Below are 57,457 nucleotides of genomic sequence, written 5' to 3'. Positions count from 1 at the left end.
CTGGTCGCGGCATGACGGCGCGTTCGTCGAACTCGGTCTGCGGGCCATGGTGGTGCGACTGCCGCATCTCCTGGCGCTGACCGCGCGGCTGGCGCACCGGGCCGATGCCCGTGCACTGCGGATGGTGGTCGGCGCGGAGACCGGCCGGGGCGTGATGCAGGCCGTGGCCATGGTGAACATCAACGGTGTGCTGGCGGCGCTGCTCGGTACGGGGGCGACCACCGAGCGGCTGCGCAGCGCCGTACCCGCGCTGCTCACCGTGGGTCTGGTCGCGATCGTCGGCACGGTGTTGAAGTCCGTGTCCACGATGGGGACGGGGCGGCTGGAGCCGAAGGTCGAGCGGGTGGCGACGGAGCTGTATCTGGAGGCCGCGCAGAAGGTGGAGATGGCCGCGGTCGAGGACGCGGAGTTCCACAAACGCCTGGAGAGCGCCCGTTTCGGGGCGTCGGCGGCGCGCCGGATGGTCCAGTACAGCGCCTCGGTGATCACCGCGCTGCTGTCGCTGATCGCCGCACTCGGTGTGCTGACGGCACTGCATCCGGCGCTGCTCCCGCTGATCGTCGTCATGACGCTGCCCAGCGCCTGGGCCGCGCTGTCGGTCGCCCGCCGGCACTACCACTCGCACACCGCCTGGATGCAACACGCCCGCGCCGGGCGGCTGTTGAGCGATCTGCTGACGTCCGCGCAGGCCGCCGCCGAGATCCGGGTGCATGGCATCGGCGGCTTTCTGCTGCGGCACTTCCGGCTGATGGCCGAGGACTCCGAGCTGGAGCAGACCCGGCTGGCGCGGCTCGCCGCCCGTACCGGTCTGATCGCGGCGCTGTGGACCGGGGCCGCGACGCTGGCCACCTTCGGGACGCTGGGGTGGCTGCTGTGGAGCAGCGCCATGGCGCTGTCGGTGGGCGGGACCGCGGTGATCGCCATCCGTACGGGATCCGGCGCGCTGGACAGCCTGGTGCGGCAGATCAACCATCTGCATGAGGAGGCCCTGTTCGTCGGCGATCTCGAACATGTGCAGACCGAGGCGGTGGCGCGGGCGATCCCGGTCGAGGGGCGGGCACTGCCGGAGCGGCTGGACGAGATCCGCTTCGAGAACGTCACCTTCACCTACCCCGGCGCCCACTCCCCCGCGCTGCGCGAGCTTGACCTGGTCGTCCCGGCCGGGAAGATCGTGGCACTGGTGGGCAGCAACGTCTCGGGAAAGACCACGGCGGTCAAGCTGCTGTCCGGGCTCTACCTCCCCGACGAGGGGCGGGTCCTGGTGGGCGGCGTACCCACCGCCGCCGTCGACAGGAATGCGCTGTTCTCCCGTGTCTCCACCGTCGGTCAGGACTACTTCCGCTGGCCGTTCACGGCGCGCGCGAATATCGCCATCGGGCGGACGGACGCGCCGCTGACGGATGCCCGGCTGGACGGTGCGGTGCGCTACGCGGACGCCCAGGGCGTGATCGGTGAGATGCCGCGCGGGCTGGACACGCTGCTCGCCCGTGGCTACAAGGACGGCCACAATCTGTCCGGCGGGCAGTGGCAGAAGCTGGCCATCGCCCGTGCGCGCTATCGGGACGGCGAGATCCTCGTGGTCGACGAGCCCACCGCGGCGCTGGACGCGGAGGCCGAGCAGGAGGTGTTCAGCAAGATCCGTCATCTCGCCGCCGACGGCCAGACGATCGTCCTGATCACCCACCGGCTCCATTCGGTCCGGCACGCCGATCTCATCTGCCTCATGGAGCACGGCCGGATCGTCGAACGCGGCACCTTCCAGGAACTGATGGCGCCGACCGCCCCGGGCGGCTTCCGCGCCATGTACGAACTCCAGCGCAGCCAGTTCCAGCCGGAGCCGGCCCGGCCACCGCTGCCCGCCCAGAACGGCCGCGGGGGGGGCGGGAGTTTGACGACAGGGCCCAGGGCCTGTCCGGAGTTCTGATCACGTGGCAGGGAAAAGGGTGGGGCGGGATGATGCTCGGGCTGTTGGCTTGCGGGCGACCGTGACATCGCCCGAGGAGGTGAGACCCATGAACGCTGTATCCGTATGGGTGCTCCCTCTCTTCGTCACGGTCGGGCGATCGACGTAGGTGTCGCCGGGAGCGTCTCGACAACAAGGCACTCCCGAAAGGCAACCACCTATGCATTCCGTAGATTTCACTGCGGAGTCATCGTCGAACGGTGTCGTCGAACGCGACTTCACGGTGGGCGAGGTCACCGGCGTGCTCTGGTCGCCGGCTCCGGCTCCGATCGCGCGCCCCTGGTGCTGTTGGGGCACGGTGGCGGCACGCACAAGAAGTGGCCGGGAATGGTGGGCCGTGCACACCGCCTCGTGACCGGCTGCGGTTTCCACGTCGCCACCATCGACGCGCCCGGTCACGGCGGCCGGCCGCGGACGGCGCATGACGAGCAAGAGATCGCCGCGCTCTATCAGGCGAGGGCGGCGGGCGAGCCGGAAGGCCCGATCGGTTCGAGGCCGACAGCGCGGTCCGGTTCTTCGCCCGGCACCTCGGCCGAGCGGTCACCTCGCCGGCCTGACGTGAGCGGTATCGGCGTCCGGCTTGCCAGTCGGGCGCCGATACCGCGGCCCCCGGTTGAGGCTGCTTCCGGTCGCGGTTACCCGTCCTGACCGGGGCGGCCTTCCTGGCGCGCCAGGGGGGTGGTGGCCCAGCCGTCTTCCAGCAGGGCGAACAGGTCACGTATGGCCCGGGCCGGGTCGTCGCTTGCGCGGGCGAGGCTGGGGGCCTCCACGGCGAAGCGTGCCAGGCCGGTGATGGCAAGGTCGTCCGGGGCCAGCCCAGTGGCATCGGCGAGAGCGGCGGCCAGTGCCTTCTCGTGGCGCGACCACATGCGCCGGGCGTAATCCCGCAACGCGGGGGTGGATTCGACGAGGACGAAAGTGGGGTCGTCGGTCCGCACGGCGGTACGGGTGTGCACCAGGTGGTCACGCAGGGCGTGCAGGACGGGCTGCCCGGGGGCCCGGTCACGAACGGCGGCGACCAGGGCGCTCTCGACGTCCGCGTCCAGGTCGAAGACGAGGGCTTCCTTGCTGGGGAAGTGCTTGAAGAGCGTGCTCAGCGAGACGTCGGCCGCCTCCGCCACGTCGCGGACGCCGACGTTGCCGAAGCCGCGTTCGGTGAACAGCCGCATTGCGGCATCTGCCAGTGCCTGCCTGGTCTGGGCCTTCTTGCGCTCGCGGCGCCCTGTCGTCGTCTCGGCCATGCCCCCACCCTACCCCACTTGAGAGGATTCGATCGCAAAGGCGATCCGCTAGAAAGTCGAATCAGTTGTACTTTTGGAGCTGCTGTGTTTCTGTGGATGAGCGAGCCCCACCGGGACCTCGCTGCCGAAACCCGGGGCGCGTCCCCGCACCGGAACGACTGATCTGCCATGCCCGAAATCGGCCCGTCGCCAGGAAGGAGCCACGACGCAAACGCCATAGACGGTGGAAGCAACCAGCACCAGCACGCCGTCGGAGACCAGCGACCGGCGGACCGTTGCCCAGAAGCACTCTCTCGATCCGTAGAACGGAGCATGACTCTCATGTCCACCACCCCTCGCATCGCGATCATCGGCGCCGGCCCCGGCGGCCTCGTCTGCGCGCGCGTCCTGCAGAAGCACGGCGTGCCGGTCACGGTCTTCGAGCGTGAGAGCGACCTCAACTCCCGCTCGCAGGGCGGCACCCTCGACATCCACGAAGACACCGGCCAGGTCGCCCTGCGCGCAGCCGGACTATTCGACCGGTTCCACGAGCTGTCCCGGCCCGAAGGCCAGCAGTGGCGCCTGTACGACCGTCACGCGACCCTGATACGTCACGACCAGGCCGACGAGAGCGATCTGAGCAGGCCCGAGATCGACCGCGGCCAGTTGCGCACCCTCCTGCTGGACTCCCTCACCCCCGGCACGGTCCGCTGGGGTCACTGTGCAAGGGCCGTCACCCCGCTGCCCCACGGCGCTGCCCGCCTGCACCACCACGACCGCACCGTCGAGGACTTCGACCTGGTCATCGGCGCCGACGGCGCCTGGTCCCGAGTACGCCCCGCGCTCTCCGACGCCCAACCCTCCTACGCCGGTGTCACGATGGTGGAAGTCCACTTCAACGACGTCGACCACCGTCACCCTGGCATCGCCCGCCTGGTCGGTGGCGGCACCATGTCGGCGAAGGCGGGCCGCCGCAGCCTGGTGTTGCAGCGCAACAGCAACGGACACGTCCGCGGCTACATCATCTTCCGCGGGCCCCAGGACTGGCACGCCGGCCTCGACCTCGACGACACCGCATCCGTACGCGCCCGCCTCCTTGCCCAGTACCAGGGCTGGGACGAGAGTTTGCTGGACATCCTGCGCGACAACGAGGGCGGTTTCATCAACCGCCCCATGTTCGTCCTTCCCGTTCCCCACATGTGGCAGCGCGTCCCCGGCATCACCCTGCTCGGCGACGCCGCCCACCTGATGCCGCCCGTCGGCGTCGGCGCCAACCTCTCCCTGCTCGACGGCGCCGAACTCGCCCGGTCCGTCATCGGCCACCCCACCATCGACCAGGCCCTCGACGCCTACGAAAGCGTCATGCTGCCCCGCGCCCTCGACAACGCGAAGACCGCCCAGGAGATGCTCACCGCCCTCATACCCGACACGGACTCCGACGCCGCCGTCTTCCCCCACACCGTCTGGTCGGCCAGTACCCGCCCCGACTCGGGCCCCGCTCACACCAGTTGAGCCCGGCCCACAGCGCATCTGCAGGTTCTCCAACCGCCCCCCGCTCCCGCCGACCGGACGGTCCACCGAGCGCGACACAAAGCCGGGACAGTGGGCGGCGGTCTCCCCGGCCGCCCACCGATCGCGCGCGGCCCGTCGTGCGCCGACCGGTCGATGCCGCCGCGCACCAGGTATGCCGAGCAGGCGTCAACACGCCCGATTTCGGCGACGTGCCGTCGCGGCTGTTGCCGGAACCGCGGCCCGCGGGATCGTGCTTCTCGTAGCCGGGGTGCTCGCTCATCTCCGCGTCCAGGGCCCGTTCCGACATGCTCCGGACCAGATTGATCACGACTCCAAACAGGTCCTAGTGCGCGTCGCGTTCGGCCGCCGCGGCGGCCGCGATGTTGCGGGCCATTCCGCCGAACACCGCGGCGTGGAAGGGCGAGACGCACCACCAGTACGCGTGGCCGGTCAGGCCGTGCGGATGGAACAGGGCCCGCTGGCGGTAGCGCGTACGGCCGAGGGCGTCGCGGCCGACGGTCATCTCCAGCCAGGCCAGGCCGGGGAGCCGCATTTCGGCGCGCAGTCGCAGCAGGCGGCCCGGTTCGACCTCCTCGACGCGCCAGAAGTCGAGCGAGTCGCCGACCCGCAGCCGGCCGGCGTCCCGTCGGCCGCGGCGCAGCCCCACGCCGCCGACCAGCCGGTCCAGCCAGCCGCGCACCGCCCACAGGAGCGGGAAGGAGTACCAGCCGTTGTCCCCGCCGATGCCTTCCACCACCCGCCACAGCGCCTCGGGCGAAGCGTCCACGGTCTGTTCGCGCCGGTCGGTGTAGAGGCTGCCGCCGGCCCAGTCGGGGTCGGTGGGCAGCGGATCGCTGGGCGCGCCGGGCACCGCGGCGTTGGACCAGCGGGTGCTGACCTCGGCGTCCCGTACGCGGCGCAGCGCCAGTTCCAGCGCGTCGTCGAAGGCGAGGGGGTGGCCGGGCGGGTCCGGGTCGGGGACGTAGCGGGCGATGTCGTGCTCGTGGCAGACGACTTCGTAGCGCAGTGATGCGGCGAGCGGCCGCGCGATGCCCGGTGGCACGGGTGTGACCAGGCCGATCCAGAGGCTGGACAGGCGTGGGGTGAGCATCGGCACGGGGAGGATCAGGCGTTCGGGCAGCGCGGCGACCCGTGCGTAGCGCTGCATCATGTCGCGGTAGCTGAGGATGTCGGGTCCGCCGAGGTCGAAGGCCCGGCTGACGTCGTCGGGCAGCTCGGCGCAGCCCACGAGGGTGCGCAGCACATCGCGGACGGCGACCGGCTGGATGCGGGTACGGACCCAGCCGGGGGTGACCATGACCGGCAGCCGTTCGGTGAGATAGCGCAGCATCTCGAACGAGGCCGAGCCGGAGCCGATGATGACGGCGGCGCGCAGTACGGCGGTGGGGACGCCGGACGCCAGCAGGATCCGCCCGACCTCGGTGCGGGAGCGGAGGTGGGGTGACAGGTCCGCTTCGGGGACGCCTTCCGGGGTGAGTCCGCCGAGGTAGACGATTCGGCGCACATCGGCCGCGCGGGCCTCGCGGGCGAAGATCTGGGCGGCCCTGCGGTCGGTCTCCTCGAACCGCCGGCCGCTGCCGAGCGCGTGCACGAGGTAGTACGCGACGTCGACGCCGGCCATCGCGGTTCGGACCGCGTCGGGGTCGGTGACATCGCCGCGCAGCACCTCGGTCCGTCCGGCCCAGGGGTGGTCGCGGAGTTTCTCCGGCGTCCTGGCGAGCGCGCGTACGGCGTATCCGGCCGCGAGCAGCTCGGGGACCAGGCGGCCGCCGATGTAGCCGGTGGCGCCGGTGACCAGGGCGAGCGGGCGGGACCTCGGCGGGGGCGGTGAGATGGCTTCGCCGTTGTCGGCCATGAACGCGGCCTCCTCCGGCTCGCGGCAGCACGGGATGAGCCTGCCCGCCCAGTGTGTCACCGGCTCCCCCACCGGGCATCACGGCGCGGCGCCGGTGCACGTCCCGCGCATATCCGGCGTCGCCGCAGGTCAGCGCGGAGGGCGCGCTCCGGTGCTCTCCCGTGCCTCCAGATGCGGCAGTTCGCCCTGCACGGTGCGCAGCGGTCCGCCGTCGAGGACGGCGAGGAGTTCCTGGGCGGCGAGCCTGCCGAAGCCGGGGGTGTCGCGGACGAGCGCGGTCAGCCGGGGGTGGGTGACCCGGCACAGCGCCGAGTCGTCCCAGGCCACGATCGACAGCGCGCCCGGTACGGGGATTCCGCGCTCGGCGGCCACCGAGGCGCCGGCCACGGCCATCACATCGTTGTCGTAGATGATCGCCGTGGGCGGCGGTGCGGCGTCCAGGATGCGGCGGGTGGCTTCGGCTCCCTCGGCGTCGGAGTAGTCGGTGGTCACGGAGTGGACGTGCCGTTCGTCGAGACCCCGCAGATCCGCTTCGGTGCGCAGCGAGCGGATCCGGCGTTCGGTGTGGGCGAGGCCGGGCATCCCCGCGACGTGCACGATGCGGCGGTGTCCGAGGCCGTAGAGGTGGTCGAGGACGCGGGCCATGGCCTTGGCGTCGTCGGCCCAGACGGTGGAGAGCAGCGGGGGCGGGTGGGCGGCGGCCGGGGCGGGGGTCGCCGACACCGCCGGCCCGGGGGTCGCCGGCTCGGTGGTCGCCGGTCCGCCGACGACGACGGCGGGCAGGCCGAGGGAGGCGAGCAGCTCCGGCCGCGGATCCTCGGTACGCGGGTCGACCACCAGGACTCCGTCCACCCGCCGTTCGGCCCACCAGCGGCGGTAGAGCGCGCATTCGGTGTCGAGGTCCTCGACGACCTGGAAGAGCAGCGCGATCTTCCGTGCGGAGAGCACCTCCTGGATGCCGGAGACGAGCTGGAGGAAGAAGGACTCCACGCCGAGGGTCTGCGCGGGGCGGGCGAGCACCAGCCCCATGGCGCCGGCGCGTTCGCCGGACAGCGCCCGGGCGGCGCTGTTGGCCTGCCAGCCGAGCTCCTCGGCGACGCGTCGTACCCGGGCGCGGGTGTCCTGGGAGACGCCCGGCCGGTCGTTGAGCGCGAACGAGACGGCGCTCTCCGACACGCCGGCCCGGCGGGCGATGTCCTTGATCGTCGGCCGGCGCGCCGGCTTACGGCGGGCGGCCTCACCGGGCGCTGTCATGGCGGGCTCTCCTCGACCTAAACCGCATTAGTGCGCTCCAGTGTGATCAGCGCCGGGTGGCATGTCAAACCCTGTGCGGGCTCCCGGAAGCAGGCCCACCTACCAGCGGTGATCAGGGGAGTTCACCACCGGGCCCGCCAGGGTATTGACACCTACTAAAACGCATTAGTACCGTCTGCCGCATCGTCGCTGGAGGACTCACGGAATACCCGACAGTCGAGGCACATGTACGCCGCTTTGCGACTGCCGAAAATCATCCGCGCACCTTCTCTATTTCTCCGCGCGACAATTCATTTGTGTCTGGTCCGAGCAAAGGAGCCCGCCAGTCATGCATATATCCCGCCGAGCAGCCGCCACCACCGCGGCCCTGGTCACCTCGGCGCTTGCCCTGACCGCATGCGGGTCCTCGGGGGGATCCGGCGGATCGGACAGCGCTTCGGGGAAGGTCGAGGGGCAGGTCACCTTCCAGACCTGGAACCTCAAGGCCAATTTCAAGGATTACTTCGAGGGGGTCATCGCGGCCTTCGAGAAGAAATATCCGGACGCCAAGGTCAAGTGGGTGGACCAGCCCGCAGAGGGGTATCCGGAAAAGCTGAGCGCGGACGCCGCCGGAGGCACGCTGCCCGATGTCGTCAATGTGTCGCCGGATCTCACCTATCCGCTGGCCAAGGCCGGGCTCGCGCTCGATCTGGAAAAGGCAGCCGGGAAATACCGCGGCGAGTATCTCGACGGGGCGTGGCAGAGCCAGCAGATGCCGGGCATGAAGGGCGTCTATGCCTTTCCCTGGTATCTGAACACCGGGCCGATGTTCTACAACAAGGAGCTCTTCAAGAGGGCCGGGCTCGATCCGGAGCGGCCGCCGACGACCTACGGCCAGCTCTTCAAGGACGCCGTGTCGATGGCGAAGAAGAGCGGGCGGAAGATCGCGATGCTCGCCGGCACCCCGTCGATCGAGGACTTCGGGCGCTATGGCGTGCGGCTGATGAACGCGCAGGGCACGGAGTTCACCTTCAACGAGCCCAAGGGCGTCGAGCTGCTGGAGCACTACAAGGAGCTGTATGCGGCCGGGGCGCTGGACTCGCAGGCGCTGACCGCGCAGGCCGAGTCGTCCGGGCGCAAGTTCCAGCAGCAGTCCGTCGCCATGAATCCGGGCAGCGCACTCGATCTGGAGAACTTCAAGAAGGAGGCGCCGAGCCTCTATCGGCATATCGGCATCACGGACGCGGTCAACAACACCGGCAAGGCCAATATGTATGTCCAGGGCCTGATGGTGAACGCACAGAGCAAGGTGAAGCCGGCGGCGGTGGCGTTCGCGCACTTCGTCACCGACAAGAAGAATCAGATGGCCTTCGCCAAGGAAGTCACGATCTTCCCGAGCACCAAGGGTTCGCTGGACGACCCGTACTTCACCAAGGAGGACGGCACCGATGCGACCCGGGTGCGGGTGGCCTCGGCCAAGTCGCTGAAGACCGCGGTGAATTACACCCCGGTGCTGCTCAGCGACCAGATGAAGACCTTGCTGCGCAATGCGGTGGCCAAGGCAGTACAGGGCAAGGAGTCCCCCAAGGCGGCGCTGGACGGTGCGGTCGCCGAGTGCAATCGCCTGCTCAAGACGGGCTGAGGCCGAGACTCGCCATGAAGACCGAAACGACGCCGCGGAGCCGGGGCACGACGGCCCTTTCGCGATCCGCCGCTCCCCCGCGCGCCGCGGCGCAGCGGCGGGCCCGTGGAATCCGTACGCATCTGCCGTCCAGCCCCTGGCTGTTTCTCGCTCCCGGTCTGCTGATCGTCGCCGCCTTCAGCCTCTATCCGTTCCTGAGCACGGTGACGCATTCCTTCACCGACGCACGCACCCTCACCGAGGGGCAGTTCGTCGGCGGCGCCAATTACCGGGAGCTGATCCATGACGCGATGTTCTGGACGGGGCTGCGCAACAGCCTGCTTTACGTCCTGGGCGTCGTGCCACTGCTGGTGCTGCTGCCTCTGCTGCTGGCCATGCTGGTGCAGCGGCACATCCCCGGGATCACCTTCTTCCGGGCCGCGTTCTACACGCCGGTGGTCGCCTCCGTCGTGGTGGTCGGTCTGATCTGGGTGTGGCTGCTGGACGACCGGGGGCTGATCAACGCACTGCTGGAGAGCCTGGGATTCGGCAAGGTCGGCTTTCTCGGCGATCCCTGGCTGTTGCTGCTCAGTGCGATGGCGGTCACGGTCTGGAAGGGCCTCGGCTACTACATGATCATTTATCTGGCGGCGCTGGCCAACGTCCCCAGGGAGCTGCACGAGGCGTGCGCGGTCGACGGTGCGGGGGCGGTGCGCCGCTTTCTGACCGTCACGGTGCCAGCGGTGCGCTCCACGATGGTGCTGGTGGCCGCGCTCTCCTCGGTGAACGCCTTCAAGGTGTTCTCCGAGGTCTATCTGATGGCCGGTCCGACCGGCGGCCCCGGCGGCGAGGACACCACGTTGGTGATGCTCGTCCAGCAGGTCGGTACCGGCCTCAGCGGCCGGGTCGGCTATGCCTCAGCGCTGTCCGTCGTGGTCTTCGCCATCACGCTCGGGCTGATGCTGCTGGTGCTGCGCGCCAACCGTAAGGAGGACGCATGAGTACCCTCGCCCGGCGCGAGCCCGTCCGGCGGGCGAAGGGGGAGCGTGCCGAGCGGCGGCGGATGCCGTGGTGGCAGCTGCTGCTCCGATATCTGCTGCTGCTCGCCGTGCTAGCACTGACCGTCGGGCCGTTCCTGTGGCAGCTGTCCACGTCCCTCAAGGGCGCCGGCGAGGACATCTACCGCTATCCGCCGAGCCTGATTCCGCACGAGCCCACAGGGGCCAACTACGCGGGCGTGGCAAGGATCATCCCGGTCTGGGACTTCGCGCTGAACTCCCTCAAGGTGGCCGCCACCAATGTGCTCACCAACTGCGCGGGCGCGGCGCTCGCGGGCTACGCACTGGCCCGGATGCGCTTCAAGGGCCGTAGGACCGCACTGGTCGCCTTCATCATGGCGATGCTGGTGCCGGTCGAGAGCATCATGATCGCCCAGTTTGTGACGATGCGGGAACTGCAGCTCAACAACACCCTGCTCGGCGTGGTGCTGCCCGGCTGCATCGGCGCGATGAATGTGCTGCTGATGCGTAACGCCTTCGCGGGCCTGCCGTACGAGGTCGAGGAGGCCGCGTACGTCGACGGCGCCAACGCCTGGCAGCGGTTCGTACGGATCGCGCTGCCGTCGGTCAAGGGCACCCTCGCGGTCGTGGCGATCTTCGCCTTCATGGGGGCCTGGGACGACTTCCTGTGGCCGCTGATCGTGCTGAGCGACCAGTCGAAGTTCACCCTGACCATCGGCCTGAACTTTCTGCACGGCACCTTCGCGGACAATCAGCGGCTGGTCGCGGCCGGCACCGTCATCGCCGTCCTGCCGCTGATCGTGCTCTTCGCCTGTCTGCAGCGCTACTTCTTCCGCGGCGTCGGCGAGGGCGCCGTCAAGGGCTGACCCCACCGCACCCGCGCTCCCCCGCTCCCTCACTCACAGGAAGCCCGATGCCCGTGCAGGACACCGCCGCCGCCCCGCTCCGTTTCGGCGCCAACTACACGCCCACCCAAGGCTGGTTCCACCACTGGCTGGACTTCGATCTCGACGCGGTACGCGCCGACCTCGACTCCATCGCCGCCCTCGGCCTGGACCACATCCGGGTCTTCCCGCTCTGGCCGCTCTTCCAGCCCAACCGCACCCTCATCCGGCCGCGCGCCGTGGAACAGCTGGTGCAGCTGGCGGACGCCGCGGCCGAACGCGGTCTGGACGTCAATGTCGACGGGCTGCAGGGCCATCTGTCGAGCTTCGACTTCCTGCCCGCCTGGACGCAGACCTGGCACCGCCGCAATCTCTTCACCGACCCCGAGGTGCTGGCCGGCCAGGAGGAGTATCTGCGGACGCTGGCGGCCGCGCTCGCCGACCGGCCCAACTTCCTCGGGATGACGCTCGGCAACGAGATCAACCAGTTCTCGGACGGCCCGCACCCGGACCCGGACCGCATCACCGACGAGCAGGCCACGGCCTGGCTGGAGCGGATGCTGGCGGCGTGCGAGCGGGGCGCGCCGGGACGGATGCATCTGCATGCCGAGTACGACGCCGCCTGGTACCGCGACGGCCATCCGTTCACCCCCGCCCAGGCGGCCCGGCTGGGCGCCGTCACGGCCGTGCACTCCTGGGTGTTCAACGGCACCGCGCAGCGGCACGGCCCGACGGGCACCGCGACCGAGCAGCACGCCGCGTATCTCATCGAGCTGTCCAAGGCCTGGGCCGAGGATCCGCACCGCCCGGTGTGGCTCCAGGAGGTCGGCGCCCCCGCGCCGCACATCCCCGAGGAGCAGGCGGCGCACTTCACCGAGGCCACCGTCGCGGGCGCCCTGGACTGCCCGGACCTCTGGGGCATCACCTGGTGGTGTTCGCACGATGTGTCACGGTCGCTCGCGGACTTCCCCGAGCTGGAGTACGGGCTCGGGCTGCTCGCCAACGACCGTACGGTCAAGCCGGCGGGGAAGGCGATCGCGGCACTGACCGAGCGGTGGCGTGGCCGCGCTCACCGTCCGCCGGTGCGCAGCACCGCGCTGGTCGTCGACGCCGGCGGGGCCGGGCCCGCGCCGCACCGCTCGGTGTGCGCGCCCGGCGGCCCGGTCTTCGACGCCTGGGCCGAACTCACCGCCCAGGGTGCCCGGCCGACTCTCGTACTGGCCGAACTCGCCGCCGACGGCGCACATTTGACGTCCCGTGGCATCACCGAGGTCTGCACACCCGACGAGGTCGGCCGCACCGTGCGCCGGCCCTCGCGATCCGTTCCCCACCGGAGGAGCACCTCATGAACCGGCAACCCAGGCCCGTCCCCCGTCGTCGTGTGCTGCTGGCCGGGGCGGGCGCCGCGGCCGCCCTGTTCGGGCCGCCCCTGGCAGGCGGCCCGGCGGTGGCCGCGGGCCGTCGCCGTGCCCGCGCCGCCGGCTCCCTGCAGCCGTACGCCTCGTACTGGTTCCCCGACTCGCTGCCGTCGGGCACGCCCGGGGACGGCATCACCTGGCGGAGCCTGAAGGCCTGGTCGCCCGGGAGCGACCGGGACCTGGCGTTCAACACGGCGACCGTGCCGCTCGCCGAGCGGTTCACCCCGGTCCCGGCGAACACCACGGCCCGCGCCGGCCAGGCCCGGATCAGCGCGCTCGCGGCCTTCGACCACACCGCGGGCAACCCGTCGCAGGGCTCGGCCACCGCGGACTACTACGCGCCGACCCACTGGGCGTACCTCGACGAGCTGGTCTTCTGGGGCGGCTCCTCGGGCGAGGGTCTGATCCTGGCGCCGAACGCCCCGGTCGTCGATGCCGCGCACCGCAACGGCGTCCCCGTACTGGGCACCGTCTTCCTCCCGCCGGTCGCCTACGGCGGGCAGTTGCGCTGGACCCGCGACCTGGTGCAGAAGGACGCGGCGGGGCGCTTCCCGCTCGCCGCGAAGCTGGTGCAGGTCGCCACGGCGTACGGCTTCGACGGCTGGTTCATCAACGCGGAGACCGATGGCGGTGACGCCGCGCTCGCCGCCGACATGCAGGCGTTCCTGCGGGCGCTGCGCACCGCAGGCGCCGGGCGCGGGCTGCGGATCACCTGGTACGACGCGATGAACCGGACCGGCCGGGTCGGCTGGCAGGGCGCGCTCAACGAGCTCAATCAGCCGTTCTTCCAGGACACGGCCGGACCGGTGGCCGACTCGCTGTTCGTGGACTTCCGCTGGAGCGCCCGGCGGCTGGCGGACTCGGGCCGGCTGGCCGGCCAACTGGGCCGCAGCCGGTACGAGTTGTGGGCCGGTGTCGATGTCGAATCGGCGGGCTGGGACTCCGACACCGACTGGGACGCGATCATCCCCGGCGAGGGCGACCATATCGTCTCGTACGGCTTCTACCGGCCCGAGTGGACCCTCAACCACCTTCCCGCGGGGCGTACCCCGGACCAGTTCCATGCCGCGGACGACCGGTTCTGGTCCGGCGAGAGCCTCGATCCGACCAGAACCGGCGGCACGGACGGCGGCTGGCGGGCGCCGGCCACCGCGGTCGCCGACCGCTCCACGCTCACCGCGCTGCCCTTCGCCACCACCTTCAACACCGGTCATGGCCTGCGCTGGTACGAGGACGGCTCGGCCACCTCCGACGCCCCCTGGAACCATCTGGGGCTACAGGACCGGTTGCCGCCGCGGCGCTGGGCGGTGCGGACCACGGGCCGGCGCCCGGACGTCGCACTGGACTTCGCCGATGCCTGGCGCGGCGGCAGCAGTCTGCTGGTGCGCGGCGCGCTCGACGCGCCCGCCACGCTGGACCTGTTCCCCGCCCGGCTGCCCGCCGGCGCCACCACGGTCCTCGATCTCACCCATCGCGCCGACCCGTCGTCGGGGCCGGTGACCGTCGAGGTGGCGGTCGCACGGCAGGATGCGCCGGCGCCCGGCGAGCCCGCCCCGTACACCTATCTGCCGGCCGGGACCGTCGAGCCGGGCGACGGCTGGCGCACCGTCTCCCTGCGGCTCGGTGCGTCCAGCGCCGACCCCCTCCGTGCGCTGGGTGTGCGGCTGACCGGCCACGACGGCGCCGCGGTGGCCTGGCGGCTGGGGGCGCTCTCGGTCCACGACACCACCGGGTCCCCCGCCGCACCCAAGGGGCTGAAGGTCCTGGACACCGCCACCGCGGACGGGGCGGTATCGCTGCGGCTCAGCTGGCAGCGCGCCGCCGGCCAGGTGCGCCACTACGAGCTGCACCGCCGGCTTCCGGACGGCAAACGGCAGTTCCTCGGCGGGACCTGCGGCACGGCCTTCTACGTGCCGGGCCTGCGGCGCGTACAGAACGAGCCGGCCGCCCGGCTCGAAGTACGTGCCGTGCACGAACTGTTCACCGTCTCGGATCCGGCGAAGACCCAACTCCCCTGGTAATTCAGGGCCGTCACCACCCGTCCGCCGCCGCCACGTACCCTCAACGCTACGGAGCCCCTCGTTATGCATGACGATCGCGCACTGATCGAAGCCCGTCTCAAGCGTGTCCTGGACGAGCGCATCCGGCCCGCCCTGTATCCGGAATCGGTTCCCCTGGACGTCGCGGCATGGGTCGCGCCGGGTGAGCCGGTGCAAGTGGCGGAGGGCCTGGCCGCCCCGCACACACCGGTGGCGGTGGGCGATGCCTGGGGCGCACCCTGGGGCACGACCTGGTTCAAGGTCCAGGGTGAGGTGCCGCGGGCGTGGGCGGGCCGCACCGTGGAGGCGGTGCTCGATCTGGGCTTCGACGAGCGGATGCCGGGTTTCCAGTGCGAGGCGCTGGTCCATCTGCCCGACGGCACCCCGGTCAAGGCGATCAATCCGCGCAATCAGTGGGTGCGGGTGGGGGCGCCGGTACGGGGCGGCGAGCACGTCGAGTGGCATCTTGAGGCCGCGTCCAACCCCGTCATCCTCGACGTCCATCCGTTCCAGCCCACACCGCTGGGCGACCGGGAGACGGCGGGCGACGAACCGCAGTACCGGCTGGCGCGGATGGATCTGGCGGTGTTCGACACCGAGGTGTGGGAGCTGGTCCAGGATCTTGAGGTGCTGGGCGAGCTGATGATGGAGCTGGCGGTGGACAGTCCGCGGCGCTGGGAGCTGCTGCGGGCGGTCGGCCGGGCGCTGGACGCGGTGGATCTGCAGGATGTCAACTCCACTGCCACGGCGGCCCGTTCAGAGCTCCGCGAGGTGCTTGCGACGCCTGCTGGGGCCTCCGCGCACCGCATCAGCGCGGTGGGGCACGCTCATATCGATTCGGCGTGGCTGTGGCCGCTGCGCGAGACGGTGCGGAAGGTGGCCCGTACGACGTCGAACATGACGGCGCTGCTGGAGGACGAGCCGGAGTTCGTCTACGCCATGTCGCAGGCGCAGCAGTACGCCTGGATCAAGGAGCACCGGCCCGAGGTCTACGCCAAGGTCAAGAAGGCGGTCGCGGAGGGGCGGTTCGTACCGGCGGGCGGGATGTGGGTGGAGTCGGACACCAATATGCCCGGATCGGAGGCGATGGCCCGGCAGTTCGTGCACGGGAAGCGGTTCTTCCTGGAGGAGTTCGGCGTCGAGAACGACGAGGCGTGGCTGCCGGACACCTTCGGTTTCGCCGCGGGGCTGCCGCAGATCATCAAGTCCGCGGGCTCGAAATGGCTGCTGACCCAGAAGATCTCCTGGAGCCAGATCAATGCCTTCCCGCACCACACCTTCCGCTGGGAGGGCATCGACGGCACCCGGATCTTCACCCACTTCCCGCCGGTGGACACCTACAACTGTCAGATGGCGGGCCGCGAAATCGCCCATGCGGCACGGAACTTCAAGGACAAGGGCGTGGCCCGGCACTCGCTGGCGCCCACCGGGTGGGGCGACGGTGGCGGCGGCACCACCCGGGAGATGATCGCCAAGGCGCGCAGACTGCGTGACCTGGACGGATCGCCGACCGTGGAGTGGGAGCGGCCCGCGGACTTCTTCGCGAAGGCGGAGGCGGAGTATCCCGATGCGCCGGTGTGGGTGGGTGAGCTGTATCTGGAACTGCATCGCGCGACCCTCACCAGCCAGGCGAGGACCAAGCGCGGCAACCGGCGCAGCGAGCAGCTGCTGCGGGAGGCCGAACTCTGGTCGGCGACGGCCGCGGTGGCGGCCCGGCACCCTTATCCGTACGCGGAGTTGGACCGCATCTGGAAGACGGTGCTGCTGCACCAGTTCCATGACATCCTGCCCGGTTCCTCCATCGCCTGGGTGCACCGTGAGGCGGAGAAGACCTACGCCGCTGTCGCCGCCGAGCTGGAGGGCATCATCGCGGCCGCACTGGCCGCGTTGGCCGGCGGCGGCGGTGCGGAGCTGGTGGTGAACTCCGCGCCGCACACCCGTGGCGGGGTCGCGGCCGGGGCCGTGGCGCCGCCGGTGGCCGAGGGGCCGGAGGTGTCCGCCGCTGCCCGCCCGGCCGGCGGGTTCACGCTCACCAACGGTCTGCTGCGGATCGAGATCGACGACCGCGGCCTGGTGATCTCCGCGTACGACCGGACGGCCGAACGCGAGACCGTGGCGCCCGGCGGGGCGGCGAATCTGCTGCAGATCCACCCGGACTTCCCGAACATGTGGGACGCCTGGGACGTGGACGCCTTCTACCGCAATGTCGTCACCGATCTGACGGACGCGGACGAGGTCGTGCTCGGGGAGGCGTCCCCGGACGCCGCGACGGTGCGGGTCACCCGTACCTTCGGCGACTCCCGTGTGGTGCAGTCGCTGACGCTGGCGCGCGGGCAGCGGCGCCTGGACGTCGACACCGAGGTCGACTGGCACGAGACCGAGAAATTCCTCAAGGCCGCCTTCCCGCTGGACATCCACGCCGAACGGTATGCCGCGGAGACCCAGTTCGGGCATCTGTACCGGCCCACGCACACCAACACCAGCTGGGAGGCGGCCAAGTTCGAGGCCTGTGCGCACCGGTTCGTCCATATCGAGGAGCCGGGCTGGGGCGTCGCGCTGGTCAATGACGCGACCTACGGTCATGACGTCACCCGTACCGTCCGTGACGACGGCGACCAGGGCACCACCACGACCGTCCGGCTCTCCCTGCTGCGCGCCCCGCGCTTCCCCGACCCGGAGACCGACCAGGGTCTGCACCGCTTCCGCTATGCGCTGGTCCCCGGCGCCGCCATCGGAGACGCGGTACGCGAAGGCCATCGCATCAATCTCCCCGAGCGGCGGATCACCGGTGCCGGAGCGGTGGCGCCCCTGGTCACGGTCGACGACGACGCGACGGTGGTCACCGCGGTCAAGCTCGCCGACGACGCCGGCGGGGACGTGATCGTCCGCCTCCACGAGGCACACGGCGGGCGGGCCCGCACCACCCTCACCACCGGCTTCGAGCTGGCCGACGCCGTCACCACCGACCTGCTGGAGCGCCCGACCGATGACGGGCCGGCGCTCGAACGGCACGGGAACACGGTCCGGATGCGGCTCCGCCCGTTCCAGATCGTGACCTTGCGGCTGACCCGGGCGGGCGATCGCTAGGGCGTGTCTTCGGGATCGGTCCGGATCAGCCCGCCCTAAGGGCTGTCCCGTAATCCCTGGTGGATCAGCGCACGGCGTCAGATGCACTGCGTTCTCCCCCACGCCTTAAGGGCGCAGGAGGGGCCCCCACCGCTCACTCCGTCTCGGCTCTTCATTCGCTGTACGGATGCCGAGCTGCATCGCAAGGCGGAGGGACGTCCGGATACTGGGTGTATCCGGATGTTCCGACAACGCGGCGTGGGGGCACCTCCCAGCGTTAGCTGGGGGAGTGCCGTAGCTGTCGTCGTGCGCCCGCCAGGGATTACGGGACAGCCCTTAGGGGACGAACGGGCCCGGGGCGGCTCTTACGCCCTGGGCCCGCCGAAGCGCGACCGGGCGTCGCGGCAGGTGTCCCGGCGCATCTCGTGCCGCCGCTCACGCCCGGCGGCGCGCCCGGGCCGCTGGCCGCGCTTGGTCTCCTTCTCGCGGCCCGCGGCCCGGCCGTACGCCGCTTCCGGGCCCGGATCGCGACTCGGATCCAGGCCCAGCATGTCCATCAGCAACGACAGATCGTCCGCGTCCCGCGCCCGGCCGGCCAGCGCCTTCCTGGCGAGCCGTCGCTCCTTGTCACTCGGCACGGCGCGCGGCGCGCTGTCGTCGGCACTGCGGTGTTCTTCGCTCACCGCTGCATTCTCGGCCGGACCGCGCCGCCCTGCCCGTCGAGCGCGCCAAAGGGCGCCCGCGGAGAACGCCGCGGGCGCAGGGGGCCGAACGGGTGAACCGGCCGCCGCGGCCCGGCGCGCGGCCGGGGCCCGTCCGTCGGATCATGGCCGGACGGGCCCCAGGGAACCTCCGCCGCCCGGTTTCCCTCTTTATGGGCGCTTGTACTTGATCACCCAGCCCCGGAGTCACCGTTGAAACACCCCTACGCCGTCGCGCTCGCGGCCACCCTCGCCGCTTCCTCGGTGCTGCTCACCGGCTGCTCGGAGAACGGAGAACCGGTCGACTTCAACGCCGGCGCCAAGAACGACGGCGCCACACGGGTCAAGCCCGTGGACGACGACACCCTCATGCCGACCGGCCCCAAGAGCGACTTCCGGATCACCCGGACGCTGGACGACGGCACCCGAATAGGGCGGGCGACGCTGAAGGGCCCGAAATCCGGTGTCACCGGGAGCGTCTGGGTCTGGGCCCCGAAGGAGTACCAGGACCCGAAGTACGCCAAGAGCGGGTTTCCGGTGCTGATAGCCCTGCCGGGCGGTCTGGGCAGCCCGAAAGAGGTGAGCGGAGTCACCAATTACTGGGTCGGCGGTGACATCAAGCTGCAGGAGAACATCACCCGGTGGACCGCCGAGCGCAAGAGCCTGCCGTTCATCGTGGTGATGCCGATGCTCAACCCGGACACCCAGTACCACGACGGCAGCGACATCCCCGGTCAGCAGAAGATGGGGACCTGGCTGACGGATGATGTCGTCAATCTGACGAAGGCGAACTTCCGTACCTTCAAGTCGCGGGACGGCTGGGCCTTCATGGGGTCGTCCTCGGGCGGCTTCGCCGGGCTGAAGTCCGTACTGAAATACCCGGAGAAGTTCAAGGCGGCGATAGCCAGCGGCCCGGACATCGTGCCGGATTCTCCGCTGTGGGCGGGCCACCAGGCGGAGAAGGACGCCAACAACCCGGAGAAGCTCGCGCAGCGCCTGCTGCGGAAGGGCGGCCCGGACGTCTATCTCGCCTTCCAGGCCGGCACCAGGGAATCCCCCGCGGTCACCGGCTCCATAGAGAGGTTCCGCCGGGCCTACGGCAAGGGCCCGATCCACACCACCCTGCAGCTGATCCCCGGTGGCCGGCACAACGCCTGGGACTACCAGAAGGGCATGGAGTCCGGTTCGATCAAGTTCATCAGCGACCACCTGAAGGCCCCGATACCGAGCTCCTGAGCCGGGCGCCACAACGGCCGGGGGCGGCGGACGTCGCCCTCTGCGCGCGGATGCAGATCGCCTGGCAGGGGGTGATGCTGGAGTCGTGGGGGCCTGTGGTGAGGAGGACGAACCATGTCCATGATGGACAAGATCAAGAGCATGCTGAAGGGCCACGAAAGCCAGACGGACAAGGGCATCGACAAGGCCGGCGACATGGTCGACGACAAGACCCAGGGCAAGTACAAGGGGCAGGTCGACACCGGCCAGGAGAGGCTCAGGGACGAATTCGGTGGCGGCAAGGGCCCGGATCAGCCACCGCGGCCCTGAACCGGCGGCTCGCCCGGCGGCGGCTTGAACAGCGTTCATTCGGTGGCGTGGCTCCGCCATGACCGGGCATCCACGACGGCGTGCGGCCGCCCTTACCGCCGGGGTGGGCGGTAAGGGCGGCCGGGTCGCTGGGAGCGCTGCGGGACTCAGGCGCAGGAGGTGAAGTTCGGGCTGGTGTTGGTGATGTAGAGGGTGGCGCCGCCGCTGGGGTCGTCCTTGAGCGGGACGGTGATGGTGTCGTCGGCGGTCCAGGGGAAGCCGGTGGTGTCGAACGTCCAGGTGCCGGTGACCTTTTTGGCCAGTTCGGAGAGGGTCACCCAGCCGTACTGCTTGGTGGGGACGTTGACCGTCACCTGGTTGTTGACCGACCGGGAGCCTTCCCAGACGTGGGAGTAGTGCAGCGTGGAGCTGACCATCGCCTGCAATTCGCTCCCTCCTCCGGGGACTCCGACACCGGCCGAGAACTGCGTTCCCATATCGGCCCCGATGGAGTTCTGCCAACCGCTGGTGTCGTTCACCGCGAAGCCCTGCTGCACCGTGTCAGCGGTGTTGTTGAACCACACCGAGGACGCGCAGACCTTGGGCAGCGGGGCCGCCGGGGACTCGGCCCGGGTCGCCCAGGAGCAGGTGGCGGTGTCCTTCTGGCACTGCTTGGCGGCGTGGTCCACGGCGAGGTTCCACGCGTCCGGCGCGCTGGCGGCGCCGACGGTCCACTGCTGTGGCTTGCTGTTGTTGCAGGTGTACTGGTCGGTCCAGGCGTCGTCGTAGTTGGCGCCCATCAGCAGATCCAGGCAGGTGTTGTCGCCCTGGTGGCGGATCATGAACGTGTCCTTGGTGGACCCGACCGGCTGGAGGTACCACTTCTGGCTGGCCACTCCCCGGCAGGTCTGCTGGCGCAGGGCGGGGGTGAGCCAGGCGAGGTCGATGCACTTTCCGGTGTCGTTGTTGACGATGGTGAAGGAGGAGTTGGATTTGTCGACGTTCAGATGCCAGGACTGGTGGTATCCCGGCGTGGAGTTGGTGACGACGTAGACGCCGTCACCGGTGTTGCCGTTCTGCACATCGAGGTTGCGGCCGTTGCTCAGCGAGGTGAAGGTCAGCTTGTCCAGCGCGGGGGCGCTGCCGCTGTTCGCGCGCGCCTCGGCCGCCGCGGCGGAGGCCGTGATCCCCAGGGCTATGCAGCACGCGGCGAGCGCGGCCGCGAGGGCCCGCAGCCAGCCACCGGTGCGTCTGGGACGTGGCGCTAAAGATGTCACGTGGTGAAGTCCTCTCTCGTCTTTCGTTTCTCATCGGGACGCCGGCCCGTCGTCGGGGCCGGGCGCATGCCTGATCGGGGTCAGACGGAGGTGAATGCCGCTTCCAGGCGCGGCACATAGTCGGTCAGGTCCTGGTCCCAGCACCCCCCGTTGTGTCCGCCGTCGCAGTGGTCGCCCCAGCCGGCGCCGTTGCCGTAGTCCACGTAGTGGTACGGCATCCCCAGGGCGTCCAGACGGTCCTTGACGTGCTGGGACGCCGACCGGGCCCAGAATTCCGGCTCGGTGGCCCGGCCCGCGCCGTCGCCGGTGTAGAGCGCGATGCCCATGCCGCGCAGCCGGTCCATGTGGGTGGACGGATCCACCTGATTCCAGCGCCGGTCGGCGTTGAAGACCGGATACGGCGAGCCGAACACCGCGTCACTGGAGACCGCGGGCCCGAAGTCGAGGGCGCAGCGCTGTCCGGGGCCGGCGACGGAGCCGCAGAAGGGAGCGCCGATGTTGGTCAGCGTGGCGACCACCGCGGCCCGGATGACGGCCTCGTCCATGGAGAGGTCGACCGCGCCGGAGAAGGCCGCGACCTGGCTGAACAGCTCGGGGTGGGCTTGGGCGTAGTGCAGGGAGCCGAAGCCACCCATCGAGATGCCGCCGACGGCCCGGCCCTTCTTGGCGGCGACGGTGCGCAGGTTGGCGTCGATGAACGGGATGACCTGCTCGATATGGAAGGTCTCCCAGTTCTGGGCGCCGGCGGCGGTGTGCTGGTCGAGCCAGTTGGCGTACCAGCCGCGCAGCCCGCCGTCCGGAATCACCGTGATCATCTTGCTGCTCGCGGTGAGGGCGGAGAACGCCAGGGCCGGGTCGGCCGGGCTGTCGGCCGCGCCGTGCAGCAGATAGAAGACGGGGTAGCGCTTGTCCGGCCGCTCCGCGTAGTCGGCGGGCAGCAGGATCCGGATCCGGTGCTCCCCGGCCACCTGGGAGGTCTTCACGGTGATGACGAAGTCGGTGGCGGTTCCGTTCGCGGTGCCGACCTGGGTCAGACCGAAGCCGTCGGTCAGCTTCGGCGGCGCGTCCGGCGGCGCGGCGTGCGCGGCGGGCATGCCCAGTAACAGGAGGGCGGCGGCCAAGGTGGCGACAGCCGCCCTGGCACGCGACAGGACTGGTCTCATCGAATGGTCCTCGGGTCGGTGGTCGCCAGGGGACGAGCGGTCCGTGCGACCGGTCGGCGACAGTCTCCTGAAAGCTCTCCCGGCAGCGCCATAAGGTGCCCCGGCGCAACTGGGCCACTGGCGCACATACGCCTACCAGGGGGTACTCTCCGGACGTCGAAACCGCTTTCGACACCAACGCGGCGAAGGGGGTTGTCGTGTACGACGTTCTGGACCCGGAGTCCGAGCGCGGACGGGTCTACCGGTCCCTGGTGAGCCACCCGGGCACACCGGCCGGTGCGCTCGCGGCCCGGACCGGTCTGAGCGAGAGCGCGGTCCGGGAGCTGCTCAAGGAACTGGCGGCCGAGGACATGGTGATGACGCTCGATCAAGAACCCGGCGCCTGGGAGGCGTTATCGCCGCTGTACGTGATGGAGTCGCTGCTACAGCGTGACGCGGTGCGGCGGGCCGGCCTCCGGCAGACGGGGGCGGAGCTGGAACGGCTCTACCGAGTGGCCCGGCGGGAGAGCGGTCAGTACGGCGCGCTGGAGGTCGTCGAGGGCGCCTCGGGCGTGCTGGCAGCCGTCCGACGGCTGCAGTTCTCCGCCCGGCGCGAGGTCCGGGTCGTCGATGTGCCGCCGTACACCGGCGCGCCGGAGTACTACCCGAGCCAGGAGCAACTCCAGCGCGAACGGATGGCCTCCGGTATCGCCTACCGCGTGATCTACCACGGTTCCGCGTACGACGATCCGATTGCGGGCCCCAACATGGCGCACATGATCGAGGCCGGTGAACAGGCCCGGACGCTGGACGAGGCGCCGCTGAAACTGGCCCTCGGCGACGACGATCTGGCGGTGCTGACGCTCGCCGGGGACGACCGCTCCGAGGTCATCGCCCTGCTGATACGCCCCTCCGGCCTGTTCCGGGCGCTGTCCAACGTCTTCGAGGCGCTGTGGCGGCTGGCCGTTCCGGTGTCGGCGGCCGGCATCGGCACCCAGATCGACGTCCGCGACCGCCAGATCCTCACCCTGATGGCCAGCGGCGCCACCGACGAAGCCATCGCCCGCCGCCTGGGTCTGGGCCGCCGCACCGTGGTCCGCCGGGTCTCCGCGCTGTTGACCCGCCTGGGCGCCACCACCCGCTTCCAGGCAGGCGTCCAGGCGGCACGGCGCGGGTGGCTCTAACGGCGCCTGGGCACCGGGGCGCCACGCTCCCCACAACGCCAGATGCCCCCACCCCACGGCATATGAAAACGATGACCCGGGCAGGCAAACTCCCTTCCGGCGCACCACGTACCCTTGCAACGTGACGATGCACAAGACCGTCAATGTGAGTGTTGACGCGATGATTGACGACCTCAGGACACTCGTCGAAATCGAGTCTCCCTCGCGCGATCTCGACGCCTTGACGGCATCGGCCACGGCTGTCGCCGCTGTCATCGAGAGCCGCCTTGGCAGGCAGGCCCTCCTCGTTGAGAGCGAAGCCGGGCCGCACGTCCACTGGTCGGCCGGTGGCGATCCCAAAGTACTGATCCTCGGTCACCATGACACGGTGTTTCCGCTCGGCACCCTTGAACGCCGCCCGTTCATGGTCAAAGACGGGCATGCAACCGGCCCCGGGGTCTTTGACATGCTTGGCGGTTTGGTACAGGCCATTCATGGCCTGGCGACGCTCGATGACCGGTCAGGCGTCGAGATCCTGGTGACCGCCGACGAAGAGGTCGGCTCCCGCTCCTCTCGGGCTCTCATCGAAGAACGAGCCCTTGCTTGCGGCGCTGTACTCGTGTTCGAGGGCGCCGCTGAGGGCGGAGGCCTGAAGACCGGCCGTAAAGGCTGCGGCACGTTCCAAGTCTCCATCGCGGGCCGGGCGTCGCACGCAGGCCTTGAGCCCGCAGCCGGGGTCAACGCCCTGATCGAAGCATCACACCAGGTACTGGATATCGCAGCGCTCGGCCGACCCGACATCGGCACGACTGTTACCCCGACCGTCGCGTCCGCGGGAACCCTGGACAACGTCGTTCCCGCGGAGGCGACCGTCATCGTCGACGTCCGGGTCGAGTCGGCCGACGAGAAAGAACGCATCGAGTCTGCGTTCGCGGCACTGGCTCCGCATCTCGATGGGGCGGAGATCTCGGTGCAGGGAGCTATCAGCCGGCCTCCGATGCCCGAGTCGGCGTCGGCCGAGCTCTTTGCGGTGGCCAAGCGGCTGCTTCCTGACCTCGAAGGCATGGCGGTCGGCGGCGGAAGCGACGGCAACTTCACGGCCGCACTGGGGGTGCCCACACTCGATGGCCTTGGAGCGGTCGGGGGCGGTGCCCACGCCGACCACGAGTACCTGGTGATCGAAGCCATGGGCGAGCGGGCGAACCTTGTTGCCGGACTGGTGAAAGCGATTCGGAACACATAGGAGAACGACGAGATCGGCCCGTTCGTGCACCGGTCACCGCCCTTACGCTGTACGGATGATCACCGCGTCGCCCGCCCGGCTCACCCCCGATGTCCTGATGCGCCCCGCGGTGCCGGAGGACGCCGGCGGCCTCGCCCGCGCCTATACGCGCAGCCGCGACCATCTCCGCCGCTGGGAGCCGGAGCGGGACGAGGCCTTCTTCACCCCGGCCGGGCAGGCACAACGGCTGCGCGGCCGGCTTGCCGAGCAGCGCGCCGGGCGGGCGCTGCCGTGGGTCCTGGTCCGGCAGCCGGACGGGGGCGCGGCGGAGGCCGATGAGCCGGACATCGTGGGTGCGATCACCCTCTCCGACATCGTGCTGGGCCCGCTCCGCAGCGCGCACGTCGGCTACTGGATCGACGTGGGCCAGGTGCGCCGAGGCCTCGCCTCCGCGGCGGTGACCGCGCTCTGCGCCGCCGCCGATACGGAGCTGGGCCTGCACCGGCTGCAGGCCGGCACCCTCGTCGACAACCTCGCCTCGCAGGGTGTGCTGACCAAGTGCGGCTTTGTCCCGTTCGGCGTCGCCGAGAACTATCTCCACATCAACGGCGCCTGGCGCGACCACCGGCTGTTCCAGAAGATCCTCAACGACCGCCGGCCGTGAGGATGGTCCAAAGGCCGCGCCCCACGCAGCGGCGCCCGCCCCCGGGCAGGGAGCGGGCGCGGCTGCGGGCGAGGCCGGCCGGGCGTCATGCCAGCCGGATCTGCTCCGCCTGGGGGCCCTTCTGCCCCTGGGTGACCTCGAAGGTCACCTTCTGGCCCTCCTGCAGCTCGCGGAAGCCCGTGGCGTCGATGTTGGAGTAGTGCGCGAAAACGTCGGCGCCGCCGCCGTCCTGCGCGATGAAGCCGAAGCCCTTCTCCGAGTTGAACCACTTCACTGTGCCGGAAGCCATATCCGTCTCCTTCGTTCAATGGGCTCGAGTCGGCTTCCGCGTCCTGCGGAACCCGGAGGTGATCGCCCTGGTCCGGAGACGCACTGCACAGCAAGAACGCCCGTGAATGCGACACGGGCGTCCGGCACTTCGGAACCACGACAGCTGACCAGGACGCTACACCGCGCAACGCCCGGCGGGGAGCACAACCGGGGCTGACGCGTCGCCCTTCACCGGGCAAGGCCATCGCACGTCCTCCGTATCCCTGACCGATCGCACGGATGTGCGGCGATCCGCGGCGCGGCCGGCCGGTCTCAGTCCGACTCCTCGCTCCCGGCTGCACGCGGCTTGCGACGGCGCCACCACAGGGCGGTACCGAGCCCGGCGGCGGCGATGACCCCGACGGCTCCGGCGGCCGACACGAACCACCAGTAGCGCGTGCGGGAGTCGGCGTCCGCCTCCGCCTGTGCCTGCGCCGCGCCGGCCGGCTTGCGCGGCGAGGTGGCCGGCTGCGGTTGATGAGCGACCTGCTGCGATTCCCCGTAGCGATCGACGGGTGCCATGGTGGGGAGCATGGCCACGGCCGCGGCCCGGGGAGCCGCCTCGAATCCCCAGTCCAGCAGGTCGCGGGTCTCCTCGTAGACGGCGTTCGAGGCGCCGGACCGCGGGTTCATGAGGGTGACCAGCAGCGTCCGGCCGTCGCGTCTGGCGGCCGCGATCAGGGTGTTGCCGGCGTGGCTCGTATAGCCGTTCTTCACCCCGATCAGGCCGTCGTACGGGCGCACGCCGTGCGAGCCCACCAGCAGCCGGTTGGTGTTCTGGATGCCGAAGGCGTCCGGGCCGCCGTCCTCCGGGAGCTCGGTCTGTTTCGTCGACGCGAAGTGGGCGAAGTCCGGGTTGGTCAGCCCGGCCTGTCCGAAGAGCGACAGATCGTAGGCGGACGAGACCTGCCCCGGTGTGTCGAAGCCGTCAGCGGATTCCACCCTGGTGTCGCGGGCGTCGAGGCGGCGTGCCGTCTCCTGCATATCGTCGATGGTCTTGTTCCAGCCACCGTTCATCGCGGCGAGAGTGTGCACCGCATCGCTGCCCGAGCGCAGGAAGACGCCGTACCACAGGTCGGCGACGCGGTAGGGCATGTCCTCCTTGAGGCCGGCGAGCGAACTGCCCGCCTCGATGCCGGCCAGGTCATCGGCGGAGACGGTGTGCACCGTCCCCTGGGAGAACTTCGGCAGCACCGCCAGGGCGAAGAGCGCCTTGAGGGTGCTGGCGGGTGGCAGCGGCCGATGGACGTCCTTGGCCGCGAGAATCTTGCCGCTCTCCAGGTCCGTCACCATCCACGACAGCGCGGAGACATCCGGCGGCTCGGGCACGTCCGGCTGCGGCAGGAACTGCACTCCGCGCCGGTCCAGCCGACTCCCGGCGTCGGCCGGATCGGCCGGGTGCGCACCGGACCGCAGGTCGTCGATGCCGTACGGGCCATCGGCGACCGCAAGGCCGGGCGCGACCAGCAGGCTCGCGGCACAAACGGCCGCTGCGGTCGCGACTCTGACGGAGGCCCAACTCACGCTCGACATGAGGCCACGCTAAGAACGACCTCGGCGGGGCGCCGGTTGGCGTACTCCATCCGATGCGGGCCCACCCCGACTGCCGTACGCGGCGGGCCGGGCCCGGCGGAAACGAACCGCCGCGCCCGGCCCGCCGGCCGGATGCCGGTTACCAGATCTCGTCGACCCACTCCGGGTGGTCGATGAACGGGTTCCGGTTGTGCTGGTACTTGTCGAATATCACCTGGTTACGGTGCTGTTCGAAGGTGGACGGCGGGTCCTGCTTGCTCCACTCCTTGAGGACCGAGAGCCGGCCGATGTACGGCTGGGAGCCGTTGTCGACCTTGTCGTTGGGCTCCAGGTCGGGGAATCCGTCGTCGCCGTCGTAGCGGACGGCCATGTAGAGGATCATGCGGGCGACATCGCCCTTGTCCGCGTCGCGGGGCTCGAAGGAGTCGCCGTCGGTGTAGTTGCCCGGCGCCTCGCCGACCTCCGTACCGCCGTCGTCGAAGTCCTTGTTGCCCCGGGTGCTGTTGACGGACACATCCGCCGGGCGCAGATGGTGGATGTCGGTTCCGGGTCCGGTGGCGGTACCGAAGTCGCCATGGGACTTCGCCCAGACGTGCTCACGATTCCAGTCGTCCGGATTGCTGCCGTTGGAGTTCTTGCTCTGCGAACGCCCGGAATACAGCAGAATGACGTTCGCGCTGTTGGCCGGGTCCTCGTCGGTGTCCTTGAGGGCGTCCCAGACCTGGGAGTACGTCAGCTTTCCCGTCTGGGTGCTGCTGATGATCTGGTGCAGCGAATCCTTGAGCGCCTGGCCGGTCTTGCCTATGGCGTCTTTGTAGTACGTGTCGTCATATCCCGTGTCGTCAAATGCGCCGACGGATATGGACGCACGCTGGGCTATGGACGCGGTGCCGGATCCGTGGTGTGCGGCCGGGGCGGCGGTCGCACTGGCCGGGATCTGTGCGGCCACCGCCACGCATACCGTTCCTACGGCGATGGCCAGCGCGGTGCGCCCGCGGCGGGTTACGCGGATGTTGTCCACGAAGGGTGTCCTCTCCCCGAATTGTGGCACCGTGCCGTGAAATGTGTGGGGCACGACCGGCGCCGGCCGTAGGGAATACGGCCGCAGGAAGCTTTCCACCGCGGTAATCACCACATGTGAACACGAGGGAAGGATTATGTGTCCACCCCGTGGCAACTACCGAATTCCCCCGAAATCGCGGCACCGCGATCGATCCGCCGTCAGGAGCTGGCCATACACATGTATTTCGGGTCGTCGGCCGGAGCGGCAACCGGGTCCGGCTCCGGTTCTGCCGCACCGGAGCGGCGGAGGAGATCCGGCACCAGGGTGCCGATCCCGATAACGGCCAGCGCGGCGCCGACCCACAACGGGGCCCGGAATCCAAAGGAGTTGATCGCCAGACCGCCGACCGAGGAGCCGACGATGACACCGAGGGTGATGAAGGAGGAGTGCACGGTATTCACCAACGGCCGGGCATTTCCCGTGCGTTGTACGCGCGTGGCCATGGCCGGATTCATCGTGACACCGACCAGACCGATCCCCGTCATCAGCATCACCGCCGGCACGGCGAGGTGGGCGAACACGGCGAACCCGACGAGAAAGAGGAAATTCAGTACCAGGCCGACGAGTTGGACCGCAACCGTGTGCCGGTCGGCCAGCCGCCCGACGACGGTGTTGCCGATGACGGTCGCGGCTCCGTATCCGATGAGCAGCAGCGGAACGGTGTCCGCGCGGAATCCGGTGACCTCGGTGAGAATCGGATGGAAATAGCTGAACGCGGAGAACGTCGCGCCGATGATCAGCGTGCTGGTGGACAGCGCCAGCCACAGTCGGGGATTTTTGAAGGCGACGAGTTCGTCCCGGACGCTGCCGCCACCCTCGGCGCGTCCCAGCCGGGGCACTCCGGCAAGTGTGGCGAGGGCGGCAAGCACCGTGATCCCCGAAATGACCCAGAACGCCACCCGCCAGCCGAAACGTTCACCGACAATCGTCGACAGCGGAAGGCCCAGCAGCGTACCGAGCATCAGCCCGTTCATGGCCAGCGCGATGGCGCGGCCGCGGACCTCCGGCCGGGTCAGCTGGACACAGAGCGAGATCGCCACTCCGAAGAATGCCTGCGAGGCGACCCCGGTGACGATCCGCGCCGCCAGCATGACCCCGTAGTCCGGCGCGAGAGCAGCCAGCACATTACCCGCCAGGAATATTCCGAACAGCGCCATCAGGGCGGTTTTCTGTCGGAGCTTCAGCACCGCGACGGTGAGGAACGGCCCGCCGGCCGCCATGGCCACGGCGAAGGCGGTGATGAGGTAGCCGATCCGCGGGATGCTCACCCCCAGCCCCGCAGCCATCTGCGGCATCAGCCCGGCAACCACGAACTCGCTGGTCACCATGGCGAAGATGCCCATGGCCAGCAGATACACCGCGCGCGGCATGACTCGGCCCTCCCTTGTTCGCAACCGATCGTTCCAATATGCGGGCAGGCGAAATCCCCCGATATCCAGGGGTGCCACACCGGGCCGGACACGCCGCCCCCACCCGCGTCGAGGACTCTACAGCACTTTGGACTGACCGTTCCAAAACCATGGATCCAAGCTCGAAGCCCTCTCAGGCAGCCCGACGGCCACGCTCAGGAACGCGGCTTGTCCCACACCAGCGAATAGCGCCACAGCAGATGGCGGCGGAAGCGGCTGCCCTGCAGACAGGCGCGCGCCGCGCGCCGGACCTCACGCCATGTCATGTCCGTGTCCTCGATGGGCATCCCCGGCGGTCCGCTCTTGCCGCCTCGGCGCCGGGCCAGAATCCGGGTGGCGGGTACGCCCGCACCGCTGATGATCCAGTCCAGCGGCGTCCCGTTGCTCGCCAGGCCGACGACCACGAGCCGGCCGCCGGGCGCGAGCAGCTCGGCCATCCGGTCGGCCGCGGCCACGAAGTCCAGATGGTGGATGACGGCCACGGCGGTGATGACGTCATAGCCGCCGGCCGCGACGCCGTCCGCCGTCATGAAGTCCGCCTCGACGAACGTGGCGTTGGGGACCTGTGCGCCGCCCTCGCGGGCCAGCCGGATCATCTCCGCCGACCGGTCCACGCCGGTCACCTCTTTGATCCGCCCGGCCAGCTTGCGGACCAGCAGACCGTCGCCGCATCCGATGTCCAGCGCCCGCGCACAGCCGTCCGGCACGGCGTCGAGCACCAGCCGGTGGTAGTGCACATTGTGATTCCAGTACGGGTCCGGCGATGCGTCAGAGCGAGACATCCGGCAACCCTAAAGGAGCGCGCAACCCGCTGTGCGTCCTATCGGGTGAACCCTCGCCCTCCTCGCAACCGAAAGGGCACGGTATGGCTTCCGAACACCTGACACCTTGTTGTTCGTCGAATTCCCCGAACCCTTCGACCGCGAGTTGTGGAGGCCCCGATGTCGCTGTACTGCCCCGCTCCCCCGCCGTACGGCGCGGTGCCGGATTATGTGCTGGCTCCCCCGCGCGCCGAGGACCGCCTCAACACCTGTGCGTTCGCCACGGATCTCCTCCTCCCGCCGCCCCGCCCGGAGGACCGGCTGCCCCTCGGGCCGACGCACCCCTATGACCGGCCGCTCCCTCCCCCGTGTCCCGAGGACCGGCTGCAGGCGCCCATGGCCCTGCCCGATCGCCGGCGGCTGGAAATCCAGGCCGCACTCACCGCGGCCGGAGTCGCACCGGCGGACGGGGACGCGGCCGCGGTGGCGGAGCTGGCGGGCCTGAGCGACACCACCGTCCGTGCCGTCATCGACTGGATCGGGGCCGCCGCGCGGACGTCGTGGCCGCGGCCCCACGCGGTCTGAGCGAGCCCTCGCCGGTCACCGCAGACCGGGCAGGCTGCGCAGTTCTCCGATCTTCAAGGCGCGGGCCAGGCCGAGGAAGATCAGGGCCATGGTGAGGCCGCCGGCGGCCAGGGCCAGCACCGGGGTCCAGCCCGCCGACAGGGGCACGCCGGTGCAGGCCCGGGCGGCGAGCCAGCCGACCGCTCCGGCGATGGCGGCGGACGCGGTCAGCTTTCCGTAGGTGCGGCACAGGCGCCGGCCGTCGAGGCGTCCGGACAGTCGCCGGCGCAGCAGCAGTGCGGTGACCAGCAGCCCGATTCCGTACGCGACGGTGTAGGCGCCGGCCATCGCGGTGACCGACCAGCGGGCCGGCAGCAGCAGATGGCATGCGGTGGCCAGGGCGATGTTGACGGCGCTGATCCAGAAGGCCATCCAGAACGGCGTACGGGTGTCCTCGAAGGCGTAGAAGCCGCGCAGCAGCAGGTATTGGGCGGAGAACGGGATCAGGCCGAGCCCGAAGGCCTGGAGCATATGTCCGGCGGGCGCAGCCGAGGCGACATCCACCGTGCCGTGCGCGAACAGCAGTTGGGCGGTCTGCGGGCCGAAGGCGAGGAAGAAGAAGGCCGCCGGGACGATGATGACCCCGCTGATGCGCAGCGCCCGGGAGAGGTCGTTACGCAGATCGTCCAGGCGGTGTTCGGTGACCGCCCGGCTCATCCGCGGCAGCAGCGCCGTCACCAGCGAGACGGTGACGATCGACTGTGGCAGCATCCAGATGGTCTGGGCGTAGCTGTAGGCGGTGTATCCCACGCCCGCGGTGGGCAGTTGCTGGTCCGCGGCGTTGGCGTAGTGGGTGACGACGGTCATCGCGGCCAGGTTGGCGAGCACGAACAGCAGGGTCCAGCGGGCGGCCGCGATGCTCTTGCGCAGGCCGGTGCCGCGCCAGTCGAAGCGCGGCCGGAAGCGGAATCCGGCGGCGCGCACGAACGGGATCAGGGCCAGTCCTTGTACGGCGATGCCGCCGGTGGTGGCGAAGCCCAGCAGGTCGATCTGGCCGGGTGTGATGTCCTCGATACGGTCCGGGCCGGCCAGCAGGCCCACGTAGATGCCGAACATCGCTATCAGCACGAAGTTGTTGAGGACCGGCGTCCACATCATCGCGCCGAACTTGTTCCGGGCGTTGAGGACTTGGCCGAGGATGAAGAACAGTCCGTAGAAGAAGATCTGCGGGAGCAGGAAGCGGGCGAAGACCACGGTGAGTTCGAAGGCGGCGTGGGTCCTGGGGGTGTCGGGCGTGTAGACGGCGACGATCTGCGGCGCGGCCCAGACCGAGAGCAGGGTGCCGACCGCGAGCACGCTCAGTACGAGGGTGACCAGCCGCTGTTCGTAGGCGCGGCCGCCGTCCGCGTGCTCGGCCCTGGCGCGTACCAGCTGCGGCACCAGCACCGAGTTCAGCGCGCCGCCGATCAGCAGGGTGTAGATGCTCATCGGGACGACATTGGCGGTGTTGTACGTGGTGGCGAGCAGGCCGGTGCCGAGCGCGCCCGCCTGGAGCACCTGCCGGATCAGTCCCGTGCCCCGGGAGACCAAGGTTCCCAGCGCCATCAGGAGCGAGGAACGCAGCAGGCCGCCGCCCTTGCCGTCCTTTCTGCGCGCGGCGTGGCGACGCCGCCCCGGGGGCGGTGTCCCCTCTTCCGGTTCCCGCTCACGGCCGGGCGGTGGGCCGTCGTCAAATATCTGCCCGGCCAGGTACCCGTCCGGCAGGCGCAGCGGCAGCGTGTCGTGCGATGCGTGTGGTGTCCCCTCCAACATGCCGTCAATCTATGTCGAACCCCGGGCGGAACCGGGCCGATCGGGCGCCGTGGGCGCACCGGAAGAAGCGGCGCCGGGCAGCGGGCGGGCGCGTTCCGGGTCGAGCAGCGGGGCGAGCAGGTCACCGTGACGGGCGCAGCGAGGGGCGATATCGCTGAAGAGGAAGGTGAGTTGCTCCGGGTCGGTGCAGTCGGCGATCTCGTCCCAGGTGACCGGGGTGGAGACGGTGGGGGTGGCGCGGGCGCGCAGTGTGTAGGCGACGGCGGTGGTCTTGGCGGCGGCGTTCTGGGAGAAGTCGATGAAGACCTTGCCGGGGCGCAGTGCCTTGGTCATCTTGTGCACGACGAGGTCCGGGAGGGCCGCCGCGGCCTCGACGGCGAGGGTCTTGGCGTAGGCGGTGGTCCGCTCGGAGGGGGTGGGCTCGATGGGCACGATGAGGTGCAGGCCCTTGGAGCCGCTGGTCTTGGCGTGAACGCCCAGGCCGTCCGCCGCCAGCCGGTCGTGCAGCCACTGTGCCGCGGCGCAGCACTCCACGACGGTGGCCGGGGCGCCGGGGTCCAGGTCGAGGACGAGGCGGTCGGCGAGCCCCGGCGCGTGCTGCGTCCACTGCGGGGTGTGCAGCTCGACGACCAGGTTCGCGGCCCAGACCAGCGAGGGCAGGTCCTGTAGCAGGACCTGCCGGGTGGGCCCCGACGTCGAATGGGGGACCTCGCAGGTCTTCACCCAGGAGGGCGTGCCGGGCGGCACGTTCTTGGTGAAGAAGAGCTGGCCGTCCGGCCCGTCGGGGTAGCGCAGGAAGGACAGCGGCCGGTCGTGGAGGTGCGCGAGCAGCGTGCCTGCGGTGGTGGTCCAGTAATGCAGCACCTCACCCTTGGTGGTGCCGGTCTCGGGATAGAGGACCTTGTCCAGGTTGGTCAGCGAGAGGCGCCGCCCCTCCACGACGGTGATCGGCGACATACGATGAGAATCCCACACAAGGGATGAAATATGCGTTCTATATGGAATGGGTCCATATCGTTCGGCCTGGTCACCATCCCCGTGAAGACGTACAGCGCCACCGACCGCACCTCATCGGTCTCATTCGTACGCATTCATGAGAAGGACGGCGCACAGATCCAGTACCGGAAGATCTGTGAGCTGGACGGCGAGGAGGTCCCGAACGAGGAGGTCGGCAAGGGCTATCAGGCGCCGGGCGACGACACCATCGTGCCGATCACCGACGACGATCTGTCGCGGCTGCCGCTGCCGACCGCCAAGACCCTGTCGATCCTGTCGTTCGTCGACCCCGCCGAGATCGACCCCCTCCAGCTGGACAAGTCCTACTACCTGGGCCCCAACGGGGCGGCCGCCACCAAGCCGTACACGCTGCTGCGGGAGGCGCTGGAGCACCATCAGAAGGTCGCGATCGGCAAGGTGGCGATGCGGGGGCGGGAGTCGCTGGCGATGCTGCGGGCACACGACGGGGCGATCGTGATGCATTCGCTGCTGTGGCCCGATCAGATCCGGCCCGCCGACGGTGTCGTGCCCGACGAGGTCGAGATCCGGGAGAAAGAGCTGACGCTGGCCGAGACCCTGATGGACTCCCTGGGCGAGCTGGACCCCGGCGAACTCCACGACGACTACCGCGAGGCCGTCGAGGAGCTGGTCGCCGCCAAGCTGGAGGGCGAGGAGCCGGTCGCCCCCGCGACGGGCACGCCCGGCGCCCAGGTCATCGATCTGACGGCGGCCCTGGAGAAGAGCGTGCGGGCGGCGCGGGGGACGCAGGAGGGCGACGCGAAGTCGGCATCGGCGTCCGTGACCCCCATACGAGGGCGGAAGACGACGAAGAAGAGCACCGCGGCCGAGGCGAAGACCCCGGCGAAGAAGGCCCCCGCGAAGAAGACGGCGTCCGCGCCGAAGACCGCCTCGACGGGCAAGAAGACCTCGTCGAAGAGCGCCGCGAAGACCCCGGCGGAGTCCCGCGCGAAAAAGACCGCGAAGACAACCGCGAAGAAATCCACGAAGACGACTGCAAAGGCAACCGCGAAGAAGACCGCGAAGACAACCGCGGCGAAGAAGTCGGGCAAGCAGTCGTCCGCCTAGCGTCTCGCGCCTGCTCCCCCGTTCTAGAGTCTGGGTATGGCTTCAGACGAGGGGACCACCCGCATCGACAGCTGGATCTGGTCCGTACGACTCACCAAGACCCGTTCGCTGGCCGCGGCGGCCTGCCGCGCGGGGCACGTACGGGTCAACGGCGAACGGGTGAAGCCGGCCCATGCCGTGCGCAACGGCGACGAGGTGCGGCTGCGGCACGCGGGCCGGGAGCGGATCGTGGTGGTCTCGCGGCTGGTCCGCAAGCGGGTGGGCGCGGCGATCGCCGCCGAGTGCTTCATCGACAACAGCCCGCCGGCCCCGCCGCGTGAGGAGATTCCGGTGATCGCCCATCGCGACCGCGGCACCGGGCGTCCCACCAAGCGTGACCGCCGCGAGATCGACCAGCTGCGCGGCCACTGAGCCGGACCGGGCCCGCGGACGCCGTACGCCGGGGCCGCGGGCCGGACAGTCAGCGGGCAGGCCTATGCGGCCGGCAGTCCTACGCGGCGGGCAGCGCGTCCAGATACACCCACTGGCCGTTCTCGCGGACGAAGCGGCTGTTCTCGTACTGGCTGTCGGCGTGCCCGTGCAGGCTGTAGTGGGCGCGGAACTCCACCGTGCCCTCGGCGTGGAAGGCGCTGCCCCCTGTCGTGCCGAGGATGTCCAGCCCGGTCCACCGCTGCGCCGGTTCGAGAGCGAGGCTGTCGGGGCGGGTCGACGGGTGCCAGGTGCGCAGCAGATAGCCGGTGTCACCGACGGCGAATGCGCTGTAGCGCGAGCGCATCAGCCGCTCCGCGGTCGGGGCGGCGGCGCGCCCCTCATGGAAGGGGGCACAGCAGTCGCGGTAGGCCTCGGCGCGTCCGCAGGGGCAGGGCGAGGTGGGGGTGACCGCGGCCGGACGGCGCGGCTTGTTCTTCGGCTTCGACACCCCACGATTGTGCCGGTCGGCGGGGGCGGGCCACGACACGCCGACCACACGCCGGAGCGGCACGCCCTGGAGCTGCACCCATTTGGGGAATTCCAACGACAAATCACCCATTTGCAGCTTTTGGTGGCTTGATTCGTGCTGTGAGGCTGGAAGAACTCACGGTGACCGTCCCCACCACCCAGGAGAGAACCTCATGATTCTGTCCATTTCCGGCGTCGTCCTGCTCGGTGTCATCGTCTTCCTCTTCTTCCGCAAAGACGGCCTGAAGTTGTCCCACGCACTGGTCTCCGCACTCTTCGGGTTCTACCTCGCCAGCTCCGCCATCGCACCGAGCATCAAGGCCGGCGGGGCGAGCCTGGCCAGTCTCCTCGGGGGGATCAAGATCTAGGGCAGGCACTTGACCCGCCCGACGACCTCATCCGGCGCAACTCCACGGTCCCGCCCGAACGGGCCGCACCACGCCCCGTCCGGGCGGCTCCGTGCGCTGCACGCCCCCGGCTCGCCGCCCACGCCGAGCCCCCGACGACCGCACGAGCAACAGGAGAAGACGTGGCCCGGCGCCCCTTGCCCCGCATCCTGACCAACAGCGCACCGATCGCCCGTATGGCCAACAGCGCGCCGCTCGCCCGCGGCCGCGACCTCGCGCGTACCGCCGCCGACAGCGCCTCCGATGTGTTCCATCCGCTGATCACCATCGGCCGGGGACTGCGCCGGCTGGCGGCGGCCGGCCGGGGACGCTGGGACCGGACGCCCAAGGAGCACCGCGGTCCGATGCTCGTCTTCGTGGCCGGGTGCGTGGTGATCGTGGCTCTGGTGCCGTACGGGCCGCTGCTCGCCCTGCTCGCGGTGATGGGTGCGGGGGCATGGGCGGGGCGGGAGCGGACCACCGTGGAGACCGGCCCCACCGAGGCCGAGACCGAGCGGCTGCGGGCGCTCTACGAGGCGCTGGTGCCGTACTTCTCCGTCGAGGGTGACCCCAGCCCTCTGTACGCGCACGACGGTGACTGGGGGCAGGCCTTCGGCGCGTACGCCTTCGACGACAGCGGGCGGCTGGAACGTCTGCAGCTGAAGTACCCGGCGTACTTCACCGACGGTGAGGACCGGTCCCGGGCCCGCATCGAGCAGGTGCTGTACGCCAAGGCCGGCCGCGGCCGGGAGTACCACTTCGCCTGGGACGAACTGGCCAACCAGCTGACCCTGACCGTCCTGGGCGCGCTGCCCACCGATATCGCCGCGCAGCGCTTCGTCACCGCACCGGGCGAGACGGTGCTCGGCTTCACCGACCCGGATTCCGTACAGCGGACCCTGCCGGTCGCCGGCGGGGCGGAGCCGCGGGATGTGCCGCCGGTGGTGTGGCGTACGGGGCAGCGCTCCACGGAGCCACATCTGCTCGTCCTGGGGCAGCCGGGGACCGGCTCCACGACGCTGCTGCGCTCGATCGCACTACAGGCGCTGCACCACGGCGATGTGCTGGTCATCGACGGCAGCGGCACCGGCGAGTTCGGGTGCCTGACCGGGCGTCGTGGCGTACTCGGGGTGGAGTGCGGGCTGGCCGGGACGCTGGCGACGCTGGAATGGGCCTCGCACGAGACCGAGCGGCGGCTGATCGCGGCGAACCGGGCGCGGCAGGCCGGCCGGCCCGCGCCGGACGACACCCGGCGGCCACTGTGGATCATCGCGGACCGTCCGACCGCGCTGGCCCATGTCGCGGTCGCGGAGGGCCGGGACGATCCGCAGCGGTGGCTCCAGGTGCCGCTGCGGCACGGCCGGGCGGCCCATGTGACGGTGGTCGTGGCCGACCAGTTCGAGAGCGCCGAGCTGCTGAGCGATCCGGTGCGGGCGCACACCAAGGCGCGGGTGGTGCTCGGTCCGGCCACCGTGGAGGAGGTACGGGCGGTGCTCGGGGCGCCGCCGCACACCACACCGACGGCGAGCGTGCCTCCGGGGCGCGGCTATGCGCGGCTGGGGACCGGGCCGGTGCTGCGGCTCCAAGTGCCCGCCACGCCCGACCCGCTCGACAATGCGACGAGCGAGGTACAGCGGCGGGCGGTCCTGGCACTGCTGCCGGAGCGCACCGTTCCGGTCGATGCGGAGGCGCCCGCCACGGCGGACGACGAGCCCGCGGCGGCCGAGGCGGAGCCGGTCCCCGATACGGCGAAGCCCGCTGGCGAGCCGGTGGGCGCGACCGCCCGGCTGTCGACCGTCAAGGGCGGTGAATCCCGCGTGGTGAACGGCTCGGTGGAGGCCGTTCGCGCGGAGGGGTGAGGGAAGGAGGGCGGCAGGGGTGAGGGACCGTACGGCCGACGGGCCCGCGTACGGCCGACGGGCCCGCATCCGCATCAGTCATCCGCCTCCTGGCCAACCATCAGGCGACAAACGAATGCCGCATCTCCGCCTCCGCCGGCGCACCCGTCGCGACCAGTCGCGCGGCACCGGCCAGCCGAACCGCGGCCTCGTCGGCGACCGCCCCGTTGACCGTGAACGGCAGCCGCACAAAGCCCTCGAAGGCGCCGTCCACGCCGAACCGCGGACCGGAGGGTACCCGCACCCCGAGCCGCTCCCCCGCCTCCGCGATCCGGGAGCCGGAGAGTCCGCCGGTACGCGCCCACAGCGTGAGACCGCCGCGGGGGACGCTGAACTCCCAGTCGGGGAGGTGCCGGCGGAGTGCGGCGACGATCGCATCGCGGTTCTCGCGGGCCTGGTCGCGGCGGATGCCGATGGCCTGTTCCCAGCCGCCGTTCTCCAGGAGCGAGGCGATGGCGAGCTGCTCCAGGACCGGCGAGCCCAGGTCGGAGTACGCGCGGGCGGCGACCAGGCTGCGGATGATGTCGGGCGCGGCGCGCACCCAGCCGATCCGCATCCCGGCCCAGAACGCCTTGCTCGCCGAGCCGACGGTGATCACGGCGCTGCCCGCGGGGTCGAACGCGCAGACCGGGCGGGGCGGTTCGGCGTCCTCGTCCAGCTGGAGCTCGGTCATGGTCTCGTCGACGACGAGGAGTGTGCCGGCCGACCGTGCGGCATCGACCAGGCGGCGGCGCTGCTCCTCGGTGGCGAGGGTGCCGGTGGGGTTGTGGAAGTCGGCGACGACATATGCCATCCGCGGGGCGGCGTCGCGCATCACCTGGCGCCAGGCCGGGATGTCCCAGCCGGCCAGCCGCTCGCCGAGGGCGACCGGGACGAGCCGGGCACCGGCGTCCCGCATCAGCTGGAGGATGTTGGCGTAGGACGGGGAGTCGACGGCCACCCGCTCGCCGGGGCTCGTACACAGGCGGCAGATCGCGGCGACGGCGCCCATCGCGCCCGTGGTCACCATGATCTGTTCGGGCATGGTGGGGATACCGCGGGCGGTGTAGCGGTCGGCGAGGGCCTGGCGCAGTACGGGCAGGCCGGCGGGGTAGTCGCCGTGGGTGTGGGCGTAGAGCGGGAGGCCGGCCATCGCGCCCTGGACGGCGCGGGTGAGCCAGGGTTCGGGGGCCGGGAGGGCGGCACAGCCGAGGTCGATCATGGAACCGGCGGCCTCGGGGGGCAGCGGTTCCAGGCCACGGGTGGGCAGCGGGTTGCCAGCCGGGACGGCGGTCCAGCTGCCGGAGCCGCGCCGGGACTCCAGGAACCCCTCGGCGCGCAGCGCTTCGTAGGCGGCGGCGACGGTGGTGCGGCTGACGCCGAAGGCGGCGGCCAGCTCACGTTCGGCAGGCAGCCGGGCGGCGACCGGCACCCGGCCTTCCAGTACGAGGAGGCGTACGCCGTCGGCGAGGCTGCGGTAGGCGGGCAACCGGCGGCCACCGGCCGCGAGTTGGGCGTCGCGCGGATCCTGCGACCGGAGCAGCCGGGCGAGTTGGGGCGCACCTACCGCTGAAGTCCACTGAGCCATGAAGATCAGTCCACCTTCCCCGAATTGGCTCTACTTCGCGAGCCCGGTCACGCCACATGGTGTCATGCGTCGGTCCAATCCTGCCAGGAGGGGGAAAAGTCGTGTCAATGATCAGGCCCGATTCCATAACAAGGGGAGTCGGCTCGGGGAGAGGATTGCTGGCGCGCCGGCTGGTTCAGCTCTATACGGGACTGACGCTGTACGGCGTGAGCATGGGGCTGATGCTGCGCGCCGAGCTGGGCCTGGAGCCCTGGAGCGTACTGAACCAGGGCATATCCCGTCATACGGGGCTGTCGATCGGCACCGTCACCATCGTCTCCGGCGCACTGATCCTGCTGCTGTGGATCCCGCTGCGCCAGCGCCCCGGCCTGGGCACGGTGTCGAACGTGGTGATCCTCGGGGCGGTGATGGACGCGACACTGGCCTGGGTGCCGGAGCTCGACTCGCTCGGTGCCCGTATTCCACTGCTGGCGTTCGCCGTCCTCCTCAACGGCGTGGCGACCGGCCTGTACCTCTCCGCCCGCTTCGGCGCGGGGCCGCGCGACGGGCTGATGACCGGGCTGCACCAGCGGACCGGTCGCCCCGTGCGCCTGGTGCGGACCTGCATCGAGGTGACGGTGCTCGCGTCCGGCTTCCTGCTCGGCGGGTCCGTCGGGGCCGGCACGGTGGTCTATGCGCTGGCCATCGGGCCGATGGCGCAGTTCTTTCTGCGCCGCTTCGCGATCAAGGGCCTGCCCGAGCAGCCGTCCCGGGTGGTGGCCGGCAAAGTCCCTTCACCTGAGCGCGCAATACTGCCGGAGTGACCCCAGCGATACGCATCCGCCACGCCTATCTCGACCACCCCACGCCGCTCCCCTTCGCCCACCGGGGCGGGGCCGCGGACGGCCTGGAGAACACCTCCATCGCCTTCCGCCGCGCGGTCGACCTCGGCTACCGCTATCTGGAGACCGATGTGCATGCCACCTCGGACGGACAGCTGGTCGCCTTCCACGACGCGACGCTCGATCGCGTCACCGACACCCGCGGCGCGATCGCGCAGCTTCCGTGGCGGGCGGTGCGCCAGGCCCGGGTCGGCGGCCGGGAGCCGCTGCCGCTGTTCGAGGAGCTGCTGGAGGAGTTCCCGGCGGCGCGCTGGAACGTCGACCTCAAGGCGGAGGCCGCGCTGGCGCCGCTGCTCGATCTGCTGCGCCGCACCAACGCCTGGGACCGGGTGTGTGTCGGCTCGTTCTCGGAGGCCCGGGTGGCGCGGGCGCAGCGGCTGGCCGGCGGGCGGATGGCGAGCTCGCTCGGCACCCGTGGCGTGGCCGGTCTGCGGATGCGCTCGTACGGCCGTGGCGTGCTGCCGCTCGACCGGCTGCTGGGTGCGGCGGTCCGGCGCAGCGCGATCTGCGTACAGGTCCCCGAGCGGCAGTCCGGCATCCCGGTAGTCGATCCGCTGTTCCTGCGCGCCGCGCACGCGCTGGGCATGCAGGTGCATGTCTGGACGATCAATGACGCGGATCGGATGAGGGCGCTGTTGGATCTTGGCGTCGATGGCATCATGACGGACCACATCGAGACGCTGCGCACGGTCCTGACCGAGCGGGGGTGCTGGGTCCAGGGCGCGTGAGAGCAGGCCTTCGGCGCCCTGCGCCCCTCGGCCGTCCGCCGCGATGACGGGGACGACACGACGGGGGTGGGCGTGGAGAGCGCACAGGCAGTGGCCGAGGCCGTGGACGAGGCGGCCGGCCGGCGCCGCGAACAGCGCGGCTGGTACTGGTACGACTGGGCAAACAGCGTCTACTCGACGACCGTGCTGTCGGTGTTCCTGGGGCCGTACCTGACATCGGTGGCGAACGCCGCGGCGGACGCGGACGGCTTTGTGCACCCCCTGGGCATTCCGGTGCGCGCGGGCTCCTTCTATGCGTACGCGGTCTCGACGTCGCTGCTGCTGTCGGTGCTGGCGATGCCGGTCGCCGGGGCGCTGGCCGACCGGACCGGCCGGAAGAAGCCGCTGCTGGGCTGCTGCGCGTACGCGGGCGCCGCGGCGACGACCGGGATGTTCTTCCTGGGCGGCGAGCGCTATCTGCTCGGCGGGGTGCTGCTGGTCATCGCGAATGTGTCGTTCGTGGTGTCGATGATGCTCTACAACTCCTTTCTGCCGCAGATCGCCGGGCCCGACGAACGCGATGACGTCTCCTCCCGGGGCTGGGCCTTTGGCTACGCGGCCGGGGCGCTGGTCCTGATAGCCAATCTGGTGCTCTACGGCGGCCACGACTCCTTCGGCGTCTCCGAGGGCACCGCGGTACGCATCTGCCTGGCGTCGGCGGGGCTGTGGTGGGGCGCGTTCTCGGTGATTCCGCTGCGGCGGCTGCGCGACCGGCGGGCGGCGGGCGGAGCGGGACCCGGCGGGGCCGGCGGCGCCGCCCTCGGCCAGGGGTGGCGGCAGCTGCGGGAGACGCTGCGCGATATGCGCCGCCACCCGCTCACGCTCTCCTTCCTGCTGGCCTATCTCATCTACAACGACGGGGTGCAGACGGTGATCACCCAGGCGTCCGTCTACGGCTCCCAGGAGCTGGAGCTGGACCAGACGACCCTGATCGTGGCGATCCTGCTGGTGCAGGTGCTGGCCGCGGTGGGCGCCCTGCTGATGGGACGCCTGGCCCGGCACTACGGCGCCCGGCGCACGATCCTGGGATCGCTGGTGGCCTGGACGCTGACGATCGCGGTCGGCTCCTTCCTGCCCGCGAAGGCGCCCGTGTGGTTCTTCGTGCTGGCCGTCGGCATCGGCCTGGTCCTGGGCGGTAGCCAGGCGCTGTCGCGTTCGCTGTTCTCGCATCTGGTGCCGCGCGGCAAGGAGGCGGAGTACTTCTCCGCGTACGAGATGAGCGACCGGGGCGTGAGCTGGCTGGGGCCGCTGGTGTTCGGGGTGACCTACCAGCTGACCGGGAGCTACCGGGGCGCGATCGTGTCCCTGGTGGCGTTCTTCTTGGTCGGTTTTGTCCTGTTGGCGAGGGTGCCGGTGGGGCGGGCGATCGCGGCGGCCGGAAATCCGGTACCTGACCGGATTTAGTCCCAGGGCGTGCGGGCCGGTAGTGTACGCCTTTGGCTCACCAGGCGGACCGTTACTGCGCGCTCAACGATGGAAGGCGCTGGGTGACATCTGCTGCCAGATGTGACAAACCGGGCGCTGGTGGGTACAACAAGGGGCGGCACGACGGGCGACGCATGTCCCAATTACGGGAATCTTCACCGCCGACCGGACGTTGACCGGATGACGACGACAGCGACACCTGTCCTGTGGGCGACAAGCCCGGGAGGCACGATTCATGAGTGAGCGAGCTCTCCGCGGCACGCGACTCGTGGTGACCAGCTACGAGACCGACCGCGGCATCGACCTGGCCCCGCGCCAGGCGGTGGAGTACGCATGCCAGAACGGACATCGATTTGAGATGCCGTTCTCGGTTGAGGCCGAGATTCCGCCGGAGTGGGAGTGCAAGGTATGTGGTGCACCCTCTCTTCTGGTGGATGGCGACGGCCCCGAGGAGAAGAAGGGTAAGCCCGCGCGTACGCACTGGGACATGCTCATGGAGCGGCGCACCCGCGAGGAGCTCGAGGAGGTACTGGCCGAACGGCTGGCCGTCCTGCGCTCCGGCACCATGAACATTGCCGTGCATCCGCGCGACAGCAACCGCAAGTCCGCCTGACAACGGACTGCGCCGAGCAGCACGCAAGGGCCGGGGCCACTGCACTTCGCAGTGGCCCCGGCCCTTGTGCGTGTGCGGGCCCTGAGCCGGGCCCCGGCGCCCTCAGCCGGTCAGCGGCGGATCCTGGCGGCGCGGGGACGGCGGCTGGTCATCGCGTATCACCTCGCCCTGGACGACCTTGCCGTCCGGCCGGTGCATCCTGGCCTGCTGGAAAGCGTCGCCGAACGAGCCCGGGGCGTAGGACGCCCGCCGGGTCAGCAGCTTCTCGGCGCGGCGCTGGATCAGCTTCCCCGTCGGCGGGAAGAGGCAGAGCAGCCCCAGTACGTCGGACAGCAGCCCCGGCACCATCAGCAGCAGCCCGCCGGCCATCGGCACCGTATTGCCGCTGCCGGACTGCCGCTCCCCCGATGACGCGGGCTTCCGTGGAGCCGACGGGTCGCTCTCGGCCTGAAAGCTCTCGGTGAGGTTCTGCCAGGCGCGCCGGCCGGCCCGCTTGATCGCATAGCCGCCGACGATCACTCCCGCGACCAGCAGCAGAAAGACCGTCAGGCCGTTGGTGGCCCCCGCGACCACGGTCAGCAGCCAGATCTCCAGCACCATCCAGGCGGCGATGCCCAAGGGGATGAACCGGCGGGCGCGCGAGCGCTGGGGCGGGCGGGGACTCGGCGATGGCGTGGCTGCGAACGTCATGCCTCAAGTGTGCCTGGCACGCCTCTCCGCAGGCCCTGAGGGTCGCGCGAGGGATCAGCTCGAAGCCACCGGGCGCACCGGGCCCGGCCTCAGCGGCCGCGGATCTTGTCCACCCGGGAGCCGACACCCCAGGCCGTGACCCGCCACAGCGCCTCCACGACGATGTCGCGGCTCATCTTGCTGTCGCCCAGCTCCCGCTCGACGAAGGTGATCGGCACCTCGACGACGTGGTAGCCGGCCTGCACGGCGCGACGGGCGAGGTCGACCTGGAAGCAGTAGCCCTGGGAGGCCACCTCGTCCAGGCCCAGGCCCTTGAGGGCCTCCGCGCGAAAGGCGCGGTAGCCGCCGGTGACATCGCGGATCGGGACGTCCAGCAGCACACGGGAGTAGGTGCTGCCACCGCGGGAGAGGAACTCGCGGTACTTGGGCCAGTTCACCACCCGGCCGCCGGGCACCCAGCGCGATCCGAGGACGAGATCGGCGCCCTTGAGGGCGGTGAGCAGCCGCGGCAGCTCCTCGGGCTGGTGGGAGCCGTCGGCGTCCATCTCGACCAGCACGCCGTAGCCGTTCTCGATGCCCCACCGGAAGCCCGCGAGGTAGGCGGCGCCGAGGCCTTCCTTGCCCTTGCGGTGCAGGACGTGGACCTGCTCGTCGGCGACGGCCAGCTCATCGGCGAGCTTGCCGGTGCCGTCGGGGCTGTTGTCGTCCGCGACGAGGACATGCGCCTCGGGAACGGCGGACCGCACCCGCGAGACGATCGGCTTGATGTTCTCCGCCTCGTTGTACGTCGGAATGATCACCAACGTGGTGCCGAGCGGACCGTACTGCCGCTGACCGTCTGTCACTGCTGCCCCTTCTCGTCCTTCGTACGTCCGCGCCGGCCGCCGACCACGGCGGCGGCACAGGACAGAAGTCCCACGATAGCGAGCGCCCACTCGGGTGCCGCACCGACGCGGTCGGCGAGCGTCGTTTCGTCACGCAGAGGAATGCGCGCGGAAACCACGCCCTGGGTGAATTCGGGGATCTGGTGGGTGACCTTGCCGTCCGGGGCGACCACCGCGCTGATTCCGCTGGTGGCCGCGGTGACCACGGCCCGGCCGTGCTCGACGGCGCGCAGCTTGGACATGGCCAGCTGCTGTTCGGGCTGACCGGTGCGGCCGTAGGTGGCGTTGTTGGTCTGGATGACCAGGGCGCGGGCGCCGGCGTCGACGGTGTCGTGCACGATCTCGTCGTAGGCGACCTCGAAGCAGATCACGTCGCCGAGCTTGGCGGGGCCGACGTTGAGCACGCCGGTGTGGTCGCCGGGGTAGAAGTCGCGGGGCACCCGCTGGAACCGCGTGATGATCTTGCTGAGCTGCTCCCGGAACGGTACGTACTCACCGAACGGCACCGGATGCTGCTTGGTGTACGAGGCGCCCGGCCCCTTCTTCGGGTCCCAGACGATGCCCTCGTTGAAGACATAGCCCTTCTTGGAGGGATGGTCGACGAGGGCCCCGACGAGCACGGGCACGCCGATCGACTTCACGGCCTCGTCGATCCGGTCGTAGGCCTGCGGGTACTGGAACGGGTCGAGGTCGGAGGAGTTCTCCGGCCAGATCACCAGATCGGGCTTCTTGGCCCGGCCGGCCTTGATGTCGGCGGCGAGCTTCTCGGTGGCCGTGGCGTGGTTGTCGAGGATCCTCATCGGGCGGCCCAGGAAGTCCATGCCGGGCTGCTGGACATTGCCCTGGACGACGGCGATGTCGACGGTGTCGTCGGCCTTCGTGGGAACGGGGACGGCCGCGCCGGCCAGGGTGACCGCGGCGGCCAGCCCGAACGCTTCCAGCGCCGGGACGGCCCGGTTCAGCGACCCCTTCTCGCGCAGCCCCCACAGGGCGGCGGCGCAGGCGGCCAGCAGCGCGCCGGTCAGCGCGACGGCGAAGGTCACCAACGGGGCGCCGCCGAGCGCGGCGAGCGGGGTGAACGGCGAGCCGGTGTTGGCGAAGGCCAGCCGGCCCCAGGGGAAGCCGCCGAACGGGAGGCGGTCGCGGGCCCACTCCTGCGCGACCCACAGGCAGGCGGCCCACACCGGCCAGACCGGCAGCCGGGAGGTGCCGGCGAGGGCCGCGCCCAGCAGCGTCACGAAGAGCGCCTCGGCGACCGAGAGGCCGACCACCGCGTCCCAGCCGACGACATGCAGCCACTTCAGCAGGATCAGAAAGAACGGCAGCCCGAAGGCGAAGCCGGTCCAGGCGCCCTGCCGGACGGTCCGGCCCCGGGTCAGCAGCGACAGCGCGGCCACCGCCACCAGCGACAGCGGCCACAGGTCGTACGGCGGGAAGGCCAGACCCAGCGCGATGCCGGAGACGACCGCGAGGCCGGTACGCAGCGCCTCGCGGCGGGCGAGTGCGCCCGTCCGCCGGAGGCGTCCGGGGCGCCGGGGCGCGGCCGTGGAGCCGGTCTCGGCGGACGGCACCGGGCCGTCGGGCGAGGTGCCGCTGACGGCTTCTTCGGTGGTGTCGGAACCCGATGGCACGGTCGCGGGCCTTCCTGCAGGTCGTGCGGTGGTCAGCTGACCGTACATCGGACGACCGGTAATGCGGATGCGGGGTGCACAAAAGGTGAAGGGCCCGGCGGAAAGGTGCGGGCGGGCCGCGGCGGGGTGCGGATAGGGGCCCGGCGCCCTTCGGGCCGACCTGGGACCCGCTGGCTGCGGGTCGACCGAAAGCCGTTGTCTACTGAGCATCCGGGCCCCACCCGGGTCGCACCTTCCCCCAAGCTCTCAAGGAGCAGGGAGGGACCCCCATCCGGCCGAAACACTCCGTTGTCCCGTGCCGCTGGTGCTGGACCTGGCTCCCAGTGGCGGTGTGCCGGTGTGGCGCACCGCCCCATGGCCCAGCTGCGTTCGACGACTGCGCGGAGGTCTCCCGATCGGACGTCCTGTGGTGGACTCGGCCGAACCTACCGGCCGCCGACCGCCTGCTGTCAACAGGTGCTCCAACTGCGCCGATTTCGCGTCGTCCCAGGTCAGCAGCGAGCACCCCTTGGTGGGCCGAGTAGCGGCAAGCACGTCCCCCGACGGCACGAGCCCGCGCGATGTCACTCGTTCGGCCGCCCGAAGACCGTTCGTCCGCCGACGACCGTGCTCAGGCACACCGGAAGCTCGTTGCCGGGGGTGAGATCGGGCAGGCCGGGGGTGCCGGAGCGGGGGTCGGTGGACCAGCGCTCCACCCGCTCGTCGGGCGCCTGGACGATCAGCTCGCCGGTGCGCCAGACCGCGTAGTCGGCAGGGGCGCCGGGCACCAGGACGCCCGCGTCGTCCCGGCCGACGGCCCGCCAGCCGCCGCGGGTGTGGGCGGTGAAGGCGGCGCGGGCGGAGATGCCGTGGGCGCGGGTGCGGTGGAAGACGGCGGCCCGCACGGTGCCCCAGGGGTCGAGCGGGGTGACCGGGCTGTCGGACCCGAGGGCGAGCGGCACACCGGCCTTGAGCAGCGCGGCGTACGGGTTGAGGGTGCGGGCCCGGTCGGCGCCCAGGCGGGCGGCGTACATGCCGTTCTCGCCGCCCCAGGCCGCGTCGAAGGCGGGCTGGACGGAGGCGGTCAGGGCCAGGTCGGCGAAGCCGGCGATGGTGCGCTCGGTGAGCATTTCGGCGTGCTCGACGCGGTGCCGGGCGGCGCGGATCCGATCGAGGCCGATGCGCTCGGCGGCGGCCCGTACGCCGTCGACGACGCTGGTGAGGGCGGCGTCGCCGATGGCGTGGAAGCCGGCCTGGAGCCCGGCCTCGGTGCAGGCGGCGACATGGGCGGCGACGGCGTCCGCGTCGAGGTGCGCGGCACCGGTGTGGCTGGGGGTCCCCCCGGCGGAGCTGGGGGAGTCCGCGTACGGGGCGTGCAGGTGGGCGGTGTGCGAGCCCAGCGAGCCGTCGACGAAGAGGTCCCCGGCCGCGCCGATGGCCCCGAGCTCACGGATCCGCTCGGCGTCCTTTGCTGATGCGACCAACTCGGCCCAGTAGCCCACCACCCGCGGGCCGTTGCCCTCCGCGGCGAGGGCGAGCAGCGCCGTGAAGTCGTCCTCGCCGGAGATGTCCGGACCCGCGCATTCGTGGACGCTGCCGATGCCGAGGGAGGCGGCGCGGGCGAGCGCGGCGGCCTGCGCCTCGGCGCGCTGGGCCGGGGTGACGGTGGCGTACGCGGCCTTGCGCACGGCGTGGTGGGCGTCATCGGTCAGCGGGGCGTCGGCGTGGAACCCGGACCGCTCGCGGATGCCGGGGACCAGGTCGAGCAGTGCCGTCGTGACGACCGCGGAGTGCACATCGACGCGGGTGAGGTAGAGGGGACGGCCGCCGCTGGCCTCGTCCAGCTCGGCGCGGGACGGCGGGCGCCCCTCGGGCCAGGCGCTGGCGTCCCAGCCGTGCCCGAGCAGGATCCGGTCCGACGGGCGGGCGTCCGCGTACCGGCGGATCCGGGCCAGCGCGTCGGACAGGGTGCCGGCACCGGCCAGGTCGAGCCCGGTGAGCGCGAGCCCGGTCGCCGTGGTGTGCACATGTGCGTCCGTGAACGCGGGGGTGACGAGCGCGCCGTCGAGCTGCACGACCTCGTCCACTCCACCGGCGAACGAATCGGCCGCGCCCTCCTCCCCCACCCAGGCGATGCGGTCACCCTCCACGACCATGGCGGTGGCGAAGGGGTCCGCGGGGCTGTGCACCTCACCGCCGCGCAGCAGGACGGTACGGGTATGGGCCGGGTCGGGGATGTGCTCGCTCATACCGGACAGTTTGGCTCCTGTGCGCTGATGGACCGCGCGCGGGGGGCGATTGCCGGTCAGATGCGGGGCGGCCGGGCCTCGTAGGGGGTGGAGAGCACAACCGTGGTGCGGGTCGAGACTCCGGCCAGGGTGCGGATGCGGGTGAGCAGGTGCTCCAGCTCCAGCGGCGTGGCGACCCGGACCTTGAGGATGTAGTTCTCGTCGCCGGCGACGCTGTGACAGGCCTCCAGCTCGGGGACCTCGGCCAGGCGGTCGGAGATGTCGTCCGGCGCGCTGGGGTCGAAGGGTTTGACCGAGATGAAGGCGGTGAGCGGCAGGCCCACGGCTTCGGGGTCGACTATGGCGGCATAGCCCCGGATGACACCGCGCTGCTCGAGACGGCGCACCCGCTGGTGCACCGCCGAGGTGGACAGGCCGGTGGCCTTGCCCAGGTCGGTGTAGCTCATCCGCCCGTCCTTGACGAGCAGATCCACGATTTGTCGGTCCAACTCCTCCACCCGTTCAACCTACTGCGCGCGGGCGCGTGTGCGCACCGCGCGCCGGATCGTGGACACCCTCGCGCCGGGTCATGTGACCAATGCCACACGAGTGAACCGGTGTCCGACGGGCGCCGGCGATTATGCGCGCGGCATGAAGGGAATTGCTGCTGGTGGCCAGGACCGCCCGTCACAGGAAGTCAGCGATCCGATCGGCCCACCCGAGGGGGATGGACATCATGCGACGCCTTGAGCAGGACTCCGCTGCCGCGAACATCGGCGCCCAGGAGGGCGACAGTCTCGGCTTCTCCGGCGACGACGGTGCGTACGACGCGTTCGAGACCTTTGAGATCTACCGGGTGACCTGCCCCGACTGCCTGCAGCCGATCGCGCTGCTGGCGGACGAGGACACCCTCCCTGAGCACGCGCTGTGCCCCACGCCGTGGAACCCGTTCGGCCTGACGGTCTGCCAGGGTTCCGGCCGGCAGGTGTCCGAGGCACCGGAGACCGAAGACACCCTCGACGCCCAGGAGCAGGACGCCGCCATGCTGCTGACGCTCCCGGAGAGCCTGGACTGGCGCCGTCAGCCCTTCTCGCACATCGGCGGGCCGGGCACGCGCCCGATCCGGGTACCGCAGATGCGCCGCAGCGCCTGAGAGCGGGCCTGCTGACCCCGTAGGGCCGCCGCTCAGGTCTTCACCGACAGCGGCCCTCGATCATCGCCTCCAGGGTCTCCCTGTGGAGGATCAGCGCATCAGCGTCGGCCGGGACCAGCACCTCACCGAAGTGGACCTGGCGACAGGCGACCCGGAGCACGGCGATGGCGCGCCGCAGGGCCGCGTAGAGGGTGTGGAACTCCATGTCGCGGGGGCATGCCCGGTGAGTCGGGCATAGCGGAGTACTGCCGACGGGGTGCAGGACGCTGCCGGGACCGGGAGTGGCGAGGAAGTCGTCCGTACCGGGCGGGACTTGGTCGTACAGACGGGCGAGGGCCTTGACGCCGGCGGCTCCTCCTGGGCGCGCGGCCGCCAGAGCATCACCCGGGGGCTGGTCCCGTGGCGGGAGTTGACGGTACGTCAGCTCGAATGGCCGGCCGGACCCGCAAGAAACGTAGGGGGCGGAAGGCTACTTCGCCTGTTACCGTCACCAGGTCGACGCTGACCTGCCCCTTGCCCCTTGCCCCTCGGAGCCACGATGACCTCACCAGTCCTGCACTGTCTGCGCTGTGGCCGCGCCGCGGCGGCCGGGGGAGCACGCTTCGACGGCTGCCGGGCCTGCGCCGCAGAGGGCATCGGCGTCAATACGATGCCGTCGCTCGCGGATCTGCGCGGAGTGGACCTCGCCGCGTACCGGGGCGGGCCGTGGGGCCTGCCGGCGGCGCTCCCGGCGTCCGGCCCGCCGATCACCCTGGGCGAGGGCAACACCCCGGTCGTCCGGCTGCGCAGGGACCCGGAGCGCGCTCAAGAGGGCCATCCGGTGGGCGAGTTGTGGCTGAAGTACGAGGGCGGGAACCCGACCGGTTCGCACAAGGACCGGGCGATGGCCGTCGGCCTGGCCGCGGCGGTGGCGGCCGGCGCCGACACGGTGGTCGCCGCGTCTTCCGGCAACGCCGGTGCGGCGGCCGCGGCATACGCGGCGCGGGCCGGGCTGCGGTGTGTGGTGTTCACCAACGAGGCGGTGCCGGCGGGGCTGCGGGCCCAGATCGATGCACTGGGCGCCGAGCGGGTGGTCCACCGGGGCACCGCCGCCGAACGGAACGCGGCGATGGCCCGGGCCGTCGAGGAGCGCGGCTGGTACCCGCTGACCAGCTACTCCTCGCCCTCGCCCGGCGGGAATCCATACGCCAACGAGGGGTACAAGTCGGTCGCCTACGAGCTGGCACGGGACTTCTCCGGGCGGCGGATCGACACGGTGGTCGTGCCCACCAGCCGCGGGGATCTGCTGGCCGGAATCGGCCGTGGCTTCCGGGAGTTGGCGACCGCGGGCCTGATCGCACGGGAGCCCCGGCTGGTGGCCGCCGAGCCCGCGGCGTCGGCTCCGTACACCGCCGCGCTGCGCCACCCGGACCGCGCCGACCAGGAGCGTACGCGGGTGGTGGACGGGCCGACGGTGGCGTTCTCGCTCGGCGAGGAGCGGCCGTGCTGGCAGGGGCTGGACGCGCTGTGGCGCAGCTCGGGCACGGCGATGGCGGTGGGGGAAGACGCGATCATGGCGGAATATCGACGGTTGGCCACCGAGGGGCTGATCGTGGAGCCGTCGTCGGCGGTCGGGGTCGCGGTGGCGCGTGAGCTGGTGGGCGACCCGGAAACCCTGGTGGTCGCCATCGGGACGGCGACGGGGATGAAGGGGCTGGGCGGCTGAGGCGGGCTTCCGAACCCGCTGGGCGACTGAGGCGGGCTTCCGACCCCGCTGAGCGGCTGGAGGCGGGCTTCCGACCCCGCTGAGCGGCTGGAGGCGGGCTTCCGACCCCGCTGAGCGGCTGGAGGCGGGCTTCCGACCCCGCTGAGCGGCTGGAGGCGGGCTTCCGAGTCTGCTGCGCGGCGGTTGGACGATACGTGGGCTACCGTGATCGCGGCGCCCCGCGACGAGCCGCCATGGTGCCCGCGAGGGCGACCGCCGGGAGAAACGGTGAGGCGGGCCGGGGTCCCCGGGCCCGCCTCTCCCCCTCAGCGTGTTTCGGGGCCCGCGAGGTGGCGGGCGATGACCATCCGCTGGATCTGGTTGGTGCCCTCGACGATCTGCAGGACCTTGGCCTCGCGCATATAGCGCTCGGCGGGGAAGTCGAGGGTGTAGCCGTAGCCGCCGAGGAGCTGGACGGCGTCGGTGGTCACCCGCATCGCGGCGTCCGTGCAGAAGAGCTTGGACATCGCCGCTTCCTTGGAGAACGGCCGGCCGGCGTCGCGCAGCCGGGCGGCGGTGAGATACAGCGCGCGGCCGGCCTCGATCTGGGTGGCCATGTCGGCCAGCATGAAGCGCAGGCCCTGGAAGTCGACGATCGGGCGGCCGAATTGCTGTCGCTCGGAGGTGTACGAGAGCGCCTCGTCCAGCGCCGCCTGGGCGAGGCCGATGGCGCAGGCCGCGATGCCCAGGCGCCCGGAGTCCAGGGCGGAGAGGGCGATGGCGAAGCCCTGACCTTCGTCGCCGATGCGGCGGGAGTCGGGGACGCGTACGCCGTCGAAGTGCAGCTGGGCCGTCGGGGAGCCCTTCATGCCCATCTTGCGTTCGGGCGCCGCGGCGCTGAGTCCCTCGGCGTCCCCGGGGACCAGGAAGGCGGTGATGCCGTGGGCGCCGGTGCCGCCGGTGCGCGCCAGCACGGTGTAGAAGTCGGCCGCGCCGCCGTGGGTGGTCCACGCCTTGGTGCCGTTCAGCGTCCAGGTGTCGCCCTCACGGGTCGCCCGGGTGGTCAGCGAGGCGGCGTCGGAGCCCGAGGAGGGCTCGGAGAGGCAGTACGCGCCGAGGAGCCCGCCGCCGAGCATGTCGGGAAGGTGTTCGGCGCGCTGCTGCTTGGTGCCGTATCCGGCGAGGGCGTGGCAGGCGAGGGTGTGCACGCTGACGCCGAGGCCGACGGTGAGCCGGGCGGCCGCGAGCTCCTCCAGGACCTGGAGGTAGACCTCGTAGGGCTGGCCGCCGCCACCGAATTCCTCGTCGTAGGGCAGCGAGAGCAGTCCGGATTCCGACAGCAGGGTGAAGGTCTCGCGCGGGAAGTGGCCGGCGTCCTCCTCCTCGGCCGCCGTCGGCCTGATCTCGCGCTCGGCGAGCTCGCGTACGAGTGTCATCAGGTCGCGGGCTTCCTCCGTGGGCAGCCTGCGGTCCACCGGCCGGGGGCCGTACTCGGTCATGGCGGCGCTCTCCTCCCTGTCGGGCGCTGCGGCGACGCGCGCGCGGGGTGGGCGGCGGCGCCGGTTTCCGTAGTGCCACGCCGATGATCGCGTTCCGGGTCGCGGAAGGCGATGACCTGCGGCTGTGGCGCTAGGAGTATGCCCGATCGGAGGCCCCGCGTCACGGGTTGATCATCATCGGCTGTGGGGATCCGGCCCCGTACCGGCCGGTCATGAAATTGGTCCGAACCATTGACTCAGTGGTCTAGTCCTTCTACTTTCTCCCTCAACGTTCAACGCGTTCATGCCAATTCGGAACGCAGGTCAGGTCAGGCTCCACCCCTAGGGGTTGCCCGCAAAGTCCCGTCGTCCGCCCGGAGGGCGGGGCCCGCGGCGTCTGGTGCACTACGTTCGCTGCGCTCATTCCGTCTCGGCTCTTCGATCGTTCTTCGGAGGCCGAGCGCGATCGCAAGGCGGAGGGTCGTCCTCGTAGCGGGTCTACGTGGACGATCCGACAACGCAGCGAGCGCGCGTGCCAGGCGTCGCGGGCCAGGCGGGAGTTTGCGGGCACCCCCTAGCCCCCCTCCGAGGAGACGACATGCTCAGACCGCACCGGATGCGATCGCCGCGCAGGCTGATCGCCGCCGCCACCGCGCTGTGTACGGCGGCGCTGGCCGGCACCCTGCTCGCCGGACCGGCCTCCGCCGACCCGGCACACAGCCCGTCCGCGCCCCACGCGACAACGGCACAGCCGGCCGCAGCGGGCAACAAGGTCGTCGGATACTTCACCAACTGGGGTGTCTACGACCGCAATTACCACGTCAAGAACATCGAGACGTCGGGGTCGGCGGCCAAGCTGACGCACATCAACTACGCCTTCGGCAACGTCCAGGGCGGCAAGTGCACCATCGGCGACTCCTACGCCGACTACGACAAGGCCTACACCGCCGACCAGAGCGTCGACGGTCAGGCGGACACCTGGGACAACGGCGCACTGCGCGGCAACTTCAACCAGCTGCGCAAGCTCAAGAAGCTGCACCCGGGCCTCAAGGTGCTCTGGTCGTTCGGCGGCTGGACCTGGTCGGGCGGCTTCACCGAGGCCGCCAAGAACCCGGACGCCTTCGCGCAGTCCTGCCTCGACCTGGTCGAGGACAAGCGCTGGGCGGATGTCTTCGACGGTATCGACATCGACTGGGAGTACCCCAACGCCTGCGGTCTGACCTGCGACACCAGCGGCAAGGACGCCTTCACCAAGGTCATGAAGGCACTGCGGTCGAAGTTCGGCCAGAACAATCTGGTGACCGCGGCGATCACCGCGGACGCCTCGGCCGGCGGCAAGATCGACGCCACCGACTATGCGGGAGCGGCCCAGTACGTCGACTGGTACGACCCGATGACGTACGACTACTTCGGCGCCTGGGACGCCAAGGGCCCGACGGCGCCGCACTCCCCGCTCACGTCGTACAGCGGCATACCGAAGGCCGGCTTCAACAGCACCGACACCATCGCCAAGCTCAAGGGCCTCGGCGTACCGGCGGGCAAGCTGCTGCTCGGCATCGGCTTCTACGGCCGCGGCTGGTCGGGCGTCACCCAGGACGCGCCCGGCGGTACGGCGACCGGCGCGGCACCGGGCAAGTACGAGGCCGGGATCGACGACTACAAGGTGATCAAGGACCGCTGCCCGGCGACCGGCAAGGTGGGCGGCACCGCCTACGCCAAGTGCGGTGACCAGTGGTGGAGCTATGACACACCGGCGACCATCGGTACGAAGATGGCCTTCAAGGACGCGCAGGGCCTGGCCGGCACGTTCTTCTGGGAGCTGAGCGGCGACACCACCAACGGTGAGCTGATCAAGGCGATCAAGTAACCGCAGATACAGGCGGGTCGGGCGGGAGGCGGCGGCCTCCCGCCCGTCGCCCGTTCCTCGTACGGTGCCGCCGTCCCGAGGATGTGTCTCAGGTGGGCGGACGAGGTGGCGCCGGGCAGCCCGGCTCGTACTCCTCGATCAGCCGCAGGGTGTCGCCCAGGCCGCGCACCAGCAGCGTGACCACCGTCTCGCGCGGCACCTCCTGCTCCGCGATCCAGTCGAGGGTGACGCCCTCGACACTGGAGAGCCAGCCGGTCAGCGCGGTACGGGCGAGCGGCGGAATGTCGGTCCGGCCCCAGGCGTCGATGGCGATGGTGCCCAGCAGCCGGGCGCGTACGGTGTCGCGGATCGCCAGCACCTCGGCGTCGAAGCCGACGCCGCCGGTGACGATGGCGCGATAGGCGGCCTGGTGGTGCTGGGCGTAGCGCAGATAGCCGTCGACGGTGCGCTGCACACGTTCGCCCGGCGGGAGGTCATGGGTGCTGCCGGCCCGCTCGACCAGCTCGGCCACCGCGTCCTCGATGATCGCGAGGTAATAGCCGCGCTTGTTCGTGAAGTAGTAGTAGATCAAGCCCTTGGCGACGCCGGCCTGGCGCGCGATGTCGTCCATGGACAGCGCGTCGTAGGAGGTGTCGTCGAACAACTTCCGTCCGGTGGCTATCAGTTCGGCGCGACGCGCCTGGGAGCGCACGGTGCCGCGGACGGCCGGCGAGCCGACCCGTCCACGCTGTTGACTATTATTCAAAGTCCGCCCAAGTCTCCAACTACCAAGAGTTTTAGGCAGTATGACAGAGCGTCATGACCTGCTGCCGACACTCCGCAGGGCGCCTCCAGCACTTCCCTCGTGCATGCGACCGCTGCCCCGGGGAGGACGCAGTGAGCTCGACGACGCACTCACCGCCATGGCCCGGTCAAGGCGATGGTGCTGAAGATGAAGGCCGCCTCGCTCACCGACCACCGGCCGACCACCCACGACGGCGGACCCGAACTCGCCCTGAGCGCCGACGCGCGGACGGGCTGCGGCTGCGCGCGGGAGGCCACCGCGACACCCGTTCGTGAGGCGGCGCACCACGCGGGGTTTACGGCCCCGCCCGCTACGAGCACCATCGCCGTACGGGGGCAGGAGCCGTATCGAAGAGGTGACACGTGGTCAACCCTTGGCTGGCGATGGAGACCGGTGCCGACCCGGCGGAACGCACCCGCACGGTGCGACGGGCCCATGCGGCGTTCCTGGCCGACGGGACCGTCGCATCGCCGGTCCGCCAGGTGGTCGCCGACTCCTGGCGGCGCTCGGCCGACGCGCGGGCGTCCTCGGACGGCGTCGCACCCATCGAGCTGGACGAGGCCGCGCTGCGCGCCTACCGGGACGGGCATCCGCTGGCCCGCGCCATGCCCGTCTTCCGGGAGCTGCTGGGCAGCTTCGCGCAGGACGGGGCACATCTGCTGGCCGTCTGCGATCCGCAGGGGCGGATGCTGTGGGTGGAGGGGCACCGCGGGGTGCGGCGCAGTGCGGAGCGGATGAACTTCGTGGTGGGCGCCCGCTGGGACGAGCGGCATGCCGGCACCAACGCCCCGGGCACCGCGCTCGCCGCCGATCACGCCGTACAGATCTTCGCGGCCGAGCACTACAACCGGCAGGTGCAGCGCTGGACCTGCGCCGCCGCTCCGCTGCACGATCCGCGGACCGGGCGGCTGCTGGGCGCGGTGGACATCACCGGCGGCGACCATCTGGCGAGCCCGCACAGCCTGGCCCTGGTGCAGGCCACCGCGCGTGCCGCGGAGGCCCATCTCACCTCCGGGGTACCGGAATTGGGAGTCTGTCTGTCGGCGCTGGGCCGGGACGAGGCGCTGCTGGTCGTGGACGGGGAGCGGCTGCGGCTCGGACGCCGTCACAGCGAGATCATGGTGCTGCTGGCCCGGCACCCCGAAGGGCTGACGGGCGATCAGCTCTCGGTACTGCTGTACGGCGAGCGCGAGATGCGCCCGGTGACGCTGCGGGCCGAGCTGTCCCGGCTGCGGCAGCTCGTCGGTGCGCTGCTGCACTCCCGCCCGTACCGGCTGAGCAGGCCCGTCGAGACCGATCTGTGCGCGGTCGAGGCGAAGCTGGCGGCCGGAGAGCCGGCGTGCGCGCTGAGCGGCTACCCCGGTCCGCTGCTGCCGCTGTCGGAGGCGCCCGGCGTACGGCGGCTGCGCGTCGCGCTGGAGGAACGGATGCGGCGCGCACTGCTCGGCGCGGGCGACCCCGACCTGCTGCGCGAGTGGTCGCGCACCCCCTGGGGCGAGGACGACCTGGAGGTCTGGGAAGCCCTG

General features: G+C 70.8%; 48 protein-coding genes and 2 pseudogenes (2 of these 50 running past the window's edge). 27 read left to right on the top strand and 23 right to left on the bottom strand.

All coding sequences use genetic code 11. The annotated features are described in order from the left end of the window. Positions 1-1,924 carry the 3' portion of an ABC transporter ATP-binding protein gene (locus tag KI385_RS39040; protein ID WP_238576745.1) on the top strand. 125 nt of this gene lie to the left of the window's left edge, so only the last 1,924 of its 2,049 coding nucleotides appear in the window; its start codon lies off the left edge, out of view; its stop codon occupies positions 1,922-1,924. Between the two features lie 199 nt (positions 1,925-2,123). Continuing rightward, a pseudogene (locus tag KI385_RS39035) lies at positions 2,124-2,449 on the top strand (alpha/beta fold hydrolase); the annotation flags it as partial. A gap of 149 nt (positions 2,450-2,598) precedes the next feature. Here the strand turns inward: KI385_RS39035 and KI385_RS39030 are convergent. Further along, entirely contained in the window at positions 2,599-3,204 is a 606-nt protein-coding gene (locus tag KI385_RS39030; RefSeq protein ID WP_238576744.1) for a TetR/AcrR family transcriptional regulator, read from the bottom strand. Positions 3,205-3,525: 321 nt separating this feature from the next. Between KI385_RS39030 and KI385_RS39025 the strand changes: the two genes are divergently transcribed. Further along, on the top strand, positions 3,526-4,695 hold the full coding sequence (locus tag KI385_RS39025) for an FAD-dependent oxidoreductase (protein WP_238576743.1): 1,170 nt from the start codon (positions 3,526-3,528) through the stop codon (positions 4,693-4,695). Positions 4,696-5,038: 343 nt separating this feature from the next. Here the strand turns inward: KI385_RS39025 and KI385_RS39015 are convergent, their stop codons facing one another. Both KI385_RS39015 and KI385_RS39010 read right to left on the bottom strand, forming a co-directional pair. After that, on the bottom strand, positions 5,039-6,571 hold the full coding sequence (locus KI385_RS39015; RefSeq protein WP_238576742.1) for an SDR family oxidoreductase: 1,533 nt from the start codon (positions 6,569-6,571) through the stop codon (positions 5,039-5,041). A gap of 129 nt (positions 6,572-6,700) precedes the next feature. Continuing rightward, a complete protein-coding gene (locus KI385_RS39010; protein ID WP_238576741.1) occupies positions 6,701-7,825 on the bottom strand; it encodes a LacI family DNA-binding transcriptional regulator in 1,125 nt (374 codons plus the stop codon). Positions 7,826-8,153: 328 nt separating this feature from the next. Between KI385_RS39010 and KI385_RS39005 the strand changes: the two genes are divergently transcribed. From KI385_RS39005 to KI385_RS38980, 6 genes are all read left to right on the top strand, one after another. Then, positions 8,154-9,446 carry an ABC transporter substrate-binding protein gene (locus KI385_RS39005; protein ID WP_238576740.1) on the top strand — a complete coding sequence of 431 codons (1,293 nt, stop codon included), beginning with the start codon at positions 8,154-8,156 and terminating at the stop codon, positions 9,444-9,446. A 14-nt stretch (positions 9,447-9,460) separates the two neighbouring features. Then, a complete protein-coding gene (locus tag KI385_RS39000) occupies positions 9,461-10,426 on the top strand; it encodes a carbohydrate ABC transporter permease (RefSeq protein ID WP_238576739.1) in 966 nt (321 codons plus the stop codon). Beyond that, entirely contained in the window at positions 10,423-11,310 is an 888-nt protein-coding gene (locus KI385_RS38995) for a carbohydrate ABC transporter permease (RefSeq protein ID WP_425357028.1), read from the top strand. Before KI385_RS39000 ends, KI385_RS38995 begins: the two co-directional genes overlap by 4 nt. A 47-nt stretch (positions 11,311-11,357) precedes the next feature. Further along, positions 11,358-12,677, top strand: a complete 1,320-nt coding sequence (locus KI385_RS38990; RefSeq protein WP_238576738.1) for a glycoside hydrolase 5 family protein — start codon at positions 11,358-11,360, stop codon at positions 12,675-12,677. After that, entirely contained in the window at positions 12,674-14,767 is a 2,094-nt protein-coding gene (locus KI385_RS38985; protein ID WP_238576737.1) for an endo-beta-N-acetylglucosaminidase, read from the top strand. The genes KI385_RS38990 and KI385_RS38985 overlap by 4 nt, the downstream gene beginning before the upstream one ends. Positions 14,768-14,830: 63 nt before the next feature. Then, positions 14,831-17,872, top strand: coding sequence for an alpha-mannosidase (locus KI385_RS38980; RefSeq protein WP_238576736.1), 3,042 nt, complete (start codon positions 14,831-14,833; stop codon positions 17,870-17,872). A 344-nt stretch (positions 17,873-18,216) separates the two neighbouring features. Here the strand turns inward: KI385_RS38980 and KI385_RS38975 are convergent, their stop codons facing one another. After that, positions 18,217-18,534, bottom strand: coding sequence for a hypothetical protein (locus tag KI385_RS38975; protein WP_238576735.1), 318 nt, complete (start codon positions 18,532-18,534; stop codon positions 18,217-18,219). 231 nt (positions 18,535-18,765) lie between these two features. On the opposite strand from KI385_RS38975, the gene KI385_RS38970 reads away from it, so the two are divergent. Further along, a complete protein-coding gene (locus tag KI385_RS38970; protein ID WP_238576734.1) occupies positions 18,766-19,788 on the top strand; it encodes an alpha/beta hydrolase in 1,023 nt (340 codons plus the stop codon). A 114-nt stretch (positions 19,789-19,902) separates the two neighbouring features. Beyond that, complete coding sequence (locus KI385_RS38965; RefSeq protein WP_238576733.1) at positions 19,903-20,097, top strand: antitoxin; 195 nt, start codon at positions 19,903-19,905, stop codon at positions 20,095-20,097. 146 nt (positions 20,098-20,243) lie between these two features. Here KI385_RS38965 and KI385_RS38960 read toward each other — a convergent pair whose 3' ends face one another. Beyond that, the gene (locus KI385_RS38960; protein ID WP_238576732.1) at positions 20,244-21,353 is read right to left on the bottom strand and encodes an RICIN domain-containing protein; all 1,110 of its coding nucleotides are present in this window, start codon (positions 21,351-21,353) and stop codon (positions 20,244-20,246) included. Positions 21,354-21,433: 80 nt separating this feature from the next. Continuing rightward, a complete protein-coding gene (locus KI385_RS38955) occupies positions 21,434-22,516 on the bottom strand; it encodes an alpha/beta hydrolase (protein WP_238576731.1) in 1,083 nt (360 codons plus the stop codon). A 197-nt stretch (positions 22,517-22,713) separates the two neighbouring features. Here KI385_RS38955 and KI385_RS38950 point away from each other — a divergent pair, with 197 nt between their 5' ends. The 3 genes from KI385_RS38950 to KI385_RS38940 all read left to right on the top strand — a co-directional run bounded on the left by KI385_RS38950 (position 22,714) and on the right by KI385_RS38940 (position 25,544). Further along, positions 22,714-23,679, top strand: coding sequence for a helix-turn-helix transcriptional regulator (locus tag KI385_RS38950; protein ID WP_238576730.1), 966 nt, complete (start codon positions 22,714-22,716; stop codon positions 23,677-23,679). A gap of 127 nt (positions 23,680-23,806) precedes the next feature. Continuing rightward, the gene (locus tag KI385_RS38945) at positions 23,807-24,901 is read left to right on the top strand and encodes a M20 family metallopeptidase (RefSeq protein WP_425357116.1); all 1,095 of its coding nucleotides are present in this window, start codon (positions 23,807-23,809) and stop codon (positions 24,899-24,901) included. Between the two features lie 55 nt (positions 24,902-24,956). Next, a complete protein-coding gene (locus KI385_RS38940; RefSeq protein ID WP_238576728.1) occupies positions 24,957-25,544 on the top strand; it encodes a GNAT family N-acetyltransferase in 588 nt (195 codons plus the stop codon). Between the two features lie 85 nt (positions 25,545-25,629). On the opposite strand, the gene KI385_RS38935 is transcribed toward KI385_RS38940, so the two are convergent. The 5 genes from KI385_RS38935 to KI385_RS38915 form a co-directional block, all read right to left on the bottom strand. Further along, complete coding sequence (locus KI385_RS38935; protein ID WP_128511549.1) at positions 25,630-25,833, bottom strand: cold-shock protein; 204 nt, start codon at positions 25,831-25,833, stop codon at positions 25,630-25,632. 293 nt (positions 25,834-26,126) lie between these two features. Beyond that, on the bottom strand, positions 26,127-27,386 hold the full coding sequence (locus KI385_RS38930; protein ID WP_238576727.1) for a D-alanyl-D-alanine carboxypeptidase family protein: 1,260 nt from the start codon (positions 27,384-27,386) through the stop codon (positions 26,127-26,129). Positions 27,387-27,525: 139 nt separating this feature from the next. Continuing rightward, positions 27,526-28,266 carry an endonuclease I family protein gene (locus KI385_RS38925; RefSeq protein ID WP_425357115.1) on the bottom strand — a complete coding sequence of 247 codons (741 nt, stop codon included), beginning with the start codon at positions 28,264-28,266 and terminating at the stop codon, positions 27,526-27,528. Positions 28,267-28,607: 341 nt separating this feature from the next. Next, positions 28,608-29,819 carry an MFS transporter gene (locus KI385_RS38920; protein ID WP_238576725.1) on the bottom strand — a complete coding sequence of 404 codons (1,212 nt, stop codon included), beginning with the start codon at positions 29,817-29,819 and terminating at the stop codon, positions 28,608-28,610. A 194-nt stretch (positions 29,820-30,013) separates the two neighbouring features. Continuing rightward, a complete protein-coding gene (locus tag KI385_RS38915; protein WP_238576724.1) occupies positions 30,014-30,640 on the bottom strand; it encodes a class I SAM-dependent methyltransferase in 627 nt (208 codons plus the stop codon). Between the two features lie 159 nt (positions 30,641-30,799). Here KI385_RS38915 and KI385_RS38910 point away from each other — a divergent pair, with 159 nt between their 5' ends. Then, the gene (locus tag KI385_RS38910; protein WP_238576723.1) at positions 30,800-31,204 is read left to right on the top strand and encodes a hypothetical protein; all 405 of its coding nucleotides are present in this window, start codon (positions 30,800-30,802) and stop codon (positions 31,202-31,204) included. 15 nt (positions 31,205-31,219) lie between these two features. Here KI385_RS38910 and murJ read toward each other — a convergent pair whose 3' ends face one another. Together murJ and ligD are read right to left on the bottom strand one after the other, a co-directional pair. After that, positions 31,220-32,788 carry a murein biosynthesis integral membrane protein MurJ gene (murJ, locus tag KI385_RS38905; protein WP_238578031.1) on the bottom strand — a complete coding sequence of 523 codons (1,569 nt, stop codon included), beginning with the start codon at positions 32,786-32,788 and terminating at the stop codon, positions 31,220-31,222. A gap of 216 nt (positions 32,789-33,004) precedes the next feature. Next, positions 33,005-33,952: a non-homologous end-joining DNA ligase gene (gene ligD, locus KI385_RS38900; RefSeq protein WP_238576722.1), complete on the bottom strand. Its 948-nt coding sequence runs from the start codon at positions 33,950-33,952 to the stop codon at positions 33,005-33,007. 30 nt (positions 33,953-33,982) lie between these two features. Here ligD and ku point away from each other — a divergent pair, with 30 nt between their 5' ends. Both ku and KI385_RS38890 read left to right on the top strand, forming a co-directional pair. Continuing rightward, the gene (ku, locus tag KI385_RS38895; RefSeq protein ID WP_238576721.1) at positions 33,983-35,077 is read left to right on the top strand and encodes a non-homologous end joining protein Ku; all 1,095 of its coding nucleotides are present in this window, start codon (positions 33,983-33,985) and stop codon (positions 35,075-35,077) included. Between the two features lie 36 nt (positions 35,078-35,113). After that, positions 35,114-35,488: an RNA-binding S4 domain-containing protein gene (locus KI385_RS38890; RefSeq protein WP_238576720.1), complete on the top strand. Its 375-nt coding sequence runs from the start codon at positions 35,114-35,116 to the stop codon at positions 35,486-35,488. Positions 35,489-35,567: 79 nt separating this feature from the next. Here the strand turns inward: KI385_RS38890 and KI385_RS38885 are convergent, their stop codons facing one another. Beyond that, positions 35,568-35,996 (bottom strand): YchJ family protein, encoded by a 429-nt coding sequence (locus KI385_RS38885; protein ID WP_238576719.1) that lies wholly within the window; start codon positions 35,994-35,996, stop codon positions 35,568-35,570. A 193-nt stretch (positions 35,997-36,189) separates the two neighbouring features. Here KI385_RS38885 and KI385_RS38880 point away from each other — a divergent pair, with 193 nt between their 5' ends. After that, the gene (locus tag KI385_RS38880) at positions 36,190-36,384 is read left to right on the top strand and encodes a hypothetical protein (protein ID WP_018092434.1); all 195 of its coding nucleotides are present in this window, start codon (positions 36,190-36,192) and stop codon (positions 36,382-36,384) included. 161 nt (positions 36,385-36,545) lie between these two features. Next, entirely contained in the window at positions 36,546-38,261 is a 1,716-nt protein-coding gene (locus KI385_RS38875) for a hypothetical protein (protein WP_238576718.1), read from the top strand. A gap of 100 nt (positions 38,262-38,361) precedes the next feature. Here the strand turns inward: KI385_RS38875 and KI385_RS38870 are convergent, their stop codons facing one another. Next, positions 38,362-39,867, bottom strand: coding sequence for an SCO1417 family PLP biosynthesis transcription factor (locus KI385_RS38870; RefSeq protein WP_238576717.1), 1,506 nt, complete (start codon positions 39,865-39,867; stop codon positions 38,362-38,364). Positions 39,868-39,974: 107 nt separating this feature from the next. Here KI385_RS38870 and yczE point away from each other — a divergent pair, with 107 nt between their 5' ends. The 4 genes from yczE (at position 39,975) to KI385_RS38850 (ending at position 43,553) form a co-directional block, all read left to right on the top strand. Further along, the gene (gene yczE, locus KI385_RS38865) at positions 39,975-40,670 is read left to right on the top strand and encodes a membrane protein YczE (RefSeq protein ID WP_238576716.1); all 696 of its coding nucleotides are present in this window, start codon (positions 39,975-39,977) and stop codon (positions 40,668-40,670) included. Then, positions 40,667-41,476, top strand: coding sequence for a glycerophosphodiester phosphodiesterase family protein (locus KI385_RS38860; RefSeq protein ID WP_238576715.1), 810 nt, complete (start codon positions 40,667-40,669; stop codon positions 41,474-41,476). The genes yczE and KI385_RS38860 overlap by 4 nt, the downstream gene beginning before the upstream one ends. Positions 41,477-41,548: 72 nt before the next feature. Next, complete coding sequence (locus tag KI385_RS38855; RefSeq protein ID WP_425357027.1) at positions 41,549-42,919, top strand: MFS transporter; 1,371 nt, start codon at positions 41,549-41,551, stop codon at positions 42,917-42,919. A gap of 256 nt (positions 42,920-43,175) precedes the next feature. Then, positions 43,176-43,553, top strand: coding sequence for an RNA polymerase-binding protein RbpA (locus KI385_RS38850; protein WP_026170122.1), 378 nt, complete (start codon positions 43,176-43,178; stop codon positions 43,551-43,553). 102 nt (positions 43,554-43,655) lie between these two features. Here KI385_RS38850 and fxsA read toward each other — a convergent pair whose 3' ends face one another. The 5 genes from fxsA to KI385_RS38825 all read right to left on the bottom strand — a co-directional run bounded on the left by fxsA (position 43,656) and on the right by KI385_RS38825 (position 49,483). Further along, entirely contained in the window at positions 43,656-44,243 is a 588-nt protein-coding gene (gene fxsA, locus KI385_RS38845; protein WP_238576713.1) for an FxsA family membrane protein, read from the bottom strand. 89 nt (positions 44,244-44,332) lie between these two features. Next, positions 44,333-45,088: a polyprenol monophosphomannose synthase gene (locus tag KI385_RS38840; protein ID WP_238576712.1), complete on the bottom strand. Its 756-nt coding sequence runs from the start codon at positions 45,086-45,088 to the stop codon at positions 44,333-44,335. Further along, positions 45,085-46,758, bottom strand: coding sequence for an apolipoprotein N-acyltransferase (lnt, locus tag KI385_RS38835; protein ID WP_238576711.1), 1,674 nt, complete (start codon positions 46,756-46,758; stop codon positions 45,085-45,087). The genes KI385_RS38840 and lnt overlap by 4 nt, the downstream gene beginning before the upstream one ends. Before the next feature lie 563 nt (positions 46,759-47,321). Continuing rightward, positions 47,322-48,986 carry an amidohydrolase gene (locus KI385_RS38830; RefSeq protein ID WP_238576710.1) on the bottom strand — a complete coding sequence of 555 codons (1,665 nt, stop codon included), beginning with the start codon at positions 48,984-48,986 and terminating at the stop codon, positions 47,322-47,324. Between the two features lie 56 nt (positions 48,987-49,042). Next, positions 49,043-49,483, bottom strand: a complete 441-nt coding sequence (locus KI385_RS38825) for an Lrp/AsnC family transcriptional regulator (protein ID WP_043268198.1) — start codon at positions 49,481-49,483, stop codon at positions 49,043-49,045. A 209-nt stretch (positions 49,484-49,692) separates the two neighbouring features. Here KI385_RS38825 and KI385_RS38820 point away from each other — a divergent pair, with 209 nt between their 5' ends. Continuing rightward, on the top strand, positions 49,693-50,118 hold the full coding sequence (locus KI385_RS38820) for a hypothetical protein (RefSeq protein ID WP_238576709.1): 426 nt from the start codon (positions 49,693-49,695) through the stop codon (positions 50,116-50,118). A gap of 40 nt (positions 50,119-50,158) precedes the next feature. Here KI385_RS38820 and KI385_RS38815 read toward each other — a convergent pair. Beyond that, positions 50,159-50,358: pseudogene (locus tag KI385_RS38815) on the bottom strand (phosphotransferase family protein); the annotation flags it as partial. Positions 50,359-50,656: 298 nt separating this feature from the next. Between KI385_RS38815 and KI385_RS38810 the strand changes: the two are divergent. Continuing rightward, a complete protein-coding gene (locus KI385_RS38810; RefSeq protein WP_238576708.1) occupies positions 50,657-51,823 on the top strand; it encodes a pyridoxal-phosphate dependent enzyme in 1,167 nt (388 codons plus the stop codon). A gap of 305 nt (positions 51,824-52,128) precedes the next feature. On the opposite strand, the gene KI385_RS38805 is transcribed toward KI385_RS38810, so the two are convergent. Next, positions 52,129-53,301, bottom strand: coding sequence for an acyl-CoA dehydrogenase family protein (locus KI385_RS38805; protein WP_238576707.1), 1,173 nt, complete (start codon positions 53,299-53,301; stop codon positions 52,129-52,131). A gap of 577 nt (positions 53,302-53,878) precedes the next feature. Here KI385_RS38805 and KI385_RS38800 point away from each other — a divergent pair. After that, a complete protein-coding gene (locus tag KI385_RS38800; protein ID WP_238576706.1) occupies positions 53,879-55,147 on the top strand; it encodes a glycoside hydrolase family 18 protein in 1,269 nt (422 codons plus the stop codon). Positions 55,148-55,235: 88 nt separating this feature from the next. Here the strand turns inward: KI385_RS38800 and KI385_RS38795 are convergent, their stop codons facing one another. Then, a complete protein-coding gene (locus KI385_RS38795; RefSeq protein ID WP_238576705.1) occupies positions 55,236-55,892 on the bottom strand; it encodes a TetR/AcrR family transcriptional regulator in 657 nt (218 codons plus the stop codon). 401 nt (positions 55,893-56,293) lie between these two features. Here KI385_RS38795 and KI385_RS38790 point away from each other — a divergent pair, with 401 nt between their 5' ends. Continuing rightward, positions 56,294-57,457: the 5' portion of a GAF domain-containing protein gene (locus KI385_RS38790; protein ID WP_238576704.1), read on the top strand. It continues 150 nt past the right edge of the window; only the first 1,164 of its 1,314 coding nucleotides appear in the window; its start codon is at positions 56,294-56,296; its stop codon lies off the right edge, out of view.

It is taken from the genome of Streptomyces inhibens, from assembly GCF_022221585.1.
In the GTDB taxonomy this organism is placed as follows: domain Bacteria; phylum Actinomycetota; class Actinomycetes; order Streptomycetales; family Streptomycetaceae; genus Streptomyces; species Streptomyces inhibens.
Note: the sequence above shows the minus strand (reverse complement) of the source record. Positions and strands in the feature narration are given on the sequence as shown.

Excerpts from the sequence above, each read along its gene's own strand:
- KI385_RS38940 (WP_238576728.1), top strand. The coding sequence starts at position 24,957 with ATGATCACCGCGTCGCCCGCCCGGCTCACCCCCGATGTCCTGATGCGC.
- KI385_RS38965 (WP_238576733.1), top strand. The coding sequence starts at position 19,903 with ATGTCCATGATGGACAAGATCAAGAGCATGCTGAAGGGCCACGAAAGC.
- ligD (WP_238576722.1), bottom strand. The coding sequence starts at position 33,952 with ATGTCGCCGATCACCGTCGTGGAGGGGCGGCGCCTCTCGCTGACCAAC.
- KI385_RS39010 (WP_238576741.1), bottom strand. The coding sequence starts at position 7,825 with ATGACAGCGCCCGGTGAGGCCGCCCGCCGTAAGCCGGCGCGCCGGCCG.
- KI385_RS38820 (WP_238576709.1), top strand. The coding sequence starts at position 49,693 with ATGGACATCATGCGACGCCTTGAGCAGGACTCCGCTGCCGCGAACATC.
- KI385_RS39015 (WP_238576742.1), bottom strand. The coding sequence starts at position 6,571 with ATGGCCGACAACGGCGAAGCCATCTCACCGCCCCCGCCGAGGTCCCGC.
- KI385_RS38980 (WP_238576736.1), top strand. The coding sequence starts at position 14,831 with ATGCATGACGATCGCGCACTGATCGAAGCCCGTCTCAAGCGTGTCCTG.
- KI385_RS38910 (WP_238576723.1), top strand. The coding sequence starts at position 30,800 with ATGTCGCTGTACTGCCCCGCTCCCCCGCCGTACGGCGCGGTGCCGGAT.
- KI385_RS39025 (WP_238576743.1), top strand. The coding sequence starts at position 3,526 with ATGTCCACCACCCCTCGCATCGCGATCATCGGCGCCGGCCCCGGCGGC.
- KI385_RS38930 (WP_238576727.1), bottom strand. The coding sequence starts at position 27,386 with ATGTCGAGCGTGAGTTGGGCCTCCGTCAGAGTCGCGACCGCAGCGGCC.
- KI385_RS38955 (WP_238576731.1), bottom strand. The coding sequence starts at position 22,516 with ATGAGACCAGTCCTGTCGCGTGCCAGGGCGGCTGTCGCCACCTTGGCC.
- KI385_RS38880 (WP_018092434.1), top strand. The coding sequence starts at position 36,190 with ATGATTCTGTCCATTTCCGGCGTCGTCCTGCTCGGTGTCATCGTCTTC.
- KI385_RS38920 (WP_238576725.1), bottom strand. The coding sequence starts at position 29,819 with ATGCCGCGCGCGGTGTATCTGCTGGCCATGGGCATCTTCGCCATGGTG.
- KI385_RS38995 (WP_425357028.1), top strand. The coding sequence starts at position 10,423 with ATGAGTACCCTCGCCCGGCGCGAGCCCGTCCGGCGGGCGAAGGGGGAG.
- yczE (WP_238576716.1), top strand. The coding sequence starts at position 39,975 with ATGATCAGGCCCGATTCCATAACAAGGGGAGTCGGCTCGGGGAGAGGA.
- fxsA (WP_238576713.1), bottom strand. The coding sequence starts at position 44,243 with ATGACGTTCGCAGCCACGCCATCGCCGAGTCCCCGCCCGCCCCAGCGC.
- KI385_RS38890 (WP_238576720.1), top strand. The coding sequence starts at position 35,114 with ATGGCTTCAGACGAGGGGACCACCCGCATCGACAGCTGGATCTGGTCC.
- KI385_RS39030 (WP_238576744.1), bottom strand. The coding sequence starts at position 3,204 with ATGGCCGAGACGACGACAGGGCGCCGCGAGCGCAAGAAGGCCCAGACC.
- murJ (WP_238578031.1), bottom strand. The coding sequence starts at position 32,788 with ATGGCGCTGGGAACCTTGGTCTCCCGGGGCACGGGACTGATCCGGCAG.
- KI385_RS38915 (WP_238576724.1), bottom strand. The coding sequence starts at position 30,640 with ATGTCTCGCTCTGACGCATCGCCGGACCCGTACTGGAATCACAATGTG.
- ku (WP_238576721.1), top strand. The coding sequence starts at position 33,983 with ATGCGTTCTATATGGAATGGGTCCATATCGTTCGGCCTGGTCACCATC.
- KI385_RS38945 (WP_425357116.1), top strand. The coding sequence starts at position 23,807 with ATGCACAAGACCGTCAATGTGAGTGTTGACGCGATGATTGACGACCTC.
- KI385_RS38990 (WP_238576738.1), top strand. The coding sequence starts at position 11,358 with ATGCCCGTGCAGGACACCGCCGCCGCCCCGCTCCGTTTCGGCGCCAAC.
- KI385_RS38800 (WP_238576706.1), top strand. The coding sequence starts at position 53,879 with ATGCTCAGACCGCACCGGATGCGATCGCCGCGCAGGCTGATCGCCGCC.
- KI385_RS38870 (WP_238576717.1), bottom strand. The coding sequence starts at position 39,867 with ATGGCTCAGTGGACTTCAGCGGTAGGTGCGCCCCAACTCGCCCGGCTG.
- KI385_RS38830 (WP_238576710.1), bottom strand. The coding sequence starts at position 48,986 with ATGAGCGAGCACATCCCCGACCCGGCCCATACCCGTACCGTCCTGCTG.
- KI385_RS38935 (WP_128511549.1), bottom strand. The coding sequence starts at position 25,833 with ATGGCTTCCGGCACAGTGAAGTGGTTCAACTCGGAGAAGGGCTTCGGC.
- KI385_RS38810 (WP_238576708.1), top strand. The coding sequence starts at position 50,657 with ATGACCTCACCAGTCCTGCACTGTCTGCGCTGTGGCCGCGCCGCGGCG.
- KI385_RS38850 (WP_026170122.1), top strand. The coding sequence starts at position 43,176 with ATGAGTGAGCGAGCTCTCCGCGGCACGCGACTCGTGGTGACCAGCTAC.
- KI385_RS38805 (WP_238576707.1), bottom strand. The coding sequence starts at position 53,301 with ATGACCGAGTACGGCCCCCGGCCGGTGGACCGCAGGCTGCCCACGGAG.
- KI385_RS38985 (WP_238576737.1), top strand. The coding sequence starts at position 12,674 with ATGAACCGGCAACCCAGGCCCGTCCCCCGTCGTCGTGTGCTGCTGGCC.
- KI385_RS39000 (WP_238576739.1), top strand. The coding sequence starts at position 9,461 with ATGAAGACCGAAACGACGCCGCGGAGCCGGGGCACGACGGCCCTTTCG.
- KI385_RS39005 (WP_238576740.1), top strand. The coding sequence starts at position 8,154 with ATGCATATATCCCGCCGAGCAGCCGCCACCACCGCGGCCCTGGTCACC.